This window comes from Paenibacillus paludis, assembly GCF_042610515.1.
GTDB lineage: Bacteria > Bacillota > Bacilli > Paenibacillales > Paenibacillaceae > Paenibacillus_AQ.
This window is the reverse complement of the sequence record NZ_JBGJZP010000020.1, coordinates 1-57,671: the sequence shown is the minus strand read 5'-3', so window position 1 is coordinate 57,671 and position 57,671 is coordinate 1. Positions and strand designations below refer to the sequence as shown.

The 57,671-nt window shown below is 50.3% G+C and carries 52 protein-coding genes and 2 pseudogenes (1 of these 54 running past the window's edge); 19 read left to right on the top strand and 35 right to left on the bottom strand.

The window, feature by feature from the left end; all coding sequences use genetic code 11:
• A protein-coding gene (locus ACAN56_RS28025; RefSeq protein WP_038586984.1) for a response regulator transcription factor crosses the window boundary here: on the top strand, positions 1-146 show its end. 583 nt of this gene lie to the left of the window's left edge; only the last 146 of its 729 coding nucleotides appear in the window; the start codon falls outside the window, past its left edge; the stop codon is at positions 144-146.
• Positions 143-1,195: a sensor histidine kinase gene (locus ACAN56_RS28020; protein ID WP_231578383.1), complete on the top strand. Its 1,053-nt coding sequence runs from the start codon at positions 143-145 to the stop codon at positions 1,193-1,195. Before ACAN56_RS28025 ends, ACAN56_RS28020 begins: the two co-directional genes overlap by 4 nt.
• A 100-nt stretch (positions 1,196-1,295) precedes the next feature.
• Here the strand turns inward: ACAN56_RS28020 and ACAN56_RS28015 are convergent, their stop codons facing one another.
• Positions 1,296-1,790: an HIT family protein gene (locus tag ACAN56_RS28015; protein WP_379146966.1), complete on the bottom strand. Its 495-nt coding sequence runs from the start codon at positions 1,788-1,790 to the stop codon at positions 1,296-1,298.
• A gap of 438 nt (positions 1,791-2,228) precedes the next feature.
• Entirely contained in the window at positions 2,229-4,208 is a 1,980-nt protein-coding gene (locus ACAN56_RS28010) for a GTP-binding protein (protein ID WP_379146964.1), read from the bottom strand.
• Positions 4,209-4,448: 240 nt separating this feature from the next.
• Here ACAN56_RS28010 and ACAN56_RS28005 point away from each other — a divergent pair.
• The 4 genes and pseudogenes from ACAN56_RS28005 to ACAN56_RS27990 form a co-directional block, all read left to right on the top strand.
• Positions 4,449-4,751 (top strand): annotated as a pseudogene (locus tag ACAN56_RS28005) (SDR family oxidoreductase); the annotation flags it as partial.
• A gap of 82 nt (positions 4,752-4,833) precedes the next feature.
• Entirely contained in the window at positions 4,834-5,805 is a 972-nt protein-coding gene (locus ACAN56_RS28000; protein WP_379146962.1) for an S-layer homology domain-containing protein, read from the top strand.
• A gap of 552 nt (positions 5,806-6,357) precedes the next feature.
• The gene (locus tag ACAN56_RS27995; RefSeq protein ID WP_379146960.1) at positions 6,358-9,933 is read left to right on the top strand and encodes a M14 family metallopeptidase; all 3,576 of its coding nucleotides are present in this window, start codon (positions 6,358-6,360) and stop codon (positions 9,931-9,933) included.
• Between the two features lie 150 nt (positions 9,934-10,083).
• Positions 10,084-10,248, top strand: a pseudogene (locus ACAN56_RS27990) (hypothetical protein); the annotation flags it as partial.
• Between the two features lie 73 nt (positions 10,249-10,321).
• Here the strand turns inward: ACAN56_RS27990 and ACAN56_RS27985 are convergent.
• On the bottom strand, positions 10,322-11,047 hold the full coding sequence (locus ACAN56_RS27985) for a hypothetical protein (protein ID WP_379146958.1): 726 nt from the start codon (positions 11,045-11,047) through the stop codon (positions 10,322-10,324).
• A gap of 129 nt (positions 11,048-11,176) precedes the next feature.
• Positions 11,177-11,497: a carboxymuconolactone decarboxylase family protein gene (locus tag ACAN56_RS27980; RefSeq protein WP_038586976.1), complete on the bottom strand. Its 321-nt coding sequence runs from the start codon at positions 11,495-11,497 to the stop codon at positions 11,177-11,179.
• 233 nt (positions 11,498-11,730) lie between these two features.
• Between ACAN56_RS27980 and ACAN56_RS27975 the strand changes: the two genes are divergently transcribed.
• Positions 11,731-12,759 (top strand): CdaR family transcriptional regulator, encoded by a 1,029-nt coding sequence (locus tag ACAN56_RS27975; RefSeq protein ID WP_038586973.1) that lies wholly within the window; start codon positions 11,731-11,733, stop codon positions 12,757-12,759.
• A gap of 89 nt (positions 12,760-12,848) precedes the next feature.
• On the opposite strand, the gene ACAN56_RS27970 is transcribed toward ACAN56_RS27975, so the two are convergent.
• The 4 genes from ACAN56_RS27970 to ACAN56_RS27955 all read right to left on the bottom strand — a co-directional run bounded on the left by ACAN56_RS27970 (position 12,849) and on the right by ACAN56_RS27955 (position 17,271).
• Positions 12,849-13,991, bottom strand: a complete 1,143-nt coding sequence (locus tag ACAN56_RS27970; protein ID WP_038586970.1) for a glycerate kinase family protein — start codon at positions 13,989-13,991, stop codon at positions 12,849-12,851.
• A 21-nt stretch (positions 13,992-14,012) separates the two neighbouring features.
• Positions 14,013-15,308: a GntP family permease gene (locus tag ACAN56_RS27965; protein ID WP_038586967.1), complete on the bottom strand. Its 1,296-nt coding sequence runs from the start codon at positions 15,306-15,308 to the stop codon at positions 14,013-14,015.
• Between the two features lie 430 nt (positions 15,309-15,738).
• Positions 15,739-16,485, bottom strand: coding sequence for a type I methionyl aminopeptidase (gene map / locus ACAN56_RS27960; RefSeq protein ID WP_038586964.1), 747 nt, complete (start codon positions 16,483-16,485; stop codon positions 15,739-15,741).
• A gap of 27 nt (positions 16,486-16,512) precedes the next feature.
• Positions 16,513-17,271: a TetR/AcrR family transcriptional regulator gene (locus ACAN56_RS27955; protein WP_379146954.1), complete on the bottom strand. Its 759-nt coding sequence runs from the start codon at positions 17,269-17,271 to the stop codon at positions 16,513-16,515.
• 344 nt (positions 17,272-17,615) lie between these two features.
• Here ACAN56_RS27955 and ACAN56_RS27950 point away from each other — a divergent pair, with 344 nt between their 5' ends.
• Positions 17,616-18,644 (top strand): polysaccharide pyruvyl transferase family protein, encoded by a 1,029-nt coding sequence (locus tag ACAN56_RS27950; protein WP_379146952.1) that lies wholly within the window; start codon positions 17,616-17,618, stop codon positions 18,642-18,644.
• Between the two features lie 137 nt (positions 18,645-18,781).
• Here the strand turns inward: ACAN56_RS27950 and ACAN56_RS27945 are convergent, their stop codons facing one another.
• Positions 18,782-19,333 (bottom strand): TetR/AcrR family transcriptional regulator, encoded by a 552-nt coding sequence (locus tag ACAN56_RS27945; RefSeq protein WP_038586956.1) that lies wholly within the window; start codon positions 19,331-19,333, stop codon positions 18,782-18,784.
• A gap of 148 nt (positions 19,334-19,481) precedes the next feature.
• On the opposite strand from ACAN56_RS27945, the gene ACAN56_RS27940 reads away from it, so the two are divergent.
• Positions 19,482-20,405: a ketopantoate reductase family protein gene (locus tag ACAN56_RS27940; RefSeq protein WP_379146949.1), complete on the top strand. Its 924-nt coding sequence runs from the start codon at positions 19,482-19,484 to the stop codon at positions 20,403-20,405.
• A gap of 173 nt (positions 20,406-20,578) precedes the next feature.
• Here ACAN56_RS27940 and ACAN56_RS27935 read toward each other — a convergent pair whose 3' ends face one another.
• From ACAN56_RS27935 to ACAN56_RS27900, 8 genes are all read right to left on the bottom strand, one after another.
• Entirely contained in the window at positions 20,579-21,118 is a 540-nt protein-coding gene (locus ACAN56_RS27935; RefSeq protein WP_340894410.1) for a hypothetical protein, read from the bottom strand.
• Positions 21,119-21,304: 186 nt separating this feature from the next.
• Entirely contained in the window at positions 21,305-23,503 is a 2,199-nt protein-coding gene (locus ACAN56_RS27930) for a Tex family protein (protein WP_179091766.1), read from the bottom strand.
• 185 nt (positions 23,504-23,688) lie between these two features.
• Positions 23,689-24,897, bottom strand: coding sequence for an MFS transporter (locus ACAN56_RS27925; protein WP_038586944.1), 1,209 nt, complete (start codon positions 24,895-24,897; stop codon positions 23,689-23,691).
• A 277-nt stretch (positions 24,898-25,174) separates the two neighbouring features.
• Positions 25,175-25,783 carry a TetR/AcrR family transcriptional regulator gene (locus tag ACAN56_RS27920; protein ID WP_197073656.1) on the bottom strand — a complete coding sequence of 203 codons (609 nt, stop codon included), beginning with the start codon at positions 25,781-25,783 and terminating at the stop codon, positions 25,175-25,177.
• Between the two features lie 166 nt (positions 25,784-25,949).
• Positions 25,950-26,300, bottom strand: coding sequence for a type II toxin-antitoxin system PemK/MazF family toxin (locus tag ACAN56_RS27915; protein ID WP_038586937.1), 351 nt, complete (start codon positions 26,298-26,300; stop codon positions 25,950-25,952).
• A 3-nt stretch (positions 26,301-26,303) separates the two neighbouring features.
• Positions 26,304-26,585, bottom strand: a complete 282-nt coding sequence (locus ACAN56_RS27910; RefSeq protein WP_038598756.1) for a CopG family ribbon-helix-helix protein — start codon at positions 26,583-26,585, stop codon at positions 26,304-26,306.
• 212 nt (positions 26,586-26,797) lie between these two features.
• Positions 26,798-27,979 carry an alanine racemase gene (gene alr / locus ACAN56_RS27905; protein WP_379146945.1) on the bottom strand — a complete coding sequence of 394 codons (1,182 nt, stop codon included), beginning with the start codon at positions 27,977-27,979 and terminating at the stop codon, positions 26,798-26,800.
• A 228-nt stretch (positions 27,980-28,207) separates the two neighbouring features.
• Entirely contained in the window at positions 28,208-29,293 is a 1,086-nt protein-coding gene (locus tag ACAN56_RS27900) for an outer membrane lipoprotein-sorting protein (protein ID WP_038586931.1), read from the bottom strand.
• 192 nt (positions 29,294-29,485) lie between these two features.
• On the opposite strand from ACAN56_RS27900, the gene ACAN56_RS27895 reads away from it, so the two are divergent.
• Entirely contained in the window at positions 29,486-30,361 is an 876-nt protein-coding gene (locus ACAN56_RS27895) for a GNAT family N-acetyltransferase (protein WP_379146943.1), read from the top strand.
• 48 nt (positions 30,362-30,409) lie between these two features.
• On the opposite strand, the gene ACAN56_RS27890 is transcribed toward ACAN56_RS27895, so the two are convergent.
• The 5 genes from ACAN56_RS27890 to ACAN56_RS27870 all read right to left on the bottom strand — a co-directional run bounded on the left by ACAN56_RS27890 (position 30,410) and on the right by ACAN56_RS27870 (position 35,714).
• The gene (locus tag ACAN56_RS27890; protein ID WP_038598751.1) at positions 30,410-31,063 is read right to left on the bottom strand and encodes a M48 family metallopeptidase; all 654 of its coding nucleotides are present in this window, start codon (positions 31,061-31,063) and stop codon (positions 30,410-30,412) included.
• A 185-nt stretch (positions 31,064-31,248) separates the two neighbouring features.
• Positions 31,249-32,091, bottom strand: coding sequence for a methyl-accepting chemotaxis protein (locus ACAN56_RS27885; RefSeq protein ID WP_038586928.1), 843 nt, complete (start codon positions 32,089-32,091; stop codon positions 31,249-31,251).
• A 171-nt stretch (positions 32,092-32,262) separates the two neighbouring features.
• Positions 32,263-33,960, bottom strand: coding sequence for a methyl-accepting chemotaxis protein (locus tag ACAN56_RS27880; RefSeq protein WP_038586926.1), 1,698 nt, complete (start codon positions 33,958-33,960; stop codon positions 32,263-32,265).
• On the bottom strand, positions 33,957-35,270 hold the full coding sequence (locus ACAN56_RS27875) for an ABC transporter substrate-binding protein (protein WP_379146940.1): 1,314 nt from the start codon (positions 35,268-35,270) through the stop codon (positions 33,957-33,959). Before ACAN56_RS27875 ends, ACAN56_RS27880 begins: the two co-directional genes overlap by 4 nt.
• A gap of 279 nt (positions 35,271-35,549) precedes the next feature.
• Entirely contained in the window at positions 35,550-35,714 is a 165-nt protein-coding gene (locus ACAN56_RS27870) for a hypothetical protein (protein WP_156130819.1), read from the bottom strand.
• Positions 35,715-35,909: 195 nt separating this feature from the next.
• On the opposite strand from ACAN56_RS27870, the gene ACAN56_RS27865 reads away from it, so the two are divergent.
• The 6 genes from ACAN56_RS27865 (at position 35,910) to ACAN56_RS27840 (ending at position 40,469) form a co-directional block, all read left to right on the top strand.
• Positions 35,910-36,098 (top strand): hypothetical protein, encoded by a 189-nt coding sequence (locus ACAN56_RS27865; RefSeq protein ID WP_076111252.1) that lies wholly within the window; start codon positions 35,910-35,912, stop codon positions 36,096-36,098.
• Positions 36,099-36,254: 156 nt separating this feature from the next.
• The gene (locus tag ACAN56_RS27860) at positions 36,255-37,163 is read left to right on the top strand and encodes a helix-turn-helix transcriptional regulator (protein ID WP_379146938.1); all 909 of its coding nucleotides are present in this window, start codon (positions 36,255-36,257) and stop codon (positions 37,161-37,163) included.
• A complete protein-coding gene (locus tag ACAN56_RS27855; protein ID WP_379146936.1) occupies positions 37,153-38,145 on the top strand; it encodes a hypothetical protein in 993 nt (330 codons plus the stop codon). Before ACAN56_RS27860 ends, ACAN56_RS27855 begins: the two co-directional genes overlap by 11 nt.
• 50 nt (positions 38,146-38,195) lie before the next feature.
• Positions 38,196-39,164, top strand: a complete 969-nt coding sequence (locus ACAN56_RS27850; protein WP_379146934.1) for a hypothetical protein — start codon at positions 38,196-38,198, stop codon at positions 39,162-39,164.
• 76 nt (positions 39,165-39,240) lie between these two features.
• Positions 39,241-39,660, top strand: coding sequence for a MarR family winged helix-turn-helix transcriptional regulator (locus ACAN56_RS27845; RefSeq protein ID WP_052091857.1), 420 nt, complete (start codon positions 39,241-39,243; stop codon positions 39,658-39,660).
• A 140-nt stretch (positions 39,661-39,800) separates the two neighbouring features.
• Positions 39,801-40,469 (top strand): hypothetical protein, encoded by a 669-nt coding sequence (locus tag ACAN56_RS27840; protein WP_379146932.1) that lies wholly within the window; start codon positions 39,801-39,803, stop codon positions 40,467-40,469.
• 91 nt (positions 40,470-40,560) lie between these two features.
• Here the strand turns inward: ACAN56_RS27840 and ACAN56_RS27835 are convergent, their stop codons facing one another.
• From ACAN56_RS27835 to ACAN56_RS27820, 4 genes are all read right to left on the bottom strand, one after another.
• The gene (locus tag ACAN56_RS27835) at positions 40,561-41,025 is read right to left on the bottom strand and encodes a GNAT family N-acetyltransferase (protein WP_038586908.1); all 465 of its coding nucleotides are present in this window, start codon (positions 41,023-41,025) and stop codon (positions 40,561-40,563) included.
• A gap of 399 nt (positions 41,026-41,424) precedes the next feature.
• Entirely contained in the window at positions 41,425-42,282 is an 858-nt protein-coding gene (locus ACAN56_RS27830; RefSeq protein WP_379146930.1) for a helix-turn-helix domain-containing protein, read from the bottom strand.
• 158 nt (positions 42,283-42,440) lie between these two features.
• Complete coding sequence (locus ACAN56_RS27825; RefSeq protein ID WP_379146928.1) at positions 42,441-43,409, bottom strand: DUF4367 domain-containing protein; 969 nt, start codon at positions 43,407-43,409, stop codon at positions 42,441-42,443.
• Positions 43,406-43,972, bottom strand: a complete 567-nt coding sequence (locus ACAN56_RS27820) for a sigma-70 family RNA polymerase sigma factor (protein ID WP_341090310.1) — start codon at positions 43,970-43,972, stop codon at positions 43,406-43,408. Before ACAN56_RS27820 ends, ACAN56_RS27825 begins: the two co-directional genes overlap by 4 nt.
• A 153-nt stretch (positions 43,973-44,125) precedes the next feature.
• On the opposite strand from ACAN56_RS27820, the gene ACAN56_RS27815 reads away from it, so the two are divergent.
• Positions 44,126-44,251: a hypothetical protein gene (locus ACAN56_RS27815; RefSeq protein ID WP_379146926.1), complete on the top strand. Its 126-nt coding sequence runs from the start codon at positions 44,126-44,128 to the stop codon at positions 44,249-44,251.
• Positions 44,252-44,337: 86 nt separating this feature from the next.
• Here ACAN56_RS27815 and ACAN56_RS27810 read toward each other — a convergent pair whose 3' ends face one another.
• The 4 genes from ACAN56_RS27810 to ACAN56_RS27795 form a co-directional block, all read right to left on the bottom strand.
• Positions 44,338-44,499, bottom strand: coding sequence for an aspartyl-phosphate phosphatase Spo0E family protein (locus ACAN56_RS27810; protein WP_081965701.1), 162 nt, complete (start codon positions 44,497-44,499; stop codon positions 44,338-44,340).
• Between the two features lie 233 nt (positions 44,500-44,732).
• Positions 44,733-45,482, bottom strand: coding sequence for a DUF3600 domain-containing protein (locus tag ACAN56_RS27805; protein WP_052091853.1), 750 nt, complete (start codon positions 45,480-45,482; stop codon positions 44,733-44,735).
• Complete coding sequence (locus tag ACAN56_RS27800) at positions 45,472-46,056, bottom strand: sigma-70 family RNA polymerase sigma factor (RefSeq protein WP_038586903.1); 585 nt, start codon at positions 46,054-46,056, stop codon at positions 45,472-45,474. The genes ACAN56_RS27805 and ACAN56_RS27800 overlap by 11 nt, the downstream gene beginning before the upstream one ends.
• A 243-nt stretch (positions 46,057-46,299) precedes the next feature.
• On the bottom strand, positions 46,300-46,716 hold the full coding sequence (locus ACAN56_RS27795; RefSeq protein WP_038586901.1) for a MarR family winged helix-turn-helix transcriptional regulator: 417 nt from the start codon (positions 46,714-46,716) through the stop codon (positions 46,300-46,302).
• Positions 46,717-46,986: 270 nt separating this feature from the next.
• Here ACAN56_RS27795 and ACAN56_RS27790 point away from each other — a divergent pair, with 270 nt between their 5' ends.
• On the top strand, positions 46,987-48,120 hold the full coding sequence (locus ACAN56_RS27790; protein ID WP_038586899.1) for a stalk domain-containing protein: 1,134 nt from the start codon (positions 46,987-46,989) through the stop codon (positions 48,118-48,120).
• Positions 48,121-48,173: 53 nt separating this feature from the next.
• Entirely contained in the window at positions 48,174-48,953 is a 780-nt protein-coding gene (locus ACAN56_RS27785; protein ID WP_379146923.1) for a TatD family hydrolase, read from the top strand.
• Positions 48,954-49,014: 61 nt separating this feature from the next.
• Here ACAN56_RS27785 and ACAN56_RS27780 read toward each other — a convergent pair whose 3' ends face one another.
• The 5 genes from ACAN56_RS27780 to ACAN56_RS27760 form a co-directional block, all read right to left on the bottom strand.
• Positions 49,015-49,584 carry a histidine phosphatase family protein gene (locus ACAN56_RS27780; protein WP_379146921.1) on the bottom strand — a complete coding sequence of 190 codons (570 nt, stop codon included), beginning with the start codon at positions 49,582-49,584 and terminating at the stop codon, positions 49,015-49,017.
• A gap of 633 nt (positions 49,585-50,217) precedes the next feature.
• On the bottom strand, positions 50,218-51,492 hold the full coding sequence (locus ACAN56_RS27775; RefSeq protein ID WP_052091852.1) for an MFS transporter: 1,275 nt from the start codon (positions 51,490-51,492) through the stop codon (positions 50,218-50,220).
• Positions 51,493-51,575: 83 nt separating this feature from the next.
• Positions 51,576-52,727: a winged helix-turn-helix domain-containing protein gene (locus ACAN56_RS27770; RefSeq protein ID WP_038586891.1), complete on the bottom strand. Its 1,152-nt coding sequence runs from the start codon at positions 52,725-52,727 to the stop codon at positions 51,576-51,578.
• 170 nt (positions 52,728-52,897) lie between these two features.
• The gene (locus ACAN56_RS27765; RefSeq protein ID WP_379146918.1) at positions 52,898-53,575 is read right to left on the bottom strand and encodes a YjgB family protein; all 678 of its coding nucleotides are present in this window, start codon (positions 53,573-53,575) and stop codon (positions 52,898-52,900) included.
• Between the two features lie 160 nt (positions 53,576-53,735).
• Positions 53,736-57,671, bottom strand: a 3,936-nt coding sequence (locus tag ACAN56_RS27760; protein ID WP_379146915.1) for a chitobiase/beta-hexosaminidase C-terminal domain-containing protein, incomplete at its 5' end; no start/stop codon positions are given.

Genomic DNA, 57,671 nt, shown 5'->3' with positions numbered 1-57,671 from the left:
ATCCTTATTATGAAGATGCCAACACCATTATGGTACATATCTCGCGGCTGAGAGAGAAGATTGAGGACAACGCCAGACAGCCGGTGTATATCCGGACCATCCGCGGACTGGGCTACAAGTTCGCCAGGAAGGATGATTTCCGGTGAAGAAAAATACGCTTTTGTCCAGGCTGGTCAAATCCTATATCTTGTTCGCATGTACACTGGCTGTAGTCGGTATAGCCTTTCTGATTATGGCTATTGATGTGGAGCAGGAAACCATTACGGTCTCCGTACAGTGGCTGCTGCTCCTGCTTGTATTATTTGGCCTAAACGTCTTAATCTACAGTGTTTGGACAGCCCGGCGGATCACCAGACCTCTGGAGCAGATTGCCGGAGCCATCCGGGAGATGCGGCTGCGTAAATTTCATAAGCGGCTGGATATTCAAACTGGCGATAGCGATGAATTCGCCCAGGTGCAGATGTACTTCAATGATCTGGCCGAGTCGCTGCAGCGGACAGAAGCCGAAAACCGCAGGCTGCAGCTAAGTAAGCAGCGGATGCTTGTCGATTTGTCGCATGACCTTAAGACCCCGATTACTACTATTCAGGGCTACGCCAAAGCGCTGCAGCTCGGAATGGCGGACAATGAGGAGAAAAGAGAGCAGTATTTGCAGCTTATCTATAACAAATCCCAGCTTGTCACCTCGCTCATCGACGATATTTTCCATTTGTCGAAGCTGGACAGTCCCGACTTTCCTGTATCCGTCGAGCCCGGCGATATCGCCGAGCTGCTGAGGGAAGCAGCGGCGGATTATTATCAGCAGTTCGAGGACAAGCAGTTTATGCTGCATGTTGAAATCCCGTCCCGTGAAGTGCTGGTATCTTACGATACCAATCTGATGCGGCGGGCCATCGCCAATCTTTTATCGAATGCGCTGCGCTACAATCCCCCCGGCACAGAGGTTACGCTCCGGCTTGAGCAGTCGGAGGATGTCGTGCGGCTGGCTGTAATAGACAATGGCGTAGGCATTTCCGATGAATTGAAGGCTGTGATTTTTGACCCTTTTGTACGGGGCGACGCTTCGAGAAAACGGGACGGGGGCAGCGGGCTGGGACTGTCGATTGCCAAGCAGATGATGGTGCGGCAGGGCGGCGAGTTGAACCTGGACAACCGCCCAGGCCGGACTGCGTTTGAGCTGGTGCTGTACCGGTAAACAAGGTCCCGGATCAAGGACAGGGGATCGGTGAAAAACCCACGGCTTCATCTTCCTGCCAGCCTGCGGATAAGATTATCCTTGCGGCCTACGCCGGTGTTCACTCTTTTGGAGGCTCCCCAGGCGCTGATAACAACTCTGATGCAGTTGCTGATGCCAACTCTGGTAGTGCTGCTGACTCTGGTGCTTCCAATGCTCTGACCAGCTTTTCCTTGACCTCATTTAAGGGTCTTCCGCTCAGAAAATCCTCCTTCGGTTGGGACCAGGCAAATCCGTCTCCCTCATACCGGGGGATCACATGCATGTGATAATGCCCCAAGTCATTAAACACTCCGCCGTTCTGGCAGATTGTAATTCCATCCGGCCGGAAGGCGCGCTTAAGCAGCTGTGACATGGTGACAGAGACACGCATAATGTGCGTTGAGGTAGCTTCATCCATCTCTTCAACATCCAGATAATGCTCCTTAGGCATAATCAGCAAATGTCCGTCATTAAACGGGGCGATGTCCAGCACACAGGCCACATACTGATCTTCATAAACAATTTGCACCCCCGGCTCCAGCCGGTTAGCGATTCTGCATCCCAGGCATTCCATACCGATTCTCCATTCTATCCATTCTACTAGGTTACTGCATCCCCCATGTGACATCCCTGCGCACCACCATGCATCATGCAATCATCAATAATCTACTGCATTCTCTACAATAGAAATGCCTGCCATAACCTGAGATTCGTGTTCTGCTGCAGTTTGTGCAGTAGAAATCAGCGGAACCCCCTTATTATTGGCAAATTGAGAAATTCAACTGCAGGAAGTGCAGCAGATTGCCATTTCCAGCTCAAAAATCAGCCATCTGCTGCATCTTTTACAATAGAATCCCTTCAGCACCAGCCTCTCGACTTCTAGCTTTAGCCCATCCAGCGCTTTGCCCGCTGGGAGACGTACTCACTCGCATACGGCCGGCATAATCCTCCGCCCCCGTTCTCCTTCATCCAGCTTCACTCCAACTAATCCTCTCCACCAGCCTCATCCGTTTCATCCTTGCAGCGCCTTGCGCACACTGAGGATATATTTGGCTTGGTCGAGCGGATTCACACCCCGTCGGGTACGCTCGGCGGTGACGTCAGGCGGGCATTCCTCGTAGCCGGCAAAAAAAGACGTGAACGTGCTGCGCCCCTTCGTGTAGGAGCTCAGGGTCACCGGGTAATCGAGCGATGTCGCCAGCGGCAGCCGGCCCTCGATGATCATCCGCTCTCCCTGCAGCAGCGGCGGCTCGAAGGTGCCGCGCATCTGCACGAGGTCGTTCATTACACGGCCGCCGTTCTCCTCCGGCACGACAATGCGCACCTGGAGAATCGGCTCCAGCAGCGTGGTGCCGATTCGGTTCAGCCCGTCCATAATGCCCATCGGCGTAGCTACGGCAAAATCCAGCGGATGGGTATGCCACACATGATGGTTCCCCTCCACCAGCGTCACCTTCAGGTCGGTCACCTCCCAGCCGTAGAGGCCTTGCTGCAGCGCCTCCGGCACCCGGCGGGCTGTCTCGTTCTGGTACTGCGGGAGCAGATCCGAGCTGCGCACCAGCGATTCATACACCAGACCGCTGCCCGGTGGCCCCGGCTCAATGAGGAAGCGCAGAATCGCCCAGCACGGCTTCGGCATCGTATAGGCGATGAAGCCTTCACCCGCGCGGCTTGGCGTCTCCTTGTAAATCACTGACGGCTGGCCGAAGGTGACCTTCAGGCCGTAACGGCTCTCCATTACGCTGTCCAGCACCTCCAGCTGGATCGGGCCCATGACCTTGATATGCAGCTCCCGCTCCTCCTGCAGCCACTGGGCATCCAGCAGCGGATCTTCGTCCGCAAGCTCCTGAAGCGCGCCGATCACCTTGTGGTCATCGAATTCCGCTCCCCAGAAGACACGTACAGTCAGCAGCGGCACAGCCAGCTTCGCTTCCTGCGGAATGGCATCCGGCCGGCCAAGCACATCACCGATCCGCACGCCGGAGAGCCCGTATACTACGGCGATATCTCCGGCCTCGAGCGCCCCGACATCCTCCGTCCGTCCACCCTCCACCTTGCGGATCTGCGTCACTTTGGCCTCTACATTCTGTGAGTAGTTCTTTACCGTATCACGGTTACGTATCGTTCCATCATACAGCCTGACAAAGGCCATCCGGCCCATGCTTTTATCGCGCTGAATGTTGTACACGATGCCGGACACCCGCTGCTCCGCATCCCCTCCAGCCCGGGGATAATAATCGATCATCGCGTCCAGCAGCTCCGTAATGCCAAGGCCTTTGGCCGCGACGCCGTAGACAAGCGGGAACATCCGCCCCGAAGCCGCTTCCGCCTGCAGATGTTTTTTCCATACCGCAAGATCAGAGGCACCGCCTGACATGTAGAGCTCCAGCAGCCGCTCATCTCGTTCGGCCAGCGCCTCCAGCAGCTCCGTCCATGCCGCCGCATCTGCACCTGCCTGCCATAAATCTGAGGCACCCGTGTATTCCTGCTCTTTGCCGACTGGCTGCTGGACCGGAATAATATCGCCGGACAGGTAGGTGCGTGCCTGCGCCAGCACAGCCCCCGGATCAGCGCCGACGCGGTCCATTTTGTTCACAAAAATCAAGGTTGGAATCCCCAGCTTGCGCAGCGCATTCCAGATCATCTCGCTCTGAGCCTGCACACCTTCCACCGCCGAGAGGATCAGCACCGCGCAGTCCATCACGCGCAGACTCCGCTCCACCTCGGACAGAAAATCGACGTGGCCCGGAGTATCCACCAGATTAACCTGCACCCCTTTCCAGGCAAATGAAGCCAGCGCCGCCCGCACCGATATTCCCCGTTGCCGCTCGACCTCCATCGAATCTGTCATAGCCGTTCCGCTATCCACACTGCCGAGCGCACGAATCCGCCCGCTTTCATATAAAATATGCTCCGTCGTGGTCGTCTTTCCCGCATCGACATGGGCAAAGATCCCGACGTTAATCCGTTCCATTCCCTGCTGCTGAATCATCTATGTTCTCCTGTCATGGTCTGAAAGTAGTAAATATAGCGCTATCATCCTTAAGTGTACTGCGAAATGGCTCTTTTGTTCAATTGCAAGAGACATAGCGGTATGAGTTGCTAACAGCGCTGGTGAAGGGACCAGAAGCATCGCTGCACCTTCCGGCATCCCCGCTTCCAGACTGGTTCATCCCCAATGAGAGGGGTATGTAGTTACTGACAGAGCAACTTTTAGGAGGAATTTATTATGGCAGGCCAGGTCGCTTTTATGAAAATGGCTGGGCTGGAGCTGGCGCAATACGCCATCCGCGTAAATGCCGTCTGCCCCGGATCAATTGATACCAATATTGGAGATAATACGTACAAAAGCGATGCAATTGAGGAAGTGAAAATCCCCGTGGAGTTTCCGGACAGCAGTCATCCGCTGGAGCAAGCTCCCGGCAAGCCGGAGCAGGTAGCCAATCTGGTGCTGTTCCTTGCCTCGGACGAGTCCTTTCATGTCACGGGGACGGAAATATTTGTGGATGGTGCTGAGTCGCTGCTCCGCGGATAAAAGCTTAAATTACATTTATTTCGAGCCACCCTGCAACATTTTGCGGCATTCTGCCATCTAAGGGAATAAGAGGTGAGGCACAATGAAGAAGAATCAATCATTCCAGATGAACGCTAAAAAACTAACCATAGCGTGCAGCATTCTGGCGGCAAGCTTGTCTTTGGGAACATCGGCATTTGCATTTTCCGATTTGAAAGGCCATTCCGCCGAATCCAAAATCAATACTTTGCATAAGGACGGGGTTATCAACGGAGTAACCAGCGACAAGTTCGCACCGAAATCAAAGGTAACCTTCGCCCAGGGTATTCAGTTTATCGTAAGCGGACTGCAGCTGTCCCCGCAAACCGCTGGTAAAGCTAGTGATTACTTTGACAAAGTAAAGGACAAAGCCTGGTATGCTTCCGCATTCGTAGCCGCCAAGCAGAACGGCCTGTCCTTGGACAAAACCGTTGATCCGAACAGCACGATGACACGCGCCCAGTTCGCTCATTTGCTGACCCAGGCTTTGCAGAGCAAGGGCAACTTCCCGGTAACGATGATGTTTGCCAATATTTCCGATGGCAGCAAGCTATCCACGGCGGAAATGAACAGCCTGCAGATTCTGGTTAACACACATATCGTTACCCTGGAGAAGAACAACACGTTCCGCCCATCAGAAGCCGTTACCCGCGGGGAAGCAGCGGTATGGCTCTTCGATGCAGTTAAATTCGCCAAGGAAGTCATTGAGCCGGATGGCGGAACAACAGCTCCTTCTTATAATTATGAAACGGCAGTGAAGCTGGAAAAAGCCGCTGACGGAGTAAACAAAGTTACAGTGACCGTCAGCAACCTGCCGCATCCGGGCTATGGCCTAAGCATCGACCGGATCGAATTTGGCAAGAACAAGACAGCCGTCATCTATTACAGCGTAACCCAGCCGGATCCCGGCAAAAGTTACGCGCAGGTGATCTCGGCAGCTTCCGTAGTCACCTACTTGCCGGAAGGCTATACGGCGACGGCCCAGCCTGTAACCGGCACTGCCGGTTCCTCAGTATCCTCCAGCAGCGTTCAATAATTTGCCGCTGCTGAACAAGTGGAAACGGCTTCGCCGTCCTCAACAGGACGGTATCCGTTTCAGCGAGAAATATAAATTCTTATATTTGAACAAAATCACCCTAACGGGTGAATAGCTTTCTAGCCAGCGGTTATTTATCCGCTGGCTTTTCTTTTCTCACCTACAGAATCTACCATCCCACATCATACGCAGTCATAGTCAATCCATATCTCAGGCTCTTCCTCCCATGGCTCCCGCAGATCCCTTTCATTAAGCTTATCCTGTTCGTTCTCTTTCCCTGTCAGACTCATTGATAAACTCCCCTTGAGCGATCCCCGGCAACTAATCTATGAAAAAGCTTCCGCTTTTGAATAAAATACTATATTATATAAAATTAAATGTATATTAAAAATATATTATGTATATTAATTCATCACACGCGATGTGATTATGACATAATCATGGTAGCATTGCCGTGCGAATCTATTGGAGGGATGCATAAACCTGCAGACGCTGGAGTAGTCCGTTTTACTAGAAAGCCTACAAATAGAGAGAACTACTGGGAGGTAAATGATGTCTAAGAAATTATTATCCTTATTAATCGCGTTAACCCTGACGTTGTCCGGAATCCTTCCGGCAGCCTATGCCGGTGAAGTTGCCGCTGAGGCACAGCCTCAGGTTCTAACTACACCGGCATCCACGGATTCCGGCTTATCATCTACGGTTTCCTCGGAAGTCTATCAAACTTCTGTTCCTTCAGTATCGACAGCAGTCTACCAAGCCTCAATGACCGAGGCCAGAACACTGCCGATAACATTGACCCTTCCCGATGGTCTGACAGCAGACCAAATCACCTGGAATTTTGGCAGAACGGCGGAAGAGATGAAGCCGCTAACACAGTGGAAAAAATGGAACAACGCTTCTAACGTTAGAGCATATACGGGTGACCCGTTCGTAAAAGTAAGCTATGAGACTGTCTCACCTTCTACGGTAACCGCTCTGGTATACTTCGATATGCCATTCGGCTCCAACCTGTCACTTAGCGGCATCCGGGCCGAGTATGTGAAGCTTGCAGGTGTATACAACCTGACGGCGACCGCTCCTGACGATGATGTGCTGGTGCAGCAGCAAGTGAAGCTGAACCCGTATGATACCTATCATACATATGATGAGATCAAACCGGCAATTGATACAATTACTGCCGACAGCAACAATAAATATGGCCGTTATGTGGAGTATCAGCAGATCGGAACGTCCACACAAGGACGGGCGATCCACTTCTCCATCGTAGCCAAGGACAAAGCGTCCGTAGACCAATATTTGAATGAAACACTGCCGCTGATGAACAATGATCCTGCTGCATTGCAGGAGATGATCAAAAACGGCCAGTTGCAGGACTATAAAGTGCCCATCTGGCTGAACAACATCCATGCGGATGAAGCCAATGGCGTAGACGTTATTATTAAGTTTTTGGATACGCTGATGACCGAGAAAATCGTAAACTATGATACGACCAATGCTGACGGCAATGTCGTTCCGGTTACACTGGACATTGACAAGGCGCTGGACAATGTGATTTTCCTGCTCGACTATGTGGAGAATCCGGATGGCCGTGCTTTGAACACACGTGCGACTTCAACGCTGCTTGACCCGAACCGCGACAACTCCTACCAGACCCAACCGGAGACTCAGGCTGTTACAGCACAAATCGCCAAGTGGACCCCGCTGAGCTTCCTGGATATGCACGGGTTCGTGAGCGGCTTCCTGATCGAGCCATGCACACCACCGCATGATCCGAACGTCGAATACGATCTGGTCATGGACAATTTGATTGAACAGGCCACAGCAATGGGGAATGCCGGGATCGCCAACACCAAATATGAGGAGTACCACATTCCTTATCTGGAAGCTGAGAAATTAAAGAATGACCCGGATTATGCCGATCCTTATGGCAATGCTACCGGATGGGATGATGCTTCACCGGCTTACACTGCTGTCTATGCGATGCACCAAGGTGCCCTTGGACATACCATTGAAGTGCCGGAGCTGAATGAGGATTCCCTGAACGCCTTCTATTATGCAACTCTGGCTGCCACTAACTATGTGCAGAACAACAAAGAGAAGCTGTTCCTGAACCAACTCGAAATCTTCAAACGCGGCTTGAACAATGAAGACAACAAAGCAGTTGACCCGTATTTGGTAAATGCTAAATATGAATCGGTCGGCCGTGAGCGTGAAACGGAAGAAAGTAACTTTTTCCCTGAATATTATGTGCTTCCAGTAGCCAAAGATCTGCAAAAGAACGAGCTGGAAACATACAAAATGGTGAAATACCTGCTTCGTAATGGAGTGAAGGTAGAGCAGACAATTACTCCGGTAAACGTGGATGGCGTCACTTATCCGGCAGGAACCTATGTGGTGAACATGCATCAGGCCAAACGAGGCTATGCCAACCTGGTTCTGTATGACGGACTGGATGTATCCGACTTCGATGCGATGTATTCCGACACCGTACAGAATTTTGCGGACATGCGGGGATTCGACCGGTACATCAGCCGCAGCGCTGGTGCATTCTCCGGCAAGACACAGCAAGTTAGCAGCATCGTCATTCCAACGACAGATCTGAATCAATATCGTTTTGAGCAAAATTACGTCATCCGCAACAGCAACAACGATGCGATCAAAGCGGTTAACGATTTGCTTGCGAACCGAAAAGCAGTAACCCTGCTCTCGAACGATGGACCCGGCTATGAAAAAGGCAGCTTCCTGGTCTCCAGATCAAACCTGAGAACAGTAGCATCCAAATACTTGCTCGACCTAGTGCCATTCAGCGCATCAGGTGACAAGACAGGCAAACTGCTCAAGCCAGTGAATGTTGGCATTGCCGCAGCACCTTCCTTTATCGTGGCCGATCTTGGATTTAAGGTAACTTCCGATGCTGCTGCTGCAGACGTCCTCGTTAATACAGGCACAAACCTGATTGCCAGCGGCAAGCCGTTCATCGGATATGGACGTACAATGCTCAACAGCCTTAAATCTCTGAATATCTTACCGGGCCTGGATTACTCCAATCCGGTGAACCAATCGAACAGATCCGCAGCACATGAAGGCTTGTTCAAAGCAACCGTCTCGCAAGACAGCGTAATTACTGCTCCTTATGCAGACAATGAATACCTGTATACCGTATCTGCCGCTTATATCACGGCTGTTCCGGAAGGCGCTGAAGTGCTGGCGAAGTACGGAACGGGCGATGATTTCTTCAAAGCCGGCTGGTGGCCGAAAAGCGATTCTGCCAAGGGTCAGGTAATGGCACTGGATTATCAAACGGACAGCATCCATGTGACCTTGTTCGCGAACGATCTGCTGAACAAATATCATCCGCAGAACCAGTTCAGATTACTGGCGAATGCGATCTATGCCTCCGCTCCGGCAGCTACGGAAGCAGACGGTATGGATAATGGTGCGCTTGAGCCGGTTCCGGCTACACCGACTTACCCGGATACTAGTGTGCCAGCTCCAACCGCAACGCCAACCGCAACACCGGCTCCAACTGTAGTTCCGGCTACACCACAGCCGACAGCTGCACCAGCTCCGGGTGTCAATTTCACGGATCTTGGCACAGTAGCCTGGGCAGAAGCTGCTATCAAAGAATTGACGGCTAAAGGCATCATTAACGGTGTAGGCAGCAATTCATTCGCACCGCTCAAAGAAGTGACCCGTGCTGAATTCATCACCATGATCGTCCGCGCCTTTAACCTGCCGCTGGAGAACGTTTCGGCTGACTTCAGTGATGTAGCAACTTCGAGTTGGTCTTACAGCTATGTTGCTGCCGGTGTCAACAGTGGTCTGATCAACGGTGTTGGCGGAGGCAAGTTCGAGCCTAACCGCTCCATCACGCGTGAAGAGATGGCGATCATCGCCGCGAACGCACTGACGAAGTTCAAAGGCAAATCAGTTACCGGTGCTGATGCGCTGCTTGCGAACTTCAAAGACAAATCGAGCATTGCTTCCTATGGTAAAAACGCAGTTGCTCTGCTTACCCAGGAAGGCATTGTGAAAGGCATGACAGCCGACACATTTGCGCCAAAAGGTATTGCCAACCGCGCGCAAGCCGCTGTCATTATCAGCAACATCATCAACCTGCAATAGTCCGAAGGGATGATTGCCGTGAATGTGAACAGGGATGCCCCCGGCCGCAATGGCTGAGGGGCATCCCTGTTTGTCGTAGAGTAGTTACGTATCACCCGGGTAAATGAGATTACTGTAAGCGAAAGTTCCGCGTTCTCCATTTGACGTTTTGAAAGCGCCGAAGCCAAGCAGACGCCGCTGCAACGCAAGCTCGAAACATTCAGCAAGCAGCTGGGCGTAGCCATTATACTGCTGTCCATCTTGATCTTTGCCATCCAGGCCGGCCGTGTTTGGCTGTCGGCTCTTTCCTCGATCGTAACCGTTGTCCTCTCCGCAATTCAGAACAGAGATTCTCCAATGATGGGGAATCTCTGTTCTTCTCTTCTGATGTTGAGTTCATCCAAGGCTTTTATGGCGTCCACTGATCGTGAACGATGCCTACAAGCGCACGATCTTCGCCCATCTTCTCGAAAACCAGCCGCAGGCTGCGCCAGTCCATACCTTCGACGGAAGGATCGATACCGTCGATATGGTACTCCACAAAGTCGTGAGTTTCCTTCGGATAAACTTCGTTGATATTGTTGACTGTCGTTCCTTGCCCCAATCCCTTATTAAGCGCGATTTCGGCATCACCGGCAAAGTCTGCATCATATACAAACTGCTTAAAGTATTCTGCAAAGGTCAGCTTAATCAGTTCACCTGAACCTGCGAACTCCCGCCACTCATATTTCGTGTTGTCTTTCATTACCCCCTCTAGCTTATCACGGGTAAAGACCAAATCCTTCTTGGGATCGACATATGCATAGGGTGAGAAGCGGACGCCTTTATCCGGGTGAACCCAGGCCGCGAGCGACTCCATATCACTGTTCTTCAGCGCCTTCATCACCGTTGCGGCAGCTTCCAGTGCCGTAGGAGGCATCCCTTCCTCAGGTTCTGCCGGTGCTGTCGGATCAGCCGATTCTTCCGGTGCAGCGCTTGCCTCCGGGCTGGAAGTCGGATCGGTTTGAGCTTGTTCCTGTGACTGCTGCGGTGCCAATGTGGCCTCCGGTTCTGCTGCTGGTGTCGTGCTGCAGGCTGCAAGAAGCAGCAATGCAGCCACCAGTGCGAACCTTCCAAAAGTTCTTGCCGTGTACATGAATTCCCTCCTTATCCTGCTGTCGTTCTTAATTAGACGCTTCACAACTTGTTAAAGTTGCAAATTAAAGAACCGGCTGCACACCCCTTAAGAGGCATGCAGCCGGTTCATTTGATATAGAATTATGAGCTACTCTTCATCATATGCCGCAAGTGCCGCAGGAAGCGATTGAACCACAGTATTCCCTACTGCCGGAAGTCCCAGCAGAACAGCGCTGATGATTTCTTCTCTGCTGACACCCAGAGCCTTGGCCTGCTTCACGTGAAAAGGAAGTCCGCTCTCAAGTCTGGCCACTGCAAGTACCGCAATGTAAGCCAGCGCTTCCGTTCTGGAATCCAGCTTGCTTGCAGCCCCCAGTCCCTTTACGGCCTGCATCCATGCCTCCTGATGTGCCGGAGCCTCCTTGCTGAACATTTGAAAAGCGTTGCTGATTGAAGATTTGTCATTCATCTCTTTCACCCCATCCTAGTATTTAATGTTAAATTACTCCATCACCTGATCTAAGAGCTATCAGAAATGTCACCAGCGAAACCGCCAGTCTCTTTCCTCAGGCCTCATCCTGTCAGAACAGCACTTCCTGCTTTTATAAATACAGAAGATCATCTATAATTTTGTTCAAATGCACAAGCTATAATCCAAAGACCACAACTGAGCATAACCGGCTTGGCAAAGGAGGAACCCGATTGTTTGAGCTTTCCGAGAAACAGGCACAGGAAATTGTAGATAAAATGATGATGGACATCCCGTATAACATCAACATTATGAACGGGAAAGGGGTCATTATCGGCAGCGGAAAAAAAGAACGCGTCGGCACCATTCACCAGGGGGCAGTCAAAGCACTGTCCACCGGAAAAATGGTCGAGGTCTGGGAGGATGGACGTTATGAAAAAAAGGGCACCAATGAGCCGATTGTTATAGGCGATGCGCCTGTGGGTGTGATTGGAATTTCGGGCAACCCGGATGAAGTCCGTCCCTTTTGCAATATCGTAAGAACAACAGTCTCTCTTCTGATTGAACAAAGAAATACGCTGGAGGATCTCGCCAATGAAGCGAGCCGCAAGAAGGCATTTCTGGAACTGCTGCTGGCCCATGAGGGAGCATATTCGCAGAAATTACGAAAAGAAGCAGCCGCTTATCATATTGATCTGCTGCTCAAAACAACGGTCCTGTATATCAAGAATTTTACACCGGCAGAGCAGAATGCCAAGATTCTGCTGCTGCAGCCTTCATTTCGGATCCAAGAGGACATCTGGCTTATGCTGGTCCAGAACCAGCAGGACTGCAATCTGCTGATCCGGCAAATTCTTCATAACCAGCCGCAGGTGCTGCTGGCTTCCGGCAAGCAGGAGGCCAGTATCGCGGAGAGCTACCGGCAGGCGAAGTCGGCCATGGGAATTCTGCTGGCGCTGAAGCCCTCTGCCCAGACCATCCATTTCGGGGAGGCCGAATTTCTGGTGAAGCTGAGCCATGCGGAGCTGACGGACACTCTGAATACCACCATCAAGCTGGAGGATACCGCCGATTTACTGGAGACACTAAGGAGCTTCATCAACCACAACTGCAGTGTCTCGCATACGTCGGAGGCGCTGAACATTCACCGGAATACATTGCAGTACCGGCTGAAACGGATTGAGAGCCTCACCGGCAAAGATCCGCGGAATCTGCTGCAGCTGTTCGAGCTCACCTACGGATTGCTGGCCTTGTACAAGTAACCTAAACTTCAGAGCTGCTGCCGCTCATCTTCCGGCACCTAACTGCAGACGGCCCCGAAGAATTTCTTCTTCGGGGCCGTCTAATTTCGTTATTCGCTTAACTTCAGCACTCTCGCAATATTCTCACAGGTCCGTTCGACATTGGCCGGACCGTCGTTTAGCAGCTTCTCCAGTTCAGCCGCTCCCGGAACGATTCCGAAGATGGCATCTATGCCTTCCGCATAGAGCGTCTCAATCCCTTCACCGATGTAGCCGGCTAAGGCAATGACCTTCTTGCCGCCTGCTTTGGCGGTGCGGGCCACCCCGTACGGTGTTTTACCGAATTTGGTCTGGAAGTCAATGCCGCCCTCGCCGGTGAACACAATATCGGCAGCGGCCAGCTTGTGCTTGAGGCCGGTATATTCAATAACGATTTCGATTCCTTTCTGCAGAACTGCCTGTGTAAATATCAGCAGTCCCGCGCCAAGTCCTCCGGCAGCTCCGGCACCCGGCAAGTCGCGGATATCCTTATCCAGCTGTTTGTTTACGATTTCCGCATAATGGGCAAGATTCTCATCGAGCTGGAGGACCATCTCGGGTGTAGCCCCCTTTTGCGGGCCGAACACCCGGGATGCGCCTTGCTCCCCGCACAGCGGGTTGGTGACGTCACAGGCTACGATCAGCTGAACCTGCTTCAGCCGTTCGTCAAGAGAAGCAATATCAATACTTGCCAGCCGGTCCAGACTGCCGCCGCCGCGCGGAAGCTCATTCCCCGCTTCATCGAGGAATCTGGCCCCGAGCGCCTCGGCCATCCCTGTGCCGCCGTCATTGGTCGCGCTGCCCCCGATGCCGATAATGATATTGCGGATGTCCCGGTCAAGACATTCCCTAATCAGTTCGCCGGTGCCATAGGTGGTGGTGATAAGCGGGTTTCTGTCTGCCTTGTCCACCAGATGAATACCGCTTGCCGAAGCCATCTCAATGGCCGCCGTACGGCCGTCGCCGAGGATGCCGTACTTCGCTGTAACAGGTTGCCCCAGCGGTCCCATAACCTCTTTGGTATAAATTTGCCCTCCGGAGGCATCGACAAGCGATTGGACCGTTCCTTCCCCTCCATCCGCCATAGGAACATGTATATATTCAGCCTTGGGATAAACCTTTCGCAGCCCCTTTTCCATCGCAATGCAGACTTCCTTAGCGCTCATGCTCTCTTTAAAGGAGTCCGGTGCCAGTACAAAGGTTTTCTCTCTCATTTCCTCACCCCATGTTTGATATTAGAATAAAAATCCGTAAATAATCGTCGCCACAAGCGTCATCGTTCCGCCGACAATCGCCTCGTAAGGGACCAGCCCTAACCGCTGCTTGATCGTCATTTTCATACTATCCGCCGTTACATGGAAGTAGTTCCCCTGCGGAAGAGAGTCAATGACAGTGGCTCCGGTATGGACCATTACTGCCGCTGCCAGCGGAGCGGTGCCCATATCGAGAATGGCTTGTCCGAAGGAGCCTGTAGCCAGAATAACACCCGTTGAGGTTGAGGCGGTAGCCGCCGCCATCAGGATACCGGAAATCGGTGCCAGGAAGGTGCCGGATATACCCGAGGCCTGAATCAACTGGACCACCTGGGTCGACAGATCAGAAGCTGCAATCAAGCCAGCTATGCCTCCTGCACCGATCAGGATCAGAACGGTTGCTGTCATTTTGTTCAAGCCGGACGAGCTGTACTGCAGGATCTTCTTGCCTTGGCCCATAGCCAGCATGCCGATAATCCCTGCAATCGGCAGGATATATAATGCATCCACCTTGAAGTTGGACAATGCCTCAATTCCGGATAGCGAGCCAATCGGATTGATCATCAGCAGAATGACCGCAACGAGCGGTGCAACAATCGCCTGATGAAGCGGCGGATATTTGGAGGTGTCGGCGGTGTTGTTCACCGCCTCCTGGTCTGTGACCATAATCCCTTTTTTCTTCAGAAGTGAAGCGACAATAACGGTTACGATCAGGCCGCACACTGCCGGAATCAAGCCGGCCAGCATCACGTGGCTCAGATCCAGATCGAACCCGCGGGCCGCAGCTATCGTATTCGGATTGGGGGAGATAATGTTCCCCGCTTTACCTCCGCCCGACAGGGCAAGCAGCAGCGCCATCTTGGAAATCCCCATCTTATTGCCTACCGACAAAGCAATAGGAGCCACAATCAGCACCGCTACGGGAATGAAGACACCCACTGCGGTAATAATCATCGTTGCCAGGGCCAAGGCCAGAATGGCTTTGCTGCCGCCGAATTTTTTGACAATCGCCTGGGCAATGGTCTCGGCCGCCCCCGATTCCATCATTACCCCTGCCAGGACACCGGCGGCGAGCACACGCAGCACCGTGCCCATTACACTTTGCGTACCGCTTACAAGAACAGTTACCGTCTGCTCCAGATTGGCGCCGCCGATTAGCGAGCCTGCAATGGCCCCCAGAAACAGCGCATATACGGGATTCAGTTTTCTTAATATCAGAATAATAGCAATTGCCAACCCCGCCAAGGCGCCATACCAGCCAATCATTAATCCTTCCATTGTTATGCCTCCCATTGCTCTTGTTGAACACGCTTTCATTGTAACGCTTAACATCGCCAAAAAATATTGATGATCGGACGAAATGCATTGTGCAGTTGAACAACGATTTTCCCAATAACTAGCTGGAGGATTACATGCTGTAGTTCGCGTAAAGAAGAATTCCGACGGCTTGAGCGCGCACAAATTATGCACTAAGTTTCGTTCGATATGTACACTATTTTCCTTGAAATTTATAAGATTTATACCCTAGTCATAATAAAAAACCGCATATAACGCGGTTTTTCGTAAATCGGTATAGTTACAAACCATGTTAACAAAAGCTTCCCTGGTCCTAGGCTGAGCTCAGCGCTTTTTCGTCGTTTGGTCCAAGCAGGCCGGGTTGGCGACTTATTTCCTAAAATGACGCTTTCCCGTCCGTTCGCCTCTATTCTTACTGGGCCGTTAAAATCAGCGGTCCGTCCGGCGTGACTGCGATCGTATGCTCATATTGCGCCGACAGCTTGCCGTCGGCCGTTCTCGCCGTCCACTCATCGTCGTCGATCGTGATGCGGAACGTACCTTCGTTGATCATCGGTTCAATCGTAAACACCATGCCTTCCTTTAACCGAATGCCTTTGCCGGCTACGCCGATATGCTCGTAGCTCGGTTCCTCGTGCAGGCTCCGCCCGATCCCATGCGCCAGCAGATCGCGTACGACCGAAAACCCGTTCGCTTCCGCATGCTGTTGAATCGCCGACGTTATGTCGCCGAGCCGGCCCCCGGGGAGTGCCCGGGCGATCCCCAGATCCAAGCATTCCTTTGTCACCTTCATTAATTTTTGCGCCTCCGGCGGGATATTGCCCACCGCATAGCACCAGCACGAATCGCCGAACCATCCGCCGTATTCCACGACGATGTCGAGCTTTAGCAAGTCGCCGTCCATAAGCACCTGGTTCGAAGGAATGCCGTGGGCCACCACATCGTTGACCGAAATGCAGGTTTCGGCGGGAAAACCGTTGTACCCTTTCGTAAACTGCTTGCCGCCCAGCTTGGTGATGTGTCTGGCAACAAAGTCATTGATTTCCCGGGTGGTGATCCCAGGCTCGATCAGTTTGGCCACCTCGCGGTAGCAGTCCGCAATGATTTGGCTCGCCGGCTTCATCTCTTCGATTTCCCTGGGTGATTTTAAAATGATCATCTTTTGCTTATTCGCTCCTTATCCATTCTATAATTTTAAAAACAGGGCGATATCCCTGGCCTCCTCGTGCAGCTTTCCGCGGCGAAGCGAAAGCGAGGCGCAGCCGACCAAGGCGGCCAGCAGCATTTCAGCATGCTGTAGCCGATACGGCGGCTCCGCCGCGTTTCCGCCGGAAGCGGCAGCCCCGTCCGCCGCACGCCCGGTTTCCAGCAGCGCGGCAAACGGCGCGAGCACCTCCCGGCGAAAGGCGGCCGAGAGCAGGGCCGAGCGCGCTTCAGGCAGCGAGGCAAAGTCCTCACTGGCCTGCTTATGCAGCAGGTACAGGGCGTGGTCCTCTGCCCAAAGCTGCAGCAGCCGGACGCCGGCGGCGGCGACGGGGCCAAGCTCTGCGGCAGCGGCCGTTCCGCGGCTTCCGCTTCGGGAATCCGCGGCAGCCAAGTTCCCAGTGTCCGCCGCCGCAGCCAAGCCGAAATGCACGCCCGCCGGCGCCTCCCCCGAAGCCGAAGCGCGTGGGACCTCCAGCGGGACCTTCAGCCGTGCCTCCAGCGGAGCCTCCAGCCATCCCCCGGCCCGCTCCACCGCGTCCCATAACAGATCGTAGAGCAAATCGCCCTTATTGCTGTAATAATGGTATACCGTGCCATAGCCGAGTCCCGCCTGCGCGGCTACATCGCGGATTTCCAGTAATGGCCCTTTATTCAAAAACACATCGGCAGCGGCTTTACGAATTTGCGCCAGACGCCGCAGCCGGATCTCTTCGTTTTGTTCCTTCGTGCGTGGAGTCATCTCGTCCGTTCACCTCTTTTATTATTGACCTGCTCTTATGTCAATATAAAACATCGGCTTACGAATTACAAGAGATTAGCTGGAGGATTTCCGGCTCAACCTAGAAATCGGTGCTTGACCAATGCTAGACTGAAAAATAAAATGCTAGACTCAGCAAATAAAGTTGTAGACTGAGAAAATAAAGTATTAGACTGACCACGCTTAGTGAGATGGATGCAAAAACGGCGGTTTTTGAGCTAATTGGATAGTCAAAGAAATCATTTTAGGATTCAAATTTATGTAGACTTTTCGGCACTTTTCTTTCCTTCCTGTTTGTGCCGACTTAGTTCGGAATGGAGATTATTATGAAAAAAGTTGGAATTATTACTCTTTACTACAAAAACTATAATTACGGTGGCCAACTTGGAGCTTATGCACTGCAAAAAGCTATAGCTAAGTTAGGATTTCATTGTGAGCAAATTACATTCAAGTGGCAAAACAAATACACCTTACAAGCATATGAAAGTGCTAAAGGTGCTGAACATTTCAGGACTTTTTCCGAAAGCATTCCCCACAGCGAACGCTTATATACAGTATCTGATATTGCAGAATGTGTTGATGATTACGATATTTTTGTTTGCGGTAGCGACCAAATATGGGGTTTACCATGGGTTATTTCCGATGACATTTTACCCTGTATGGCACTTTCTTTTGTTCCAGCATCAAAAACGAAAATTGCATACGCAGCAAGCATGGGAGGAGCAGAAATAGAGCCCGATCGAAAAAATATCCTTGCTCCACACGTTAATTCCTTAGACTTTGTTTCTGTTCGTGAAAAAAGTGCAATCCCTTTTGTGAAAACGATGAAAAATGGAGATATTACTCATGTATTGGATCCAGTAATGCTTCTTGATAAATCCGGATGGGATGATATATCTGCTACTCCGCCAGAAAAAGCCTATATACTCACTTATGATTTACGAGATATTACAGGGGTTCAGGAATACGCTGAAGCACTTTCAAAAAAGTACGGATACGAGATTATATCTCTTGCAACTGCTGGAGCAGCTACGGTTGGTCCGAAGGAATTTGTAGGGTACATAAAACACGCTAAGTATTTTATTACTAGTGCTTTTCATGGGGCTGCTTTTGCCATTTTATATAAGGTTCCATTTTTGGTTTTCCCGGTATCTGATAATCCACAAGACCCCAAATCAATGGATTCAAGACTGATAGCTCTGCTGGATACGTTTGGCTTATCTTCTTGCTATGTTTATGATACATCAAATATTCCAAATATTGATGATGTTACTTTTCATCATATAGACGAATCAAAAACAAGTGCATTTCGTCATAATTCACTTCAATTTCTTAAAGATGCTTTGGAATCTTAAAATAAACCAAAGCATGTGTGCGCTAGGCAAGGGCATTCTACAAATGCGGATGGTCTTTATGGAGTATATTGTGTAAACAAGCTTATGCGCGCTTTTTTATTGTTATACAACATATGGATTTGGTTTGAATGACAGACTCATTCTTTAAAATAGGGCGTAATCCCTCTTGAATATAGGTTCTCCACTATCTTGAAAAATTCTTCTGACGATAAATCCTTTTGACGCTGGAGCCAAAGACGAAATAAAGAAAGGGAAGTTGTCAGGTAAAACTCAATGAAGTATGGCGTTAAGGAATGGTTTTGCGGAACGTTTAATTCTAATTGATCCAAAGTGATTTCTTTTTTTAAGCGTTTTAAAAAACGGGCACTTCCATAATCACCCAAAAGGGCATTAAGAACCAGGAGATGTTCTCTTTTGTCCAGACAATAGAGCGTATCTTGAACCGTATGCATCGATAGCTCTTTATTCGCCATTTCTTTTTTAATGTCATTCAATAAGTCATTTTCAACAGAGTCTAACAATTCGTAAATGTCAGTAAAGTATTGATAAAAGGTGCTGCGGTTATATCCTGACTTATTCGCAATTTCCTGAACCGAAATTTTCTCAATCGGCTTTTGGCTATATAACTCACAAAAAACTTCTACAACCTTTTGTCTTGTTTTCTCCGTTATTTGGGGTTGCTTTTTCATGTTTCCCTCCTACTAGCGAATAAGAATATCATCCGACAAATAATAAAAAACTGACGGTTGATCAAGGAATAATGAAGATTTATAATCACATCATACAACATGTTGTCTGATAATCAAAAGGAAATGTTAATAAGTAGGGGTGGTATTCATGTCAGCAAAACAAGATAGAATTCTAATTTTTGGTGCAGGTGTCATCGGGAGCATGTACGCAATTAAGCTTATTGAAGCAGGGTTTGACGTTAGCCTGTTTGCACATTCTAATAGATTTAAATCGTTAAGAGAAAATGGCCTGCAATATAAAGAAAAAGGTACAGTTAGATCGATACAAGTAAATGTCATTGATACGCTCGAAAATGACGATGTATACGATTTTATTTTCGTTACCGTTCGTTATGATCGGTCCGAATCAGCGTTGTTAGCGCTAAAAGATAATCAAAGCAAAAATATAGTCACGATGACTAGTAATTCAATTGGATTTTCTTCGTGGCTGGATATCGTAGGGGATAGACTTTTACCAGCTTTTCCCGGCTTCGGCGGACAGATTAAAGATGGAGTATTGCATGCTCGATTTCTACCAAAGATTTTAGTGGCAACTACATTTGGAGAAATTAATGGTGTAGTGACAGAACGCATAGAAAACCTCGCAAAATTATTTAAAACAGCAAAGCTTCCCTACGTTATTAAAAAGGATATGCAAGCGTATCTAATCACACATTCCGTATCAGACATTGCCATGTTGAGCATTTTGCATTCTGAGAATAAGATAATTGACAAAAAAACAGCCAGAACCAGAAAGACGGCACGCAAAATAACAGTCACTTTAAAAGCGAATCTAAGGGCAATACAAAAAGCTGGCGTTTCAATTGATCCTCCAATGCTTAAACTGGTGCTTAAATTTCCAAACTTATTTTTGGATCTTTTCTTTATGACATGGCTACGAACTAAAATGGTTAGGGATATGATGTTGCCGGATTATGCTAATAATGCTAACAATGAGATTGTGCAGCTGAGAAATGATTTAATGAAATTTTTAAGTCAAAATGATATCAAGTCGGAAATACATGTTCAGTAACGTTGTTAACGCCCAGGTTCATTGAATAAAAAAGCAAAAGCGGCTGCCGCGTCCAGTAAATATGGGCGCACACAGCCGCTATCATGGTTATGAGAACAGTTAGTTGAGAGCGGGAGTAAACCGGACCTCTCCTGTCATTGATTAAACTTACTTGACGTTTCCCGCTTCGCGGATTAATCAAGCTCAATGTTCTGCAAATATTCCAGTGCCGCATTAAAACTGGAGTCTATTTGGGAAAGCTCCGAGGATAGCGTCTTATTAAAAGCTGCATCGCTTTGTTGGTCTTTGCCTTCCAAATGAGTCTTGATCATCTTGACCAGAGATGCTTTATGATTTGCGATCTCTTTAAGGGATGCATCGCTTTCCTTTTTGGCGCTCTTTACGGTTTTTGACAACTTGGCTTTTGCTGCCGCGAGCGTTTTTTTATCCTGTGTCATTTCATTTCTAGCCTTGGCGACAGCCTCCTTGCTCAGCTTGTTTTTGACCGCATTGCTATAGTTAGCTGCAGATACCTTGGATTTCTGCGCTAAGGCTGTAACCTCGGTGCCCAAGACTTTACTTAAGTTCTTCTGCGCATCCTTAACCTCTTTGACCCTGTCTTTGTAGGATTCAAAATAATACTTGTCTACGTACGCATTAGAATATGTAGCGGCAAACGCCTGTGACGGTAATACAACCACCAATAGCAACAACAATATCATCGCCTTTTTCATTCTCCCACTATTCCCCCTTAGTATAATACTCTTAATATAAATAATGTTATACGGCAGCACAATACTTACTTTGCAATCGGCTAGTTCGGGGTGCAAGCCAACAGTCAGCCATTGGTGATGAAAAAAAAGCCCCCTGCCGGCGTTACGGGGTCAGTCCCGCAATCTGCAGAGGGCTTACTGTTAGATTTACTTGGCGCTGCCTGCTTCGCTGCGCGGCGGACGCATGGTCAGGCTGACTCGGCCTTTCTTGAGGTCAACGCCCATGACCCATACGGTGACATTGTCTCCTACAGAGACGACGTCCATCGGATGCTTCACGAAGCTGCCGCTAAGCTGGGAGATATGCACCAGCCCATCGTTCTTGATTCCGATATCGACGAAGGCGCCGAAATCGATTACGTTGCGGACGGTTCCCTGCATCTCCATGCCGGGAACCAGATCCTCGATCTTCAGCACATCGGTGCGGAAGATCGGCAGCGGCAGCTCCTCGCGCGGATCGCGGCCCGGGCGCTGCAGACTTTCAAGGATGTCGCGCAGTGTAGGCACGCCGACATCCAGCTTCGCAGCCAGCTCTTCGGCGTTCTGCGCCTGCAGCTCCTCAGCGACCTCCTTGCTGCCGAGCCGGGCTACCTCCAGCCCCAGCTCACGGAACAGGCGGTCCACCACCGGATAGGACTCCGGATGGATCGGCGTGCGGTCCAGCGTATTGTCCCCGCCGGGAATCCGCAGGAAGCCGATGCATTGCTCGTAGGATTTGGCACCGAGGCGCGGCACCTTCTGCAGCGCCTTGCGGGTCACGAACTTGCCGTTCTCCTCGCGGAACTTCACAATATTCTTGGCGATTGTGGCATTCACGCCCGCAACATAGGACAGCAGGGATGCGGATGCTGTATTCACATCGACACCGACGTGGTTAACCGCGGATTCCACAACGCCCTTCAGGCTCTCCTCCAGATGCTTCTGGGAGACGTCATGCTGGTACTGCCCGACTCCGATCGCCTTCGGATCGATCTTCACCAGCTCCGCCAGCGGGTCCTGCACGCGGCGGGCAATGGATGCGGCGCTGCGCTCGGCCACATCCAGATCCGGGAACTCCTCCTGCGCAAGCTTGGAAGCGGAATAGACACTGGCTCCCGCTTCATTAACGATCAGGTACGCCAGCTCAGGATTGCCGATCTCTGCGATGACCTCGGCGGTGAACTGCTCCGTCTCCCGCGAGCCGGTGCCGTTGCCGATTACAATCAGCTGAATGCCGTATTTGGCAATCAGCTCCTTGAACTTCGCCGCCGCCTCCTTCTTCTTGTTGTTCGGCGGCGTCGGATAAGTGACCGCTACCTCCAGCAGCTTGCCGGTATCGTCCACAACGGCCAGCTTGCACCCGGTACGGTAGGCCGGGTCAACGCCAAGCACGTTCCGGCCTTTGACCGGCGGCTGCAGCAGCAGGCTGCGCAGATTCCCGGAGAAGATCGAGATCGCCTGATTCTCTCCTTTCTCCGTCATTTCTCCGCGCACCTCGCGCTCAACAGACGGAGCGATCAGCCGCTTGTAGGAATCCTCCGTCACAGTCTCCAGCAATTCTTTAACCGGGGACGGCCCCTTGATCAGCTTCCGCGAGATAAAGGCATGAATCTTGTCAGTAGTCACCTCAATGCCTACCTTTAGCACGTTCTCCCGTTCTCCGCGGTTGATGGCGAGAATCCGGTGCGGCGGCATTTTATGTACCGGTTCACGGTAACTGTAATAGTTCTCGTATACGCTCTCCTGCTCAGCATCCTTGGCTTCGGAGACCAGCACCCCTTGACTAGCGGTGTACTGGCGTATCCAGGAACGGATGACCGGATCATCGGCAATGTTCTCAGCGATGATATCCATCGCGCCCTGCAGCGCCAGCTCAGCACTCTCCACGCCTTTGTCCGCATCAATATATTTAGCGGCCTCTTCCAGTGGAAGCCCCTGCCGGCGCTGTTCCATGACCCAGTTCGCCAGCGGCTCCAGCCCCTTCTCCTTGGCCACACTTGCCCGCGTCTTGCGCTTCTGCCGGAAGGGACGATACAGATCCTCCACTTCCTGCAGCTTGACTGCCTTCAGGATCTGCTCATGCAGCTCCTTTGTCAGCTTGCCCTGCTCCTCGATGCTGCGGATGACATCTTTCTTGCGGTCACCCAGATTGCGCAGATAGGCCAGCCTTTCCTCAATATCACGCAGAGCGTTCTCGTCCAGCTCACCGGTCATTTCCTTGCGGTATCTCGCAATAAACGGAATTGTATTCCCCTCATCCAGAAGGCCTACCGTCGTACGCACCTGTTTCAGGCTAATGCCCAGCTCTTTGGCAATCGCCGCGGTAATCAGTTCCTGCTCCTGCCGTGCAGCAGCTTCATCCGGCACAGTACCGGCATTCGTATTTTCTGCAGCCAATTGAATCCCTCTTTCCGCACACGTTCTGCGTTCTTATAATCCCTACCTGAAATAGTATCACAAATTGGCTATCTACCAAAGTTTAGGGATTCATTGACCCGGAAAAAGCTGGCTTGCTGCGAAGTATATTATCATTCCTATACAGGAACCACAGATCATTTCATTTGCAGGCCCCGCCGGTTCATCCGCTTAGCGGATGCTAGCGATAGCCCAAAGCACAGAACAAGCACTAGTGCAGCCACGGCATACGGGAAGTTGATATCCAGGTCAAACAGGACTCCGGCCACAATCGGACCGGCAATATTGCCAAGACTGGTATAAGCAGAATTCATGCCCATCACGAAGCCCTGCTGCGATTCCACCGCCAATTTGGAGAGCTGTGTTCCGACAGCAGGGCGCAGGATATCCATCGAAAGAAACACAATGAACGTCACTGCAACGATGGCCCAGTAGCCGTGTACAAACAATGTGAGGAAGATGAACAGGCCCGCGACAAGTAAAGAGAACGAAATGACCTTATTTTCACCAAAACGATTCAATATCCAGCTGAACGCCGTAACTTGAATCACAGCCCCCGAGATGGAGCCAAAGGTTAGGACAAAGGCAATATCCTTAGGGGTGAATCCAAATTTATGATCCACAAACAACCCGAATACCGTTTCATAATTCGCCAATCCGAAGGAGAGTACAAATACAATAACCAACCCGAAGAAATAGGGTTCACGGTAGGAACGCACCAGTTGAGATACAAGGCTCTCTTTATCGTTCTGTGCTGTCTTCACAGCTTCACGCTGGGCTGCGGTGCGCGATTCCGGCAATACAAATGTACTTATCACAGCCACCAAAGCCGCTGCTACTGCTGCCGCGAAGAACGGCACACGGATACCAAACTCTGCCAGATACCCGCCAATTCCCGGTCCGATAATAAAACCGGTGGTGATGGCCGCATTGATCAGTCCCATTCCTTTAGCCCGTTCCTCTGTAGAGGTCGTATCCGCCACGTAAGCCATAACCGCAGGCATAATCAGCGCTGCTCCGACACCTCCTAGCATTCGGGATACAAACAGCAGCCAGGGCGCATTTGCCAACCCAAACAGCAGCTCCGAGAGTGAAAAAACAATCAAGCCGGCGACGATAATTTTTTTCCGGCCCATCCGGTCCGACAGTCTGCCGGCAAACGGTGACACAATCAACTGGGTTACAGAGAAGGCGGCCACCAGCAACCCGACAACACTGCCTCCGATCTGCAGCTCATTCATATAAGTAGGCATTATCGGAACAACCAGTCCGATGCCTGTAAACGCCAGAAAAATATTCAGCATAAGGAGCAGCATAGCCCCCCGGTTTCTTAGCAGTAATGACATTGCAATAACCTCCGTATTCCCGCAACCAAATCCTCAAGTAGGGGTAGTTCTATTTATCTTATAGTTAAATATCCGCTTATCCGTCAGTTGCCATACCTTTATTCTACAAATGAAAAACCTTAAATAAGACGCATAAGACCGACCATCCGGTCTAATTAAGGGTAAATAAAAAACGACTTCCTCAAACTAATTTTTCGGGCTCAATCCTGCAATAAAATAAAACCGGCCCCTGCGTATAGCAGTGCTCTGTCTTCACAGGCACGCTTATTCTCAATGCCTATCCGGTACGTATCCCCTGCAGCAGCAGCCGTATGGCATCCCGGTAATACTCCATGATATCCTCCGGCGCGCTGGCCAGAACTGTAATCTCGCTGACTCTGCTGATTCCCTCCAGCAAGCCGCTTACAATAATTACGTAATTGTCCAGGTTGCCCTTGACCAGGTACCCAGTGTCCATACCCTCCTGCAGCAGATTACGGCAGGCTTGTGATGCCGATTCGTAGAGCCGGGAGAGACGCTGTTGAACCTCTTCTGAATGAGGCCGGGATCTGGCGTATTCCTCAAGCGCGCGGATCAGCGGATTCTGAAAATCTTTCGCATAATGCTCGCCTAATGCATAGAAACGTTCCTCGATGCCGCTGATTCCGTTCCGTTTCTGCTCCCAATCGCTGAGCCACTGCTCGGTATCGTCTTCTACTACATATAGAAACAGTTCATCTTTACTCGGAAAATGGTGATATAAACTCCCTTTGCTCACCTTGGCCGCCGTACAGACTTCGTTCATGGTCACCGCTGCAAAACCTTTCTGAACAAATAACTGTGTTGCCTTTAGCACTATCCGCTTTTTCGTTTCTTCTCCGTCAGAACGTCCTTTAATTCCGACCACCTCCTTAACCCGACCGTCCGGTCCAATTGTAGCATAGCTATTGTTTAAAGTGAAGACATTTAAGCCACAGATTCGTATACAGTTTCCATACAATTAAAAAGGCACGCCGGATTATACACCGGACGTGCCTCCATTACACATTCTATACTATGTAGCCCTGCCTGATTTAGAAATCGATCAGGCCCAGACTGATTTGCAGCGAATCATCCACTTTCTTCATTGTATCATCGTCAAGGTGGGTGATCTTATCGGTCAAGCGTTGCTTGTCAATTGTCCGAACCTGCTCGAGGAGAATAACGGAATCCCGGTCAAAGCCGTGGGCTGCCGCATCAATTTCCACGTGCGTCGGCAGTTTGGCCTTCTGGATCTGGGCAGTGATGGCTGCCACAATCACCGTCGGGCTGAAACGGTTGCCAATATCGTTCTGAATAATCAGTACCGGCCGTACTCCGCCTTGTTCTGAACCTACAACAGGCGAAAGGTCGGCAAAAAAAACGTCGCCGCGTTTAACGATCAATATCTACACCCCGCTTACTAAGCGGCCAAGAGTACTGTCTGCATCTTCCTCAGCGAGAAAGGCCTCGCATGCCATCGTCAAATTGATCTTGGCCATTTCCATATAGCCCCGCTGCATGGACTCACGAATGATGCGTTTCCTCCGTTCGCTTAAATACAGCTTCATGGCCTGCCTAATCAATTCACTCCGGTTAGAGTTCTCCAATTGAGCGATCCCATCCACTTCCTGTAAGAGATGATCGGGCAAGCTGATCATAATTCTTTTGGTGTTCTGCAAATTGGCCACCTTCTCTTCCACCCCCACAAACCTTCTGCCCTTGTGTTTCAGTGTTACAATATACAAGGAATTTTATACAAGGAATATATGCAACCAGTATATCAAGTATGCTGCATCCCATTATAAACTAGAAATGGCGGTTCGTATAGACCATAAGTCACATAGGTCTTTACGGTTCAGCTTCCTTTATCGATTCCTGTAAAAGTTACACAGTAAGAACATCAAGCCTGCAGCAGGGGATTCACCAGGTTCGGAGTAGCACCCTCACGCACATATACGCGGGGCACCCGGTGGGCCAGCATACAGATTACCTCGTAGTGAATCGTTCCCAAATGGAGCGCCAGTTCGTCTGCCGTGATGGACACGCCAGCCTGGCTTCCGATGAGTACAACCTCTTCGCCAGCTTTGATTTGTTCCGCTTCTTCAGCGAAAGATTTGAGCGATACCATACACTGGTCCATGCAGATCGTTCCGACGACAGGAACGCGACGTCCACGTATTAGCACCTCCGCTTTGCCTGTCAGCATGCGGGAATATCCGTCTGCGTACCCCACTGGCAGCGTAGCAATGATCTCTTCGCTGTCTGTGAAGTAACGGGTGCCGTAGCTGATGCCCCAATCGGGCGGCAGGGTCTTGACATAAACTGCCTGCGTCTTCAGCGTCATTACCGGGTGTAAAGCCACCTTTGTACGGCTAACCTCAGTCGATGGATAAAATCCGTACAAGCTTATGCCTACACGCACCATGTTACTGGATAGAAGAGGTGTATCAATGGCCGTAGCGCTATTGCCCGTATGTATGATCGGGATTTCAATCTCTCTGTCCCGAAGCGTTTCCGCCACGCTCATGAACCGCCGGTACTGCATCAGTGTATAGCTTTTGTTTTCTTCGTCTGCCTTGGCAAAATGGGTAAACATACCCTCCAGCTCCGCCTGCGCTACAGAATGCACTTCAGCGATGAAACCGGGCGCGTCAGCCGGCAGCAATCCCAGCCTTCCCATCCCGCTGTCAATCTTGATATGCACCTTCAGCCGGTGCTCCGGATCTATAGGAAGCCTTCTTATTGCCTCCAGTACATCCGGTGTGAACAGTGTTACGGTTATATTGTACTCCCAGGCAACGGCTATTCCTTCCGGCGAGGTGTAGCCGAGCACCAGAATAGGAATTAGTATTCCCGCCTGACGCAGCTCCAATGCCTCATCCAAAAAGGCTACACTAACATAATCCGCTCCGAGTCGTTCAAGCTCCCGCGTCACTTCCACTGCTCCATGGCCGTACGCATTTCCTTTGACGCATCCCATAAACTTAGTCTCCGGCAGCAAGGCCGCACGAAAGGCTTCGTAATTGGCACGCAGATCATCCAGATTAATCTCGGCTACTGTAGGTCGATAGCTTACTTGCACTTCAGGGTCACCTTCTTACATTGTAGTAAAACATCTCTGTGATTGTCGTATGGAACCACAAGTCTTACTGCCAATGGTAATGCTAATGGAAGGCGGCTGTCAATGTAAGTACAGCTATCTTGCTGATTGGTCCTCCAAAGGGGCGGTTAACGGCAAAAATAAGTAAAAAGCGGATACGGCTTGTAGAGGAATGGGCTCCCACAATGCGCAGTATCCGCCTACTGAATATTACTTACCCGATTGTTCCGCCATAGAAGCGGCAATTTGCATCATTTCGGACTTCGGAAGGTTCGCACTGGTAATGCGGAATTCCACGCCGTCGTTCATCCAGGTCAGAGTCAGCTGTTCATCGCCGCTCAGAAGCCCTGCGGTAAAGCCAAGATCGATTACCTTTCCCGGAACCAGCGATACCGTGTGGTCCAGCGGACGGGCTTCCATAATCGTATACTGGTAAATTCCGTCATAACGGAGGATTGCTGAATGATCCTTGCTATCCTCGATTTTGTGGCTGTCCTTAAATTCTACACCGGCAGGAATATACTCCGGTTCAATGATGCCGAAATCGCCAAGCTCCGCAGCAACCGGCTGATCTGCCTGTTCCTTGTCCTCCGGTGCAGCCACCGGATTCCCGTTCTCATCAACCTCGGCTACCGTGCTTTCGGAAGGAGTACCGTTCGCCATATTTCTTTGCATATCAAAAGAATCCTTATTGAGCTCCGGATCAAACTTGAAGCTGTCGAACTTCACATCCACCACAACCTTGGCCTCGGAGTCGGAGACCTGCACCTGTTTCGGTTCATAGGTCTTTTTGGTCAGCCATATTTTTTGGCGTACCAGTGCGCTGCTCTGGTAATTTGCCGCGACTTCAAACACATAGTTGTCCCCATCCACCGTAAACTGGCGGTTGTTATCAGAGACAATACTGTTGAGCAGTGTCTGGTACAAATACACCTGGCCTTGGCTATCCGGCCAATCGCTCTGGAAGCGGAAGCTCTTGCCCAGACTCGGTGTCAGCACGAACACCCCTTCATCATTGCGCAGAACAATCTGCGTTACATCCTTCTGGACATTGGAGAGGCTAATCCGGTAGTAGGAAGGATTTTTGTACCACACCTCCACCTTGTACTCCTGCGGCTGTTCGCCGGTGTACAGGGTCATCGTGCCGGCACCTTGGTAGGCCCCCTGCTTGCTCTCCAGCTTGTCAGACACATTGTTCAAATCTTTGACTACGGAAGCGGCATCCTTCTTCCCGCACCCCGCGAGCACCAGGGCCACGCTCATTATGATCGCGAGTACCCATGTTATCCGGCGCATGACATCATCCCCTTAACCTGTTTTGAATGCATTGATTAGTACATGTCTATGAGGGACAACACCGCAATATGCAGACGGGCATGACAAGCATGACAAGAGGTTCGAATTAGCCGTATGGACGATTCAACAAAGGAACTGGCTGGGGACGTGCAGAATTGTTTTAAGCAACGCTTTTTGAAAGGGGTACAAGTTATGCAGGGATTTATTTTCAGGAAAGATTACAAAGAAAATGAGGTGCTCCGAAAGAGCCTGTCCGGGCTTGCCGCCAGCAGCTTTGGAATAAGCTTCGAACAGTGGTATCAGGAAGGGTTCTGGAATGAACGGTATATTCCTTTTTCTTATATCGAGGATGAGCAGGTGATTGCGAATGTTTCAGTAAATGTGCTGGACTTGATCATTGACGGCCAGCAGAAAAAGGCGATCCAGATCGGAACCGTAATGACGCATCCGGATTACCGGCATAAGGGCTTGTCTGCCAGTCTGATGAATAGGGTAGTGGAGGAGTATGCGAATCAGGTTGATTTTATGTACCTTTTTGCCAATGATACGGTGCTCGATTTCTATCCGAGGTTTGGCTTTATCCCGGCGCAGGAGCAGCTCTTCTCTATCGACTATACTTCAGGCAGCACCGACTCCGCGGGGATCCGGAAATTAGACGGGAATCAGCCGGATGATCTAAACTTTATCCGCACATTCGCAGCACAGCGATTGCCGGTATCCCGGCGTTTTGGAACAGACGGCACGCTCGGGCTGCTGATGTTCTACTGCCTGAACGTCTTCAGCGACGACCTCTATTACCTGGAGAACGAGGACGTAATAGCTATTTGCAAGCAGGAAGGCAAGGAGCTGAATATTTTCGACATTGTGTTTACGAAAGCCATTGATATTCAAGCTGTTTTGGCTAAGCTGGCCAGCAGTGAAACTGAAAAAATAGTTTTTCATTTCACTCCGGATTACATAGGGATTGAAGCGGAAAGCACTCCTTACCCGGGCGGCTTATTTGTGAGAACCTGCGGCAACTCTTCATTTCCGGCCCACATGAAGCATCCAGCTACGTCTATCGCCTAGAAACCGGAAGTTAGGGCAAGTCAGCCGCAACCCCGGGATCTGCTATGTTTAGAGAGTCATGAATTGCCCAAACCGGGCCAGAAACTCTTCCTTCTCTTTGTAATCCGGCATGACACTCCCGAGGCGGCGCCAAAAAGACCGGTCATGATTCATATGCAGCAGATGACACAGCTCATGGATAATCACATAATCAATAACCTGGGCGGGGGCCATCGCCAGGCGGTAATTAAACGTCAGTTTCTTGTCCGCACTGCAGCTCCCCCACTTGGTTCTGGATTCAACGATTTCGATCGTCTTCGGTTTTACGCGAAGCTGATTCTGATAAACGGTGATCCGTTCCGCGACAATCTTCTTCAGGCTGGCAAAATAGAACTTCTTGAGTTCCAGCTTCAGCTTCTCCGCATCCCATTCACCGACGTTAATCAATTCATGCAGCGGGTATTCCTTCCCAAGGTAAAGAAACTTCCCTTCCTCCTGATATTCCTTCGCCTTGGGTGCCTGCCGTGCCTCCCGGCCCTTGCGCAGCTTGTCCAGAATCCATTCGCCGTGCCGCTCCACCGCGCCCAAAATCATTTCGTCGCTTGTCCCCTTGGGGGCTTTTACCGTAATCAACCCAATTGCATCTATATGAAGGGATATCTTCTTCCGCTTCGCGTACTGTACATGGATTTGAATCATTTCATCCTGTAACTGAATCTGCATAGCCACCATCGCTTCTATAAATATTCTTTCCTCCACTGTAACATGTTTGCCAGCATAGCATACAGAGTTTCATAGTGCGCATCTCTTCACACACCACAAATAAAAAAGAGCCCACCGGGGACTCTTCACACAAATATATTATTCAGTTCTCCTCTGATCACTGGTATGAAACACCAATGACCGGGTTAGATCAGGCGGGCAATCTTTTCGATCTCCACTGCAGAAGCGGCTAGCTGCTGCATGGACGCGGTGATTTGCTCCGTTGCCGCAGCCTGGCGCTCGCTTTGTGCCAGACAATCCAACAGGGTTGCATCCATCAGGGTAATGTTCTTCTTGATCGCCTGCAGGATGCTGGCGATTTCTTTGGCAGAGGAGGCGCTGGAGACCGACATCTTTCGAATCTCCTGCGCTACTATCCCAAATCCCCGGCCATGCTCGGCGGCATGTGCAGCTTCGATTGCGGCGTTCAGGCCCAGCAGATTGGAGTTGTCCGCCACCTTTTTAATGAAATCCAAAATCTCATCCGTACTATGCAGCTCTTCGACAACCTTCTGGCCGAGCAGCTTAAGATCGCCTACGGTATTCGCCAAATCAGAAGCAGTTCCGGCTATCTCCCCGGAGGTGGAGCTTATCTCTTCAGAGGTTGTTGCCAGAGTATTGGCCGCATCGCTTAACGTTTCTTGATTGTGCAGGCTGATCCCAATGGTAAAAACACCGATAACCTTCCCGTCTTGCCCCTGAATCGGCATAGACGAAGATTTGAAGGGCAATCCGTAGATTTCCTTCGGAATATTTGCACTAACCGTTTCGCCGGTGTCCAGGGATCTTCGGATCCCGCCATTCTGCGGAACCGGCATTCCCTCTTGAATGCGGATGTCCAGCTCATTCCCCGGCAGATAATAGATGAACTTGTCCGAATCAGCTAATGCGAACATGACATCCAGCGGAAACAAACGCTGCACAAGCGGCAACGATATTCTCAAAGCATCCAGTAATTGTTCAATCTCCGTTTCATTTTGACCCTTCACGACACAACAGCTCCTAATAAAGGATTTTAGATCATTATAGCACGGAGGAAAACGCACCCGACAAGGCATTTAGTCCTTGCTTTTGGGTTGGTCTATTGCGTATTTATCCTGCCATAATTTGATAAAACTATGAAACCAGGAAGAAACGTTACCCTCTTAACAATAGATTGATTAGACTGAAAACTTCGAAATACTTTCCTGAAGCTCCTGAGCAAGCTCGGACAGCATTCTTGAGGCCACTGCAATTTCCTCCACACTGGCCAACTGCTCTTGCGCCGAGGCGGATACGTCATAGGTCCCCTCGGAGGAGGCCAACGTGATCCTGTTGATCTGCTCAAAGGCAACTACCAGCTCATGAGTTTCATGCGACATTTCTTGGGAAGCATCGGAGACGCCTCCAATCTGTTCATTAATTTCTTGTATGGAGGCTTCGATTTCGGCAAAGGATTGCCCGGCGGTTTGGACGGCATAAATGCCGGCCTCCACTTCCTTCTCCCCTTGACTGACCATTGTGAGGGTCCGGCTAGTCTCCGATTGAATCGAATGAATTACCTCAGAGACGCGTTTCCCGGATTCTGCAGTCTTCTCCGCAAGCTTGCGCACCTCACTGGCTACTACAGCAAAACCCCGGCCATGCTCTCCTGCTCTCGCTGCTTCAATCGCCGCATTTAGCGACAGCAGGTTCGTCTGATTCGCTATATCCGTAATAATTGCAATGATTTCGCCGATTTCTCTGGAGCTTTCGGCCAAGGCACTGACCACTCCTGAAACCTCACTTACATTTTTTGATACAGCCGATATTTGGTGAATTGCTGATTCAACCGCCTGAATCCCTTTGGTGGCCAGGTCGGATGCTACATCCACCGATTCCTTGACATGAATGGAACGCTCCGCAATTTGCGCGGCCTCTCCGTCCATCTTCTGAACAAGCGCAACGCTGGCTTCGATACTGTTCACCTGCGTCTGCGCTCCTTCCGCTAATTTCTCCGTAATGGAAGCAACATGCTCCGTAGCTTGTCCCGTTTGTTCCGCGCTGGCTGTCAGCTCTTCCGATGAGGCGGCAACATGCTCCGCATTCGTGCCCACTTCCCGGATCAGATCACGCAAGTGGTTGCCCATGTTATTGAAGGCCTCAGCCAATTGCCCAATCTCGTCCTTATTCTTGATCTCCACCAGAGTATTCCGCAGATCCCCTCCGGCAATTTGAACCGCCATCTTCTGGAGCTTCTGGATCGGATTCGAGATCGCCCTGCTGATCAGAGCCGCGGCCAGAGTTCCCAGAAGCAAGGCTGCGCCTGTCAATGCAATGACCAGCTTCTTAGTAGCCGATACATCACTGAAGGTTGTATTAGCTTCCAGCTCCAGTTCCTCCTCCTGAAGCTTAACAAACCGTTCTGCCGTACTGCTGAATTTACTTAGAACAGGTCCCTGCGTTTGCAGGATCTCCAGATAATCGCTGTTATTCCGCTTTTTACTGTCGATAACTTGCATAGCAGTACCGCTGTAATGCTCCTGCAGGAGATCGAGTCCGGCGAGGATTTGTTTGTCATCACGATCGGTAGTGAGTGATTTCAGCTGACCAAGAGCAGTGCGGAACTGATTCTTCGCTCCCTCAAAATCAGCTACTTTGGACTCATCTCCATCAATCAGGAAACCGCTGATGCTTGCCCTTTCCTGCTCCACGGCAATTCGCAAATCCTTGATCAGTTGAACCGATTGGGATTTGTTCGTCAGCAGTTGTGTGTAGGTATCATTGACCTTGGAAAGGTAAAAGTAGCTGGTGAAGGCTACAACCAGCAGGAGGATCAGAATCAGGCCGAACCCGCCGTATAATTTATTTTTAATCGTCATGTTTCTGAGTCTGCTCATTTCGCTGCCCCCTTATCTGTTGTGTCCAGAATTGAGGTGGCTTCTGCCCGATAACTCTTAGCTGCTTGTTCCGGGGTTATGCTGCCGTCCAGCACACGTTCCAGGATGATTTTATAGGCATTGTCAGCAATCAAGGCGCTGCTTGGAGCAGGAGGATCGATTGGGGATGAATGAGTCTTGAGATAGTCAAGCAGCTCGTACTGTTCTTTTCCCCCTTCTCCCAGCTTGCCGGAGAGCTGTGCAGCAATCACAGTGGAAACAGGAACTCCCCGTTCTCCCTTCAGAATGTCATTGGCTGCCGCATTATTAATGAAGAAATCAATGAATTTGGCCGCTTCTTCCGGATATTTAGAATAGGATGACACCGCGAGGAACATGGAGGGTTTGATAAAGCGCCCTTCTTTGTCCCCGGCCTTCGGCAGCGGCAGCAGCTTGATGGTTCTTCCTGCCTTGCTGCTCAAGATTGTCGATGCATTGCTGGAAACGGAGAAGAAGGCCGTCTTCCCGGTTATTACCGGATGATTCTCATCATTGCTGACTCCCTTAAATGAGCCTATCAACCCTTCCTCTGTCCATTTTTTATAGAGGGTGAAATAATCCGCCAGATCTTTGTCATCATCATATCCAAGAGCCGTTCCCTCCGCATTGTACATGGATACGCCTCTGGTTCTCAGAAAATAACTCACAGCAAACATATTCCCCATCGGATAGAAATCGGGATCATCTATAGTTTCTTTTAGTTCTACAAGTGTCTTGTACAGCTCATCTATTGTATAATCCTGGGAAGGTGCCTTAATGCCCGCCTCCTGAAGGAATGCCGGATCATAGATCAGAGCTTCTGAATTAATGCCGATATTGACCGCATATAATTCATCATTTTTCATGCCTGGAGCCAGGTACTCCGGGGGAACATCCGATATGGAAAGACTCTTATTCTTAATATAAGGGCCAAGCGGTTCAATGAGATCCCGATTAATATAATTGAATATAAATCCATAATCCCCCTGAATAATATCAGCAGCCTTCTGATCCGCCGTATCCATAGCCAGACGAGAAGACAGCGCATCTGTACCTGAGAAATCCTCCGTCACAATCTTGACGCCCGGATGCTCCTTCATATACAAATCAACTACCTTCTGCGTGTCCTCTTTGCGTTGCTCTTTCCCCCACCACACAAACTTTAGTGTAACCTCCTGAGCTGCTGCCTCTTCCTTGTTTCCGTCACCGGAGTTGCTGCAACCTACAATTCCTGTTAGGACCAGGAGAGCCCCACACACCTTCAATAACCCCCATACTTTGTTTCCCCTCATAAAAGCCACCGCCCTATCTATCTAGTGATGTCGAATAAACAAAAAAAATGTAGTATTTTGCACACTCAACAACTGTTTTCTTTATCGGAAAGTGATTCTGCTTTATGAACAGACAAGTGGAAACGGCTTCGCCGTCCTCAAAAGGACGGTAACCGTTTCAGTGAGAAATAGAAGGATAATTTATAGCGTAAAGCATATAAATTCTTATCTTTTAACAAAAAAAGCCCGCACTCTGCACGGACTCCCCATCTTAATATGTATCCAGTTTTGGGGACATCTTCATGAACCCTTTAACATTCCTATGATGATAAACGTAGAAATATAGAGCACAAACATAATGGCCAGCACGAGGCGCATCCGGCTTTTGTTCTTCACATATTTATTCATCAAAAGCATAATGACAGCTATTGCAGCAACGCTCAGAATCGTGATGATATTGCTCATCGCAAAGTCTCCTTTACAGTAGATTCTGCTAAGTATATAGGGAAAATCAATTCATTTATATAAAAAAGAGCATAAATAATGTATTTTATTTCATTTATTTGGATTGAGATTTATAAGAGGTGCGACATTTTATGTCATACCTCTTATTTTATACTACGAAGGTACCATTCAAACTGTGAAATGAGGTTCAAGATTATGCCGAAAACAAAACGGGGCCGCGTACTTTGGAACTTGCCGTCACGGGGCCGGGGGACATGCCCGATCTGTGAAACTACGCGCATTAAACTGCTCTATCCAAAAGTGAAGAGCGATGGAACCGGAATTAAGGTATGCAAGCGGTGCAGTAAAGCGCCGCAAGTCAAAGTTGATGCTATAACAGGCTAAGCGTATCCTTAGTCGGGGATGCCTCTCTCTTTTATGCGCATCTGCATAAGACAGGTGCAGGCATCCTTGTTTCATTCCGCCGGGTTCCTTATACTCGAAATAAACAAACACAGGGCCAAGCTCTGATTCCCATAATCATGAAAGGGAGCGTCTTACTTGAGCCATATCCACCGTATTCAATGGTTCGACCAGCAGATTAAGGCGGGGCGTTATCCGAACAGCAATCATCTGGCCGGGCAGTTCGAAATCTCCAAGCGCCAGGCTCAGCGGGATATCGAATACATGGCCTCTTCCCTCCGGGCTCCGCTGCAATATGTGGCGAAGCAACGCGGGTATTGCTATGAGGATGACAGCTTCATGCTTCCCTATCTCTATATGACCGATCAGGAAAAGCAGATTCTGAAATATTTGGCTTACCGGTACAGCCGCTATAATTACGAGAATGGAGCGGCAGTACGGCGGATTGGCAGCCTGCTGGAGCGGCTTACCGATGATCAGGAGCCGGGTGCAGAGGCACAGCTGCCGATTTTTACGGTAAATGTACATGTGCTGCAGTATATTGAGCTGCTGGAGCATGCCATCAAAGAATGTATAGTTGTAAGAATTGTTCATGATGGGCAGGAGGGTGAACAGGAAATCTGCCCGTTGAAGCTTGTTAACCACTACGATGATGACCATGTCATTGCCAAGACGGCAGAACATAGTCCGCCCCAGCACTTCCGGCTATCCTCCATCCGTTCTTTGAAGCTGACTGAGCGGCGGTTCAATGGAGAAGCCGACGGCGAACTGCGGCAGGAACAGGTCCGAAAGCTCAAGCCTTTTACGGCACAGATCCGCCTGGCTGCTCCACCCAAAGGAGAATCATGGCTCGGATTTCCGGTACATCTTATAGATAAAGACATTTACGAAGTGGATTTTTTCGATCCGGAGATGTTCGTGCAGCATCTGCTCACTACAGAATGGCTGCAAATTTTGGCCCCCCAATGGCTGCAAGTCAAAATAAGCAGCAGATGCCAAGCGATGCTTGATTTGCTGAATCCACAGGAGAATCCAAGTGAACCTTAATAATATTCAGATGAAACGTGAATCGAAGTCTTTTACAGACGCCTTATATGCCATCCTGACAGCCGCGCAGCGGTTTGAAGGACCAAAGTATATGCTCTCCGGGCTTAGCGGCATGGCCTTCAAATTCTCGGTGCACCGTAGGCTTCTGCCTATGTCGGTTACGGCATACGGGCAGTGGGGAAATGAGCATGCACCTGCCATTGATAATCTGGGGATTCACACGGCCTATGACGGCGGACGCACAAGGCACAGCTCGTTCGAAGTGTATCAACAGGATGCCATCGCTTGGATCAAACAAAGCATAGATGCCGGTGTGGGAGCGTTGTATTGGATTCCGGAGTTCGGGGTAATTCACGGCTATAATGATGCGGATAAGGTATTTTATCTGCAGGACGGCTGGTCCGGGGAGAGCCAAGTGGTGTTGTATGACAATTTCGGCATCAACTTCACCTCCTTCTGGTACTGCCAGGTGTTCGGCAATCAGGTAGAGGTTCCCTTGAAGGATGCGGTGCTCGAATCTCTCCGTCTGGCACTCTATGACTGGGAGACACCTTACAAAACATGGCCGGATAAGGAAATCGCCTCAGGCCGGCTCGCCTATTCATACCTGATTCAAGCCTTCAAGCTGGGAGACTTTGATTCTTCGGGTGCCGCATATATTCTGGATTCCTACGTATACGCACGAAGGGAGATCAGGGATTATTTGCAGGAAGTACATCAGCTGATCCCGGGACTGGATGAAGTTCATCACATATACAGTGAATTGGCAGACCTAATGACGGAAGAACTTGCAGTATCTCTGCCTTCCTTTCATGGAACAGGTCAACTGGCTGAGCACCGTCAAGCCTCATTATGTGCAGCGCTGGCCAAAGCTGAGGCCCTCGAAGAACGCGCAATGGAACGGGTCCGGATTGTGTCCGAACGTTACCCTGACCGCAAACGTTCTATTGTGCCCAGATGGGGCGCACATTCGGCAAGGTAATATTTTAGAGCAGGCCATGAACAAGAACGGCGGAAAGAAGGAATTTATTCATGAGTAAAGTCATTCTCCATTCGCTTCAATACCGTCAGGAATCGCATTCGTTTACAGATGCCCTATACGGTATTTTGACAGAGAAAGGCTGGTTCACTTTGCCGAAATGTATGTTGTCCGGAATGACGGCGGCCTGTTTCCGCTTCTCCGTTCACAGGCAGCTCCATTCCGATTCGGCCACGGCCTACAATTGGATGGCGGAGCATCTTGTAGCTTGTGACCTGATTGGAGTAACCGCCTCCCAAATGGGCGGATTTAATTTCACACCTACCTTTCCTCTCTACCAGCAGCAGGCCATCTCTGATATCAAAGCATGCATTGACCGCGGAACGGGCGCAGTGGTATGGAAAGACCGGTTTGTTATTGTGAACGGATACCATGAACAAGAGCAGCTATTTTATTATTTGGACGGGATAGCAGATTCCTGCCAGGAACTCCCCTTCTTAGCATTAGGGCGGAACCTCTCTCCTTATGCCTACTATCAGGTCTACGAGAAGCAGATCGAGATAGATGTGCTGCAGGCCATTAAAGAATCTTTCATACAAGCGGTCTTCAAAGCGGAAACCCATGACATCATGCTGCCGGAGTCCGGTTATGCATGCGGGCTTGCGGCTTATGATGCCATTGTAGAAGCACTGCGTTCCGGCTGCTATGACGCTGAAGGAGCCGCCGAAACATTCTTTGTCTACGCTGCTGCCAAACAAGATGCGGCAAAGTATGCACAGGAAGTCCTGGCGTACTGGCCAGCTGCAAAAGAGATCGCCGCACATTATACCCGGTTGTCGGAAATATTCGAGGCGATCACACAGGTTGAACTCCATACGCAACCTCTCCCGCCTTCCAGGTTAGAAGAACTACTAACCTTATTCGGCGATGCCAAGGCAGCCGAAACCGCCGCCATTCAGTCGATCCGTCACTTGCTGCGTGAACCCATTGCCAACCGTTTTCACGATATTGGACTACGCTGAGCAGAAGCAGGTACGCTTGACAACAAAGTTATAGCTTCTATATATTTTAAGAACTATAACAAATTGGAGCGTGCCTATGAGCGCAGAAGAAGAGAAAACATTAGCTATCCATCAGGTGATGGATAGAATGGCAGCCGTCCAGCATAAATCCCAGGCCTTCGTTGACAGAATTAACAGGCAGGAATCCTTGACCCAGAACCAAATTATGCTGTTATTCCAACTGCGGCTTACGGGAAAGCTGAATATCACCGATATCTCTGAACGATTCGTCATTACACCGGGAGCCGCTTCCTCCATGTGCGATAGATTGGAAGATGCAGCTCTAATTGAACGGGTACGCACCAAGGAAGACCGCAGAGTGGTCAATATCATACTTACGGAGCAAGGGGAACGGCGGATTCTTGATCTGTTTGACCGTTTCGCTACCGCAGAGCTGGACAAGATTGCGGATACACTCTCCAAAATTCAAATACTGATGGACGAAATTATTGAATAGCTCTCTTATCTGCGCAAGCACCGCCTCAGGCAACTGAAAGGCGGTGCTTTTTGAATGGATCATTATTTTATTGACTATATATTATTATATGTATATATTTTAATTATTAAAATAATATCCGGCAAAAGGGGGCTCTACTCATGATACATCTGGACAAACACACTTCAGTAACAGATGCGTTGAATCATCCGCCGCTTAAAGTAAGAGGGTCTCTCATCCGCCGGGAGGATATCACCTCTGCCTCCGTAGATGTATTCGGGCACTTGAAGGCGCTGGGCAGGGTTACGACGGGACGGCTGAAAGTGTCTGGAGAATGCTCTATAACAGGTTCCTGTCTTGCCGCGAAGGTTGAGAATTTCGGAAGCCTGCGTTTACACAGCCTGCAAGCCGAACATATCCGTTCCTCCGGATATGTTGCGGCATCGGAAGCAATCCATACGCTGACCTTTCTGGGAGAAGGTGCTGTGCGGGTGAACAGCCTTACCGCGAAGGAATCCATTACGGTTCTGCTCGGTTCTTCCTGTGCTGCGGATCAGATCAGAACGGACGGAACCCTGATAGTCACGCGCTCCTCTCTGCTGCTAAAGCGCCTGATGGGACCGTTCCGCAAATTGACTGCCCGCTTGATTCAAGGGACAGCCATTGAGCTGGAGTACACCACAGCTGAGCTTGTGTGCGGGGAGCAGATCCGGGTTGGGCCCGGTTGCGATATTCAGGAAATCCGCTACAGCGGAAGTCTGCATGTTGACCCGAAATCGAAAGTGGGCAGAGCTGTGCATACGAACGGATCTAGAGGGCCTGTATCATGAGCAGAGCAGCCGCATGGATCCCCGACCCAATGCAGCCCTCCTCGATGCCTCCGAAGCTGCCTACGGTATGTGAAATCCTGAATCCTGGGGGTCATCTTTCATACTCAACTATGGTTTCTCCGCTTGAGGCATCCTGAATCTCTCCGATCCGGATGAACCCCAGCTTCTGATAGAGATAATGATTTCTGACTGCCCAAGAGGGCGTGTCCAATGTCCATTTCTGTGCTGAGGGATAAGTGTCAAACAGGAAGCGGAAGGCTTCCTGGCCGTAGCCTTTATTCTGATAATGCGGGTCCATATAAATCCGGCCAAGATGACATTCCTCTCCGCCGGGAGCAGGAAAGACGATCATTCCGCCAATAATGGCATCATCGGCAAGCAGCTTGTAATAGTGGCCCTTCTGCATCATCTCTGCCTGCCAGGCGCTGGAATCATAGCCCGGTGGCCCGTCTTCTTCTTTATTTTGGAACTGCCGCGCGTCCTCGTTGAAGGTTTTCTTCTGTATTTCGGCTAAGGTCTTGGCGTCCTGTGGTTCGGCTAGTTGAATCGTAATCATAAATGTTCTGGCTCCTTTGAATTATTCATCTTATTAGTTTAGGTGAAAGGAGTAACTGCTGTACCGCTGCAAAAAAAAATGGGTGATGTTTTGTTCCTTCGGTTACTGTATTCGAGGTTCATAGTCAGAGATTCAGCTGACTGGACGACACTCTTGGATTAAAGGGAAATATGCCCGGAATATTGTGGCAACAGCCTCTTTATTGTATTTTATAGGGAATTATGCCCTATAAACCCATCACAAACCCCACATACGACTGGATCCACAGAAATAGCGGGCAGCTTTCCCGTTCATTGCGAAAAAATGCTGATTCCCTAAATATTAGCGGACGTTTTTCCCGGTGCTAATGTTGAACACTTGCAACTCTAAGTATCCAAATTTTGTGTTCAACGTTTCTGATTACTCAATGGGAAAATAGAGATCCATCACCACAGATTCGCCGAGCTCCTGTACTTCCTCCAGCCAGTAACGCTCTTTGTCACAGGCTGTTTGGTATCCCCTGCTGTTCACCCAAGCCGCGAGCTTCTTCCAGCCGAGGGGGATACGCTCAAAGGGATCGGCAAAGGGCTCCGTAATCCGCAATATTGCGTACCTGCAGCCCTCCACATGCTTACACGTTATACCTTCAGCCAGTGCCGGAATATCCTGACCCAGTACAACCCAATATTCATACCCCCGCAGGCCTTCCTGCTGCTGCTCTTCAGACACAGGAACATCAAAACCAAACCTTCTTGTCCCGGCGCCGATTCCTGTTTTCGCTGACCACTCACTCATAAATGTGATGACCTCCGCCTCAGGATCCTTGCTGATTCTTACGCCGCTGGCGGTATTCATCGTGTGGAGACTATCAATTCTGACCTCACTTAAATAATCCATTGGAATGCCTCCTGTACTGTGGTTTAAGCTTTCCTCTAACAACGGTTTGGGAGGGAGGGAGTAGTTAGCACTCCGGCATCTGCTTGGAACTTGGCCAAACTCCTGCAGAAATGCCCTGCTGAACGCACGCTCGGAGCTATATCCGTAATCCATGGCAATATCTAAAATCCTTCTTCCACGAATCAGCTCATTCATCGCATGGCAAAGCCGTCTCCTGCGGATATACTCCATTAAGGTGACATCCAGATGAATACTAAACAACCTGTGGAAATGAAATTTCGAGAATCCGGATACGCGCGCACAATCCTCAATCGTAATCGGTCCTTGCAAATTCTCTTCAATGTAATCAATTGCTTTCTGCATATACTCCGTATATCCCAAGCCGTTCACATCCTCGTTGCAACGATTACCTTCATTATAATCACCCGGCAAACGGACTACCGGACATTTATTGCTAAGTCCATTTATAGCGAGAAGCATATACATATCTATATTTAAACAAAAAGATCCCCCGTTAAGGAGATCCCCTGTTCCGCTGCTCAGCGGATTGATTCAGCAATCTGCATGATTTCTTCGCGGTCTAAACCTTGGGTGCTCAAGCTGTATAATACGCCGTCTGCTTCCCAATCCAAGCTTTTGCTATTCATTAACACTGCGTCGATCCCGTTCACCTTCACCTGCTCGATCTTGCCGTCGGTCGACATCTCATAGGCCGTTTCATGATCAGCATAAGACTGCTGCATCCAGAACTTTATGCCCTTCTTCTCACTGGTGAAGATCAAGTCGACATATTTGCTGCTGATCCCGTCCTTTCCCGTGTAAAGCTCTCCGTGGTCAAAGGCAATCCCTTCAGGTAAATATTCAGGCAGCTTCACTTCAAAAGCAGCGTATTTATTCAGCTCTGCAAGTGTCTTGACACTGAAAATACCTGCGGCTTTTTCCTTATCCAGCACATCCTGCTCCTGCTGTGTGACAGGTTTGCCGTCTACAAAATCCACAATCGGCTCGCCGTCCGCCGTAAAGATCTGCCCCCTCTCTATCTCCTGGGCAAAGGAGACTACCGGATGGCCGTCCTTATCATAAATCTTGCCTTTCATCTCTTCCGGAATTTCAGGGATCTGGTCTGGATCCATCTCATTCGCGATGATATGTCCCAGATTAATGGTCTGAAGCACCCGGCTCAGAACCTCCTGGGCAAAGGATGGCTTGACCACGGCTCCGCTTACCGCAAATGCTACAAGCAGCGAAGCCGCAATCATTACCGGCCGCTTGAAGCTGTGGGAAGAGTTCCTTCTGGAACCGCCCTGCACTTTGCCTGCCCGGCTTCTAACCTTGGACCAAACTGCCTGCTGATCCGTATTGCGGCTGAAATCATGTTCGGCCAACACTTGTCCAAGCTCAAGCAGCTCACGGTATTCCCCGGATCCCTTCCATTCACCAGAGCCTGCTTTATGAACACCGTTATCCATATCCCTCGCAAAACGTTGCGCGGTATCCTTGTTTTTCACAGTTCATCGACACTCCCTATTTCAGATTTGAGTTTTCTCATACTCCGGTAGAGAATTACGCCTACATTACTCTCGGAAATCCCTGTGAGCAGAGCGATCTCTTTATTTTTCAAACCGGCACCGAATTTAAGCGCTACGACATTCCGCTCCTTGACAGCCAGCTTGTCCAGCGCATGATTCAGCCTCGTATTTCGTTCTTCCTCCAGCAGCAAATCCTCGGGGGCTTTTTTGCCGGACACCAGCTCCATAACTGTATCCAGTGAGAACAGACGGGTTCTCTTCCGGCTTCTGTAATAATCGTTCACAACATTTCTGGCGATGGCAAACAGCCACACTTCAAAGGGCGCCTTCTCACCGGAAAAGCTGTCCAGCTTAGACAACGTTTTCTCAAATACCAGGCTTGTCAGATCCTCTGCCGTATAACGGCAGCTGACCCTGTAAGCTATATAGTTATATATCCGCTTATAGTAGGTTTCAAAAATCGTTGTAAACTGCTGGTCTGTCTCCGTATTTTCCTGCATTCTCTCTAGAATAAAAGGCTGTAACAATGCGCGCTCTTGCATCCCTTAAGCTCTCCCTTCCTGCAAAATTTCACTTGGCCAAGTAATTTACTCCAGCTAATACGTGTGTACGCGCAGTTTCATTACAGGATTGGGAAATTATTACGAAACGGGAAATCCCGAAAGAGAAAATTAATCATTTGGGGGATTACCCTCATGGTGCCTGTCTCTCCCTTCGCATCATGGATGATTTCTTTGCTCTATGCGGACTTTGTTACACATGATGGATTTGCAGGGATTGCGCTGCTGCTGCTGATTCCGCTTTTTGCCTGGCCGGATTGATCGTTCTGCTTACAGGAATTTTTCACAAAAAAGAAACGGGCACTGTGTAGTTCCCAGCGGACCGTTTCTTTTCCAACAACTATTAATTATACATTATTATCTAATTTAGTATATTTATTGATCAACTCATCCAATAACATAGATTGTTTAATTACACTCGGGTGCAGCAGGCCAAACTGCTGTTCCATCTGATTTAGTCTGGCCCGCTCCACTTCAATCTGTTTCTGGATGACTTCTATCTCGTTCATTAGCACTACCTCCCGTAAATATTCTAGAGGTTTATGTCAAAATATAGGTGAAGTTGTACAATGCATCAACGTATAAAAAAACGCCGCTTGCGGTTTAGTTCCCGTTAAGCGGCGGTAAAGAGTCGACAAATATAAATTTCAGAGGCGGAAACGGAATTATTGAGTGGACATATAAATCCTTGTATTCGAGCAGAAAGGGCTTGCCGACGTTCTAGGTCAGCAGGCCCTTTCTGTTATTTATGAGCTGGCTTCAGCTTCACACCCAGCTTCTGTAAATACGGATTGAGCTGTTCCAGCAATTGTTCATATTGCGCAAGTTCATCTTCCGATAGCTGGACTGAATGTTCCTGAGCAGTCGCCTTGGCTTCATAGGACTTCAGCTCTCCGATCAATTGCCGGACTTCGGCAAACTCGTCACCGCTTAGCTCCTGCTCCGCTTTGGCAATCATCTGATCCCAAAATGCATTGTTGTCACCAGTTTCTGCTATCTTGCCGGGCGTCTCTACTTTTAATTGCTTAAAATAAGGTGCAAGCTGTGCGGTCAGCAGCTCATACCTTTTCTGATCTGTGCTGCTCAGCAACTCGGGATGAAGCACCCCGTCAGCAGCAGCAATCTCCAGGTTAAATCGGCCGATTTCTTTCAGTAACGAAGTAAATTCCGTGAAGTTTTTCTCGCTTAAGCTTGCCTTTGCCTGCTGCAGCTTGGCCTCCAGCTCATCATATTTCTGCTGGGTTCCGCCTATTTGAATTAAATTGTCAGACGAACCATAAATCGAGTCGGCCAGATAGTTGTACCCTGCGTAAGCACCAGTTGGAATTAACAGTGCGGCAGCCACAATTGTGGCTACAAACCATTTTTTCATGCGTCTTCCCCCTTGTCCAGGAATGATCCCGTTAAGGATCCTCCCCTTCAGTTCCGGTGGAGCGATCCAGCCTTCGGCTTTCTCCTGAAGTACTTGCCGCAGGTTATGTTCAAGACTCATGTAGCTCCTCCACCTTCCCTATTTTAATAGTGTCAGCCTTTCGATTCCGGCGCAGCCTCTGCAGAGCGGCATGGATACGTGATTTGACTGTTCCCAGAGGAATGGCCAATATGGCGGCGATCTCTTCCTGGGAATACTCTTGGAGATAATGCAGGATAATAACCTGCTTCAGCTTGAACGGCAACCGGTTCACTGACTCGAGCAGCCCGCGATTCAATAATCGGTCCAAGACATCTCCTGCAAAATCATATTCCATAGACTGGCCTCTCTGCTCCGCTTTCTTCAAAATACGAAGCTGTCTCCATCCCTTTCTCCGGTAAGCATGAATCTGCCGCATGCACACTCCCATAAGCCAGGGACGGAACGGCCGGGATGTGTCAAATTGTCCAAGCGACCGATAGACTTCCATATAAATCTCCTGCACCACATCGTCTGCATCGGAAGGTTCGGATACGAGGAAACGTACGGTCCTGTAGACATCACTGATGGTCGCTTCGTATAACTCACCGTATGCATCACGGCTGCCGGCTAGCGTGAGCTCGATAAGCTGCGAATATTCTGCTCTGTTCTTCATTCCGCCATTCCCCCTTCAGGCTTACACTATATATTGGGTGGCAGTGTATATTTCGTTCGGTTTATTATATCTGGGATACTCCACATAACACCGCTCCGCTTGAGGCCATTAATTATTCGGACGACAGCACTATTCTTCTACTACAAAAATCACATAAAGTCATCGCAATTCAGCACCGTAAACAGACCGAGGCGGTACAAGATAACTATTCTTGTACCGCCTCGGTCCGGTTCCAGCCATGCTTCACAGTTTAATTTTTTCTAATAAGCCCAGCAGCAGCTGCTTCTCTTCCGGTGCGAAGTCCTCATAGACCGCTGCCAGCAGCGACTCCGATACGGCTTCAAATATCGGCTGAAGCTCCCGGCCTTTCGCCGTAAGAGACAATCGAAAGATCCTCCCATCTCTTTGATCCTGCTCCCGCTGGACGTATTCCATGCGCACCAGTTTATCCACCAAAGCTGTAATTGTAGACTTGTCCTTATCAATGTAGCAAGACAACTGATGCATCGTTATGTATTCCTGGACAAACAGCTGGTATAGAATATCTCCGTGCGAGGGGGCGATACCTTGAAGATTGTGTTTTTTCAATTCCCGTTCGATGAACTTATTGCCACGCCGGTGAATGCGGCCAATGACCGCGAGTACATTATTTTCATTCATAATCCCATGTTAATTTTAAGCAAAATATGTGTCAAGCCTTTCCCCGTAAAGCCGCACTTCCCGGCGTAGATTTCTTCAATATTCCGCTTCCAGCCGGTGAATTCCTGTCGATCGGGGTGTGATTCTGGGTACCTTCACTACGTTGACCGCTGGCACCTGACTCATTCGTAACAGCCTTGTTTTTGCTTTGTTAACAGATCGTGATCTGAAAGCAGGCGTTTTAATATATAATAAAATAGACTGGAACTTTTACACTCTGGAGGTTAACCTATGAAAAAATTATTCGGCGCTGCCGCGATCGCCCTGTTTATTGCAGGATGTACGGCTGCGTCTCCTATAGATACTGCTCACGCCGCTTCCCCCTTACTCCTTGCTGTGGATGGACAACCTGCTCTCACACCGCTTCATCCCTTCTATTCCGGAGGAGTCTTGTATGTACCCGCAAGAGTCTTGCTCGAATATTATCCCTGCCAATTGATCTGGGACAATGTCCGCAAACAACTGACCCTCAGCGATATCAGCTCCAATACAGTCCTTACACCCGGCAGCGCAGCCATGCAAATCACCTATACACAAACAGACGGCAGCACTGAAGAAATGCAGGAAGGACCCGTCATCGTGAAGGACGGACATAACTATATCCCGGCTGATACATTGTATGATCTTACCGGAGCTGAAAGTAAGCTTGAGAACACAGGGAATACAGTATCCATTGTGCCCGGAAGTGTCAGCACGACGGTTCGGGTTCCCAAGGAGCCGCTTGCCGTTGCAGCGAACAACTCCAAGGTCAAGCTATATACCGCACTTAAGAACGGCGACACTTATAAAGGATTCATACTTGAAGTGAATGGCCGGAAACATAACTTCAATTGGTCGGCTCCAAGAATCTATAACTCTCCGCCCGAGCTTCACTATGCCGATGTCGATAACGACGGGAAGCCGGAAGCAATCGTCATTCTGACGCGGGGTACCGGAACCGGAATTGTTGCGCAGGAGGTCCATGTCGTAAAGCCTGAACTGTGGAAAGAGCTAACCCTCCCTGCAGCAGATAAGGCTGCTGCAGCTGCCGTTACCTCCAGTCTGGCCATCGATCAAAAGGATGTGCTGATCCGCCTTGAGGTCAAAGGAGCGGAACCGGCCAAGCTAACACTACGGCTTCCCGGCCGTGCAACGGATAACGGTTTGGATTATTTCGGCAAGGAGGCAGGAATCGGCGCTGTTACCTATTACCAAGTGGAGGGCGGCAAACTGAAGGCAGAGACCAGTGTAATGGTCGGAATGCAGGAGAGTATAGGAACACTCATGCTGGAGTACAAGGCAGGCGGGAAGGGAATGGAACTGGGTTCAATCAAATTTGAGCCGGATGCTGCCATCAAGCCGAATATGGAGCCTAAGCAGGGGTAATTGAACAAAATCAAGAGTCTGCCGGAGACAACAGAAGGAGGTTCAAGAAACCAATGATAGATGCCCATATCCATCTAGAGCAATATAATGACACGGAGCTGGAGTCCATGTTGCTTGAGCTGCCGGGACTCGATATCGAATCGCTGATCGCAGTCTCGATGAACCTGGATTCCTGCATCCGCACGCAGAAAATCGCCGCATTATATCCAGTCCAGGTAAAACCGGCCTATGGCTTCCACCCCGAGCAGCCACTGCCTCAGGAAACCGAGCTTTTCGCACTGCTGGACTGGATTGAACGCCATGCCGGAGAAATGACTGCCGTAGGTGAAATCGGATTGCCCTACTATACACGGGCAGAAGCGCTGGAGCGGGGCGAAGCCTTTGAGATGGAGCCGTATATCAGGCTGCTGGATACCCTGCTTGGTCTTGCTGCCCGCCTGAACAAGCCCGTTGTACTGCATGCCGTATACGAAGATGCTCTGACCGCTTGCGATCTTCTAGAGAAGCACGGTATTACCCGCGCGCACTTTCATTGGTTCAAAGGCCCGGAAGAAGCTATTGTCCGCATGATCGAACGCGGATATCATATTTCCTTCACCCCGGATATTCTCTACGAACCGGAGATCCGCGAACTCGCCCTCCGCTATCCGCCGAAGCTGGTAATGGCGGAGACAGATGGACCTTGGCCGTTCGAAGGTCCTTTTGCCGGGAAGCCCACCCATCCGGCCATGATCCGTGAAGTTGCAGCCGCCTGGGGGGCGCTGCATGGTTATTCCGCCTCCCAGGCGGCGGCCATGCTGACTGCGAATACGGCGAGGTTCTATGATTTCTAGATAGAGACACGCTGCCGCCGGAGAAGACGGCTGTGTAATTGCCAACAAGTCAGAGCTAGCCCTACAGCGGGATTCTTTCTACACCTGACAATTTCTCACCGGTGAATTCCATCCGGTAAATATCCGGCTTCGTAGTCTGCATCAGAAATTCCAGTCCATAGTCCTCGGAGAAATACCCCATCATTAAGGCCATCACCAGACCATGGGTGCCGATGACTATATTTTCTCCCGGGTGCTTCCGCAGGATATCCTTAAGGACTTGGACCGCCCGATCTTGGCATTCGTTATTGGATTCTCCGCCCGGTAAGGCAAAATCCGCATCTGCATACATCTTCCTTAGCGCTGGATATAATTCATCTTCTGGCAACGGGCGGTTGCCTTCCATCCAGATTTTTTCTTTCAGCGCTTCATCAGGAACAATCTCCTGGCCCAGTTCTTCTGCTAAATCTGCTATCGTCTGTACCGCACGGACATAAGGACTGCTGTAAAATGCATGGATCCCTTCACTCCGCAATTTTGCAGTCACGTAACGGGCATCTGCTTCACCTTTGGGAGATAACCCGCGTTCCCTCTCATCTCCTCCGGTTTTGGGAGACTCTCCGTGCCGTACCATGTAAATGAAAGTACTCATTTCAAATAATCCTCCTGAAATTGTATTGCGGCATTGAATTCTTACAATAACTGTAAGTGCATACAAGCCTGCGGCTGAAGCATACGCTTCTCCTAACACTTTCGCCGGGAGAATCCCATGTCCTCCTTCAACAAGAAAAATAGACCAACCAAAGGTTTCTGGCTGACCTAATACTACTAAAGAGCCACGCGGGCTTGTTGGATGTTTAAGTTGAATATGGGAAGCTCTACAGGGGAAGCCCTACAGGAGAAGCCCTACAGGAAAGCCCTAAGTGCACTTTGTACAGTTATATCAGGGATATTTGCACATATGGGAGAGTTAGTTGTATTCTGTACAGCTAGAAATCGGCTATCCACCGAATATCGGGCAATCAGCTAATTTTAGCTGTACGAAATACAATTAAAAGTAAAATCAGGCCCTGGGGAGTCACTTTAGCTGTACGAAATACAACTATAAATCTGCCACCCGGCAAATGAGGCAAAGGGAGAGGTCCAGCTTACCAAAACCAAACTAAAATAACTCCAGGCACCGCTGCCCCCTACTACCCAATTCGTCCGCAGAACCAGCTTAACTGCGCTGTCACGCCATTTAGAGCCACTTCCACTTCTATTGAGCACACTTCTATCCAGCACACTAGCTGACCTGTTCTACAGAAGTTACTCTCTCCTGTTTTGCAACTGGCCAAAGCACACGTCCGAACACTATACCGGTCAGACCCAGAACAGCTTGGACGATGCCGAAGTTGACGAAGATTTGACCAGGACCGGCAAGTTCGACCAGCAGACCTCCCAGCAGCGGGGCAACAATCATCACGGCACCGAGAATCGTGCTCTGAATACCGAATACCCGGCCTGTCATATGTGGAGGCGTTTCTTTCTGCAGGCAATAATTAAAGGCCACAATAAACATTCCGTTCCCGATTCCCAGTACAAATCCCAGCAGCAGCACCCAGATTACAGAAGCTCCAGGCTGGAGCAGTCCCAGGCCGAGAACTGAGCCGCCGATCAGCACATAACCAGTGCCAAGTCTCCAGCCATACCCCGTTCCCAGCTTCAGCTTGTTCATGACGAGGATGATGAGCACAGCCCCCGCACCGGAAGCGGCAACCATCCAGCCCAGCAGGGATTCATTGGTCGGCGAAACCATCCGGAACAAGCTGGTAAATTGAAAATCAATCATCTGGATCGCCAATGCCCCGGTAAGTCCGAACAGCATCGTATTCAGCAACACTCGGCTGTGCAGCATAAAGCTCCAGCCTTCCTTCCACATGGTGCGAAGCGGAACCCGTTCCTCCGGTGACTCGGAAACAAGATTTGCCTCCCCCGCAGGAATGTTTCTTACCGAAAGCAGCAGCAGATAGGAGCAGACACGAAAAATGGCATTCAGTAAAATGCACCACTGCGGCGTGAGCACTGACAAGGCTAATCCGCCCAGCAGCGGGCCGGCAATTTTGGAGCCTTGATTCACAATGCCGTTAAGCGAGGTTGCCTGAAGCAGCTGGTCCTCCCTGACAATACTCCGGGTCATGGACTGCTGTGCAGGCACATTTAACGTAGAAACTGCTGCGCGCAGCGACAGCAAAGGCAGCAGCCAGACCATGCTGGGAGCAAATAATACCAGCACGGTCAGAACCGCGGTGAGCAGATCGCACAACCGCATCAGCTTCAGCTTGTTCATCCGGTCGGCGGCCACCCCTGCCACGGAGCCGAGCAATACGCTCGGCAGTGCTATGGCTACCGGAATCAGCGCCAGCATCAGCGGGCTGGCCTGCCAGCGGTAGCCGACAAGCACTTGAATGGCCAGTGTATCGAACCAATCGCCAAAGGTTGCCGTGGCGAAGGCGCTGTATACACGCATGTATACTTTGTTATGCAGCAGGCTGGTTCCCTGCTTAGTTGAAGCCTCCATCTGTCATTCCTCCAGGTCACATTTAGAATCTTAGAATTGTGTAATTCATGATCCTACTGTAACGGAGAATTGTCAGAGAATTATCAGAGAGCTTTCAATATCTGCTGCAACACATCCTCCAAAGACTGGGCAAGCCGGTCAAACCCCAATTCCTCAAGCTTGGCTGCAAATTGATTATCATATTTGTGCTGCAACGCTTGAGGAGGAGGGAACATCCGGCAGAAGTGATATATCCGGTACAACGCATGAAGAGGCAGAGGAACGAATCCAGTCATTTCCAGCACCTGCAGCCCTTCATCCAGCAGGTTCTCTGCTTCACGCCACTGCTTGTTGCGCAAACGCCATAGTCCTTTTACTATTTTATAGCTGCCAATCTCCCGCAAAAAGGGCTTGTCCAACAATACTTTCCCTATAGCCTCGTCCAGCCGTTCCAGCTCTGCATCTCCGGTTCCCGCCACCAGATGCACAAACAGCTCCACAATCATCGTAACCGGAATAAAATTTTCATAACCGGGTTCAGCAATCACTTGATAGGACCTTTCCAGACGTTCCAGCGCCCTCTCCGGCTGCCCCGCTAAGGTGAACAAATCCAGAATTGTGAGGATCTCCAATTCCACCTGATCAGGCGGAGGCAGCAGTTTTTTCCGGATCACCTGCTCACAGTACGCCAGCTTCGCCTTGGGGTCGCCGGAGAAAAAGTAGAACAGCAGAAGGTAAAAAAGCCGGTCCTTTAAAGGCACCTCTTTCGTATACAGCAGCCACTCCAAATCCCCTTGCACAAAGTGAATAACCATGGAATAATGCGGGTCCAGCTCATAGCCGAGTATGTCCTGCTGACGCGCGAGGGTGAGCATCGATTTGCCCTGGCCGTATACATGAAACTTGCCGAACACGTCACGCATCGTATCGCGCAGCTCCGGATCATGCGTGGTCGGTGTAATCATCACACTGCCCAAACCCGGCACTGCCAGACTATAACCAAAGCCCCGTACCGTCTTGATATCAAGACCTTTAAGTCCGCGGAGCTTTTTGCGCAGCCGGTAGATATGATCATCCACTGTCCGTTCCACCGGATACTCCAGCGGCCATACTTTATCCAGAAGCTGCTCCCGGCTGAAGGTACGCCCCCTGTTATGGTATAAAAACTGCAGGAGCGCAAATTCCTTAGGCAGCAGCTCGATCGTCATTCCTTCAGCTGACACTTTATATTCGCTCCCGTTTAATTCCAGATGCATAGCTGAACCTCTTTTCCACGGATGAATCTATCACTTTATTATAACAGCCAGCCTTCACCCAGCTCCAGCGGGAAAAAGGCAAAAAGAGCAAACCCGCAACTTCCTGCAGTTTGCTCTTTATTCCACTCTACCTATTGCGCTTTGCAGCAGCAGTATCTCTTATCCGCAGATTATCCTGCCATATTGTTAACTGCATCCTGTTCAGAAAATACAGAGATATGATCCACGGTGCCGGAGGACTCCGGAATAATGAATTTGAGCTGGTATTCCTTGCCGGCTTGGTAAATGTAAATCTTATCGCTGCCGTTCACCGCAGTGCTGCCCGGCTTGCCGAGTACTTCTTCAATCTGCTTCAGAGTCAACCTCTGCAGCTCAGCAGCGCTTGAGCGGACATCGAAAATCCGGCTGCCTTTATTGAAGCCAAATACGACATGTTTGTCGCTGTAGACTGAATACATCCCTTTACCCGCCGAATCCTTCGTGTCCGGCTCTCCCCATGCTGCTTCGACCTCATCTATTAATCCGCTGTGCGCAGCATATTCTACACCCGGCACTTTGCCCTGCTTGGCAAGCTGGAGCAGTTCTTTCAGCTGCTTGCTGCTATCCTGCAGAGCTGCAGCAGAAGCCCCTCCAGCTCCAGAGCTTGGTGAGGCTGCCGCTGCCGGCTCCTCGGTTGGAGCAGATGAAGCGCTCGCTTCCGGCTGTGAGGTTGCCGGTACATCCGTACCAGCCGCCGTTGCCGGCGATGCAGAGGCCGCCGCCTGTTGATCAGAAGAATCACAAGCCGTGAGCCCGATCACCCCTGCCAATATAAAGATGCCAGCTATTGCTCTAAATGTTGTTGTCATCTTGTCATCTCCTTGACTGAACTGCTAGTACTGACGGAGGGAAATAGGGAAAGGTTGCAGGAACTACCAGAGTACTAAGACAACTTTAGGCACAAGAAAAAACGCCACTTAGCTGCCTTAGCAGCCAAGTGGCGCAATTCGGAATGTTTTATCCGCTTGTCTAGATTAAATCCGACCGTTGCAGCAACCGCTGAATCATTGCGGCAACTTCGGCTCTTGTGATAGATGCCTGCGGATCTAATCGTGTAGAAGTTCTGCCGGAAACAATTCCGGCGGCAACACTATCTGCAGCACTGCTCACTGCCCATTTCGAAACGCTGCCTGCATCCGTAAAGGAACTTAGCAGCTCAGAAGCCTCTTTATTCTGGAGCTTATCTTTCAACGCGGTGATTTCCATTGCTTTTGCAATCATCGTCATTGCTTGTTCACGGGTGATCTTGTCCAGCGGACGGAAGTTGCCGTCTTCAAACCCGTTAATTAGTTTGTAGGCATACGCTGTCTGCACTGAACTGCTGTACCAATCCGAAGCCTTCACATCCGAGAAAGCACCCGTACCGTTCTCCAGTTTCAGACCTAACCCCCGTACAACGATTGCGGCGAATTCGGCCCGCGTAATCTCTGCAGCAGGATTAAACGCTCCGTTCCCAACGCCGTCAATAATCATGCGTGAGCCCATGTTGTTGACGATATCTTTTGCCCAATGGCCGTCCATATCCTTGAATTCCAGCGGATGCCAGATAATCGAGTAGGTGCTGTTGGTCAAGCTATTGACGATGGCAAAATATTGTTGATCAATCTTAGCCACTTTTGTCGGCACATGTCTCACCGATCCGTCCGGCTCAACCACAACCCCGGTTGTAATTCTGTTCGGGTCCACACCATCCGGAAGAGCAATCATCCGCTCTACATAAGCGTTGAACTTCGTTATTTCAACCGTGGTATCCCCGTATTGAGCCCGGATTACAAAATTAAGTGGTGGAGCAGCAAGCGTAAACTCACCTGCAGCCGCCGAATTCTCCACTATTCTCAGCGTATCTGCTGTCGGCTTAGCGATCTCAATTTGAATTTTGATATCTTCAAGGTCAACTGACGCTCCAAGCTGTGTTGAAATAGACTCAATGTTGATTTGCGCCGCAGGAAGCGTGTAAGTGGCATTTCCGCTTTTAAATTCAAGCACCGCCTGCTTTTGTTCCATGCTCTTGATCATTTGGCCGCTTAACTCGCCTATGACAATATTAGAACTGCTGATCACCGGAATCGTTATCAGAGCTCCTTGGCCTTCGGCTGCCAGCCTTTCTTCCAGCTTCTTCTGATCAATTATGACAGTTGTAACACTCTGCCCGTTCACGATGGAGGTTGTTGCTGTTCCTGCTCTTTCCACCTTGCCATTAACAAAAACATCAACACCGTCGTTTGTCACTGGAGTCGTGATTACAGGCGGGGTCTCATTCCCTCCTCCACCAGATGGCACGGATGGCGCGATTGGCGTAACTTCGTTCGATAGAGCAGATGAGGCACTGCTGCCTGCGCCGTTAATCGCTTTTACCGTAAAAGTATAGGGCGTGCCGTTTGTCAGTCCTGTAATTGTAATGGGACCCGTTGTTCCAACCCCCACAATGTTGCCGGGCGAAGCTGTAACCTCATAACCGGTAATTGCACTGCCTCCAGTCTCTGCCGGGGCCGTAAAGCTTACCACCGTTTGTCCATTTCCGGCTACTGCGGTTATATCCGTTGGCGCACCAGGGACCGTTTTTGGAGTAGCATTCAATTCGTTCGAAGCCGCGCTATCCCCTACTTCATTGGCTGCTTTGACCACAAAATAATAGGCTGTTCCATTATTCAATCCTGCCGCCTTATAGCTGTATACCGAACCGCTGACTGTAGCTATTTCATTGCCATATTCAGAGGAAGAAAGTCTCTGGAATATCTTGTATCCTGTTGAACCCGTAACCGGACTCCAGACCAGGTTAATCTCGCCATTACCGGCAAAAGCGGATTGCAGGAACGGCACTCCCGGGATAGGCACCGACGTATCGGTTACTGTAACAACAAGTGTCTGCACTGCGCCCGCTGTAAAGTTGAACGTTAAGCTCGTCGTACCTTCTGCCAGCGTAGCCAAGTAATCCTTCTGGAGGGTTACTGTGTTGCCTGACACGGTGTAATCACTTCCTGCGGCAAGATATGCCACACCGTTTGAGATGCTGGTGAGATTATTGCCATTCAGCATCATCGTTATTACAACATCCGCCTGTTTGCCCGTATTCTTGTCGAAGCTTGCAGTCTTCGGACTGATTGAACTGTTATTGGCTGTTGAAATCGTGTAGCTCTCACTCAACACGGTGCTGTCCGTCATCCCCGGTTTCACCGCAATGGCCTTAATCGTCTTCGCGCTCGTCAGGGTGATCGGTCCATTGTAGAGCGTGCTGCTGCTGCTTGGCGTTGTGCCATCCGTTGTGTAGTAAATCAACGCACCGCTAGTGGCGCTGCTAAGCGTTACCTCCGTGCCGGACGCTACCTCGCCTCCGGCTGGATTTGCTGTCGGCGCTGCAACCTGCTGCGCCGTAATGGTGTAGCTCTCGCTCAGTACCGAGCTATCCGTCATCCCCGGTTTCACCGCGATGGCCTTAATCGTCTTCGCGCTCGTCAGCGTAATCGCTCCACTGTAGAGCGTACTGCTGCTGGTTGGCGTTGTGCCATCCGTCGTATAGTAGATCACCGCGCCGCTAGTGGCGCTGCTCAGTGTTACTGCCGTGCCGGACGCTACCTCGCCTCCGGCTGGATTTGCTGTCGGCGCTGCAACCTGCTGCGCCGTAATGGTATAGCTCTCGCTCAGCACCGCGCTGTCTGTCATCCCCGGTTTCACCGCGATGGCCTTAATCGTCTTCGCGCTCGTTAGCGTAATTGCTCCATTGTATAGCGTACTGCTGATGGTTGGCGTTGTGCCATCCGTCGTGTAGTAGATCACCGCGCCGCTGGTGGCGCTGCTCAGTGTTACTGCCGTGCCGGACGCTACCTCGCCTCCGGCTGGGCTGGCTGTTGGCGCGTCCACTTGCACCATGATCGTGTAGCTCTCGCTCAGCACCGTGCTGTCTGTCATCCCCGGTTTCACGGCGATCGCTTTAATCGTCTTCGCGCTCGTCAGGGTGATCGCTCCATTGTAGAGCGTACTGCTGATGGTTGGCGTTGTGCCATCCGTCGTGTAGTAGATCACCGCGCCGCTAGTGGCGCTGCTCAATGTCACCGCCGTGCCCGACGCAACCTCGCCTCCGGCTGGATTTGCTGTCGGCGCTGCAACCTGCGCCATAATGGTGTAACTCTCACTCAGCACCGAGCTGTCCGTCATCCCTGGTTTCACCGCGATGGCTTTAATCGTCTTCGCGCTCGTTAGCGTAATCGCTCCGCTGTAGAGCGTACTGCTGCTGGTTGGCGTTGTGCCATCCGTCGTGTAGTAGATCAACGCTCCACTGGTGGCGCTGCTCAGCGTCACCTCCGTGCCCGACGCCACTGCGCCTCCGGCTGGGCTGGCTGTTGGCGCGTCCACTTGCGCCATGATCGTGTAGCTCTCACTCAGCACCGTGCTGTCTGTCATCCCCGGTTTCACCGCGATGGCTTTAATCGTCTTCGCGCTCGTCAGGGTGATCGCTCCGCTGTAGAGTGTACTGCTGCTGGTTGGCGTTGTGCCATCCGTCGTGTAGTAGATCACCGCGCCGCTAGTGGCGCTGCTCAATGTCACCGCCGTGCCCGACGCAACCTCGCCTCCGGCTGGATTTGCTGTCGGCGCTGCAACCTGCGCCATAATGGTGTAGCTCTCACTCAGCACCGAGCTGTCCGTCATCCCCGGTTTCACCGCGATGGCCTTAATCGTCTTCGCGCTCGTCAGGGTGATCGCTCCGCTGTAGAGCGTACTGCTGCTGGTTGGCGTTGTGCCATCCGTCGTGTAGTAGATCACCGCGCCGCTGGTGGCGCTACTCAACGTCACCGCCGTGCCGGACGCTACCTCGCCTCCGGCTGGGCTGGCTGTTGGCGCGTCTACTTGCGCCATGATCGTGTAGCTCTCGCTCAGCACCGAGCTGTCTGTCATCCCCGGTTTCACCGC

Bases quoted from the DNA above. Each gene is read 5' to 3' on its own strand.
- ACAN56_RS28015 (WP_379146966.1), bottom strand. From the start codon at position 1,790: ATGGAATGCCTGGGATGCAGAATCGCTAACCGGCTGGAGCCGGGGGTG.
- ACAN56_RS28010 (WP_379146964.1), bottom strand. From the start codon at position 4,208: ATGATTCAGCAGCAGGGAATGGAACGGATTAACGTCGGGATCTTTGCC.
- ACAN56_RS28000 (WP_379146962.1), top strand. From the start codon at position 4,834: ATGAAGAAGAATCAATCATTCCAGATGAACGCTAAAAAACTAACCATA.
- ACAN56_RS27995 (WP_379146960.1), top strand. From the start codon at position 6,358: ATGTCTAAGAAATTATTATCCTTATTAATCGCGTTAACCCTGACGTTG.
- ACAN56_RS27985 (WP_379146958.1), bottom strand. From the start codon at position 11,047: ATGTACACGGCAAGAACTTTTGGAAGGTTCGCACTGGTGGCTGCATTG.
- ACAN56_RS27980 (WP_038586976.1), bottom strand. From the start codon at position 11,497: ATGAATGACAAATCTTCAATCAGCAACGCTTTTCAAATGTTCAGCAAG.
- ACAN56_RS27970 (WP_038586970.1), bottom strand. From the start codon at position 13,991: ATGAGAGAGAAAACCTTTGTACTGGCACCGGACTCCTTTAAAGAGAGC.
- ACAN56_RS27965 (WP_038586967.1), bottom strand. From the start codon at position 15,308: ATGGAAGGATTAATGATTGGCTGGTATGGCGCCTTGGCGGGGTTGGCA.
- map (WP_038586964.1), bottom strand. From the start codon at position 16,485: ATGATCATTTTAAAATCACCCAGGGAAATCGAAGAGATGAAGCCGGCG.
- ACAN56_RS27955 (WP_379146954.1), bottom strand. From the start codon at position 17,271: ATGACTCCACGCACGAAGGAACAAAACGAAGAGATCCGGCTGCGGCGT.
- ACAN56_RS27950 (WP_379146952.1), top strand. From the start codon at position 17,616: ATGAAAAAAGTTGGAATTATTACTCTTTACTACAAAAACTATAATTAC.
- ACAN56_RS27945 (WP_038586956.1), bottom strand. From the start codon at position 19,333: ATGAAAAAGCAACCCCAAATAACGGAGAAAACAAGACAAAAGGTTGTA.
- ACAN56_RS27940 (WP_379146949.1), top strand. From the start codon at position 19,482: ATGTCAGCAAAACAAGATAGAATTCTAATTTTTGGTGCAGGTGTCATC.
- ACAN56_RS27935 (WP_340894410.1), bottom strand. From the start codon at position 21,118: ATGAAAAAGGCGATGATATTGTTGTTGCTATTGGTGGTTGTATTACCG.
- ACAN56_RS27925 (WP_038586944.1), bottom strand. From the start codon at position 24,897: ATGTCATTACTGCTAAGAAACCGGGGGGCTATGCTGCTCCTTATGCTG.
- ACAN56_RS27900 (WP_038586931.1), bottom strand. From the start codon at position 29,293: ATGCGCCGGATAACATGGGTACTCGCGATCATAATGAGCGTGGCCCTG.
- ACAN56_RS27895 (WP_379146943.1), top strand. From the start codon at position 29,486: ATGCAGGGATTTATTTTCAGGAAAGATTACAAAGAAAATGAGGTGCTC.
- ACAN56_RS27890 (WP_038598751.1), bottom strand. From the start codon at position 31,063: ATGCAGATTCAGTTACAGGATGAAATGATTCAAATCCATGTACAGTAC.
- ACAN56_RS27880 (WP_038586926.1), bottom strand. From the start codon at position 33,960: ATGAGCAGACTCAGAAACATGACGATTAAAAATAAATTATACGGCGGG.
- ACAN56_RS27875 (WP_379146940.1), bottom strand. From the start codon at position 35,270: ATGAGGGGAAACAAAGTATGGGGGTTATTGAAGGTGTGTGGGGCTCTC.
- ACAN56_RS27870 (WP_156130819.1), bottom strand. From the start codon at position 35,714: ATGAGCAATATCATCACGATTCTGAGCGTTGCTGCAATAGCTGTCATT.
- ACAN56_RS27865 (WP_076111252.1), top strand. From the start codon at position 35,910: ATGCCGAAAACAAAACGGGGCCGCGTACTTTGGAACTTGCCGTCACGG.
- ACAN56_RS27850 (WP_379146934.1), top strand. From the start codon at position 38,196: ATGAGTAAAGTCATTCTCCATTCGCTTCAATACCGTCAGGAATCGCAT.
- ACAN56_RS27845 (WP_052091857.1), top strand. From the start codon at position 39,241: ATGAGCGCAGAAGAAGAGAAAACATTAGCTATCCATCAGGTGATGGAT.
- ACAN56_RS27840 (WP_379146932.1), top strand. From the start codon at position 39,801: ATGATACATCTGGACAAACACACTTCAGTAACAGATGCGTTGAATCAT.
- ACAN56_RS27835 (WP_038586908.1), bottom strand. From the start codon at position 41,025: ATGATTACGATTCAACTAGCCGAACCACAGGACGCCAAGACCTTAGCC.
- ACAN56_RS27820 (WP_341090310.1), bottom strand. From the start codon at position 43,972: ATGCAAGAGCGCGCATTGTTACAGCCTTTTATTCTAGAGAGAATGCAG.
- ACAN56_RS27815 (WP_379146926.1), top strand. From the start codon at position 44,126: ATGGTGCCTGTCTCTCCCTTCGCATCATGGATGATTTCTTTGCTCTAT.
- ACAN56_RS27810 (WP_081965701.1), bottom strand. From the start codon at position 44,499: ATGAACGAGATAGAAGTCATCCAGAAACAGATTGAAGTGGAGCGGGCC.
- ACAN56_RS27805 (WP_052091853.1), bottom strand. From the start codon at position 45,482: ATGAGTCTTGAACATAACCTGCGGCAAGTACTTCAGGAGAAAGCCGAA.
- ACAN56_RS27800 (WP_038586903.1), bottom strand. From the start codon at position 46,056: ATGAAGAACAGAGCAGAATATTCGCAGCTTATCGAGCTCACGCTAGCC.
- ACAN56_RS27795 (WP_038586901.1), bottom strand. From the start codon at position 46,716: ATGAATGAAAATAATGTACTCGCGGTCATTGGCCGCATTCACCGGCGT.
- ACAN56_RS27790 (WP_038586899.1), top strand. From the start codon at position 46,987: ATGAAAAAATTATTCGGCGCTGCCGCGATCGCCCTGTTTATTGCAGGA.
- ACAN56_RS27785 (WP_379146923.1), top strand. From the start codon at position 48,174: ATGATAGATGCCCATATCCATCTAGAGCAATATAATGACACGGAGCTG.
- ACAN56_RS27780 (WP_379146921.1), bottom strand. From the start codon at position 49,584: ATGAGTACTTTCATTTACATGGTACGGCACGGAGAGTCTCCCAAAACC.
- ACAN56_RS27775 (WP_052091852.1), bottom strand. From the start codon at position 51,492: ATGGAGGCTTCAACTAAGCAGGGAACCAGCCTGCTGCATAACAAAGTA.
- ACAN56_RS27770 (WP_038586891.1), bottom strand. From the start codon at position 52,727: ATGCATCTGGAATTAAACGGGAGCGAATATAAAGTGTCAGCTGAAGGA.
- ACAN56_RS27765 (WP_379146918.1), bottom strand. From the start codon at position 53,575: ATGACAACAACATTTAGAGCAATAGCTGGCATCTTTATATTGGCAGGG.